The following is a 55,499-nucleotide window of genomic DNA, read 5'->3' on the forward strand; positions in this document are numbered from 1 at the left end:
GGGCTGGTGGACTGGGCCGGGGGCAGCAGGGCCACCGTCTCGTACGCCGGGTGGTCGCTGCCCTTGACCGGGAGCGCGGTCAGCGACGGCCGCTTGTGGCGGAAGTGGCGCGGCACCACGGCGATGCCGAGGTTCTCGTCGACCAGGTCCAGCAGGCTGTGCACGTCGTTGACCTCCAGCGCGACGGTGCGCCGCACGCCCGCCGCGGCGAAGGCGGCGTCGGTGGCGCCGCGCGGACCCCAGTCGGGGTGGAAGTCGACGAAGACCTCGCCGCCCAGGTCGTCGAGCGGGACCGCGGCACCGGACTCGGCCAGCCGGTGCGTGGGGTGGCACAGCACCGTCATCGGCTCGCCGGCCAGCGCGACCGAGCGCAGTTGCTCGGTGTCGGCCTGGGTGCGGTAGACGAAGGCGCAGTCCAGGCGCCCGGCGGCGACCTCCTCGGCGAGCGCGCCGGAGCCGGTCTGCCGCAGCCGGATCTCGACGTCCGGATGGCGCCGCCGGAAGGCGGCGAGCAGCCCGGCCACGTTCACCCCGGCGATGCACTGCTCGGTGCCCAGCGACAGGGTGCCGCGCAGCACGCCCTGCACCGCGGCGACCGCCTCGTGCGCGGCCCGCACCCCGGCGAGGATCCGCTCCGCCTCCCGCAGCAGGGCCCGCCCGGCCTCGCTGAGCGTGACCCGGCGGGTGGTGCGCACGAACAGCGGAGTCTGCAACTCCCGCTCCAGCGCGCGGATCGAGGCGGACAGGCCGGACTGGGACACCATCAGCCGCTCGGCCGCCCGGGTGAAGTGCTGGTCCTCGGCGACGGCGACGAAGTGCTGGAGATGGCGCAGTTCCATGATTGTGCAGCCTAGTCGCACAATCCCATCGGATTCTCCTGTTGGACCACTGCACCCAGGTCAGGCCAGAGTGGGTACCGGTTCCACACACCGGATCATGTGCCTTACCCCTCATGGAGTCGCGTTGTACACCGCACACCCCGACCGCTACGCGGACATGCCCTACCGGCGCACCGGACGCAGCGGCCTGAAGCTGCCGGCGCTGTCGCTCGGACTGTGGCACAACTTCGGCCCCGACCGCCCCGTCGAGACCCAGCGGGCCATCCTGCGCACCGCCTTCGACCTGGGCGTCACCCACTTCGACCTGGCCAACAACTACGGCCCGCCGCCCGGCGCCGCCGAGCTGGCCCTGGGCGAGGCGCTGAAGGACGACTTCGCCGCCTACCGTGACGAGCTGGTGATCTCCACCAAGGCCGGCTATCTGATGTGGCCCGGCCCGTACGGCGAGTGGGGTTCGCGCAAGTACGTGCTGTCCTCCCTGGACCAGAGCCTGAAGCGGATGGGCCTGGAGTACGTCGACATCTTCTACTCGCACCGCCCCGACCCGGACACTCCGCTTCAGGAGACGATGGGCGCGCTGCACTCGGCGGTCCAGCAGGGCAAGGCTCTGTACGTCGGCGTCTCCAACTACTCGCCCGAGCAGACCCGGGAGGCGGCCCGCATCCTCGGTGACCTCGGCACCCCGCTGCTGATCCACCAGCCGCGCTATTCGATGCTGGACCGCCGGCCCGAGGACAGCGGTCTGCTGGACACCCTCGACGAGCTGCAGGTCGGCTCCATCGCCTACTCGCCGCTGGACCAGGGCCTGCTCACCGCCCGGTACCTGGACGGCATCCCGGAGGGCTCGCGCGCGGCGAGCGACAGCCCCTTCCTGCAGCGCGACGCGCTGACCGCCGACCTGGTCGCGACGCTGCGGGAGCTGGACGGCATCGCGAAGTCCCGCGGTCAGTCGCTGGCCCAGATGGCGCTGGCGTGGGTGCTGCGCGGCGGCCGGGTCACCTCCGCGCTCGTCGGTGCGAGCAGCCCGGAGCAGCTGCGTGACAGCGTCGCCGCCATCGGCAACCTCGGCTTCGACGCCGAGGAGCTGGCCCGCATCGACGCGGTGATCAAAGGCTGAGCCCGAGCCGCCGGCGAGAAGGCTGCGCAGGCGGCTGAGGCGACTGTTCAGCGGCCGAGCCGTTCGGTGAGCCGCACGGTCACCGCGTCGCCCTCCTCCTTGCCGATGGCCCGGCGGACGCCGGCCTTGACGGGGAGCTTGTGGGTGCCGTCCCCGAGCGCCATGAAGGAGCTCTCGAAGGGGTGGCCGTCGACGGTGCCGCGGACCTTGACCAGTCCGCGGGTGCCGAAGAAGCCGACGGATGCGGGCCAGACCACATAGGTCCAGCCGCCTTTGCCCGGGCTCTTGCGCAGCACGGCGGTGAACTCCGCGTCCACGGCGATGTGGGTCGTCATGACATCCTCCGGCGGTCGGTCGTCCTGATGGGCAGACCGCCGACCGCCGGAGAACTCATCGGCGTCCCGCTCAGGCCGGCACCCGGTCCAGGAAGCCGAGCACGGAGCGGATGCGTCCCTCGCCGTCCAGGGTCACCACGTCGGAGCCGGCCACCGGCGCCGGACCGTCCCCCTCGGCGACCAGCTCCCAGGAGAAGCGGGCGGTGTCGTGGTGTCCGTCCACCGCGCCGGTGAGCCGGAAGGCGAACCCCGGGAACTGCTCGCGGGCACCGGCGATGAGCGCGGCGATCGCGTCGTGGCCGCGGACGTCGGCCAGGGGATCGGTGTAGCTGCCGTCGGTCGTCCACGCGGCGGCGACCGCCTTGGCGCGCGCCTCGGCGTCGGGGGCGTTCCAGGCCTCGAAGTAGCGGGCGACGGCGGAGTCGTAACGGTCGGTGGGCACGGACATGGTGAATCACCCTTCACGAGGTCGTACGGCGATGTCGCCGATCCCGGACCGGGCATCGGTGCGATCCGGTGACACCACCGTGCCCGAGCCCGGCAAGGGGGTCGATTACCAGGGAGGTAAGGGGACCTCGGAGACGGAGCAGAGGGTTTCGGCCAACGGGAGCGGTGAATATGCCAGGAGAGTGGCCGGAAAGTCATGGTGACAGTGATTCAGCCGTGAACATACTCGAACACGGGCGGTAGTGCACCGCCTACGAGCCGCACCGAAAGCGAGGCCCGGCGCGCGAGCGACCGACGGGGGAGTGGGACGGTGCACGACGAATTCCTGTGCCATGTCACGGCGTACGGCGTCTGCGACGGCCGCCGCATCGGGGTACCGCTCGGCACCTACCGGGCGCCCACACTGGCGCTCGCCCTGTGGTGGCTGCGCGACCGGGCGTCCTGGATCGCCGAACGGCTGGATCCGCGTCCGGAGAGCGCCGCGTTCCCGCCGAGCGCCCTGGTGCCGGTCGCCGACACCGTGCCCGACGTCCCCGCCGTGCTGCGGGCCTGGTGCGCGGACGTGACCCGGCAGGAGCAGGTGGCCGACGCGCTGGCCGCCGGACGGCTCGTGCGCATCGCCGCCAGCGACGACACCACCGAGTACGAACTGCTCGCCGAGTCGGTCGACGCGCTGCGCATGCAGCGAGCCGCCCCGGTTCTGGTGGCCCCGGTCGCCTGACCTGCTCGCCGTCCGGGCTTCCGGGCTTCCTCACTCGAACGGCGCACAAGGGTCCTCATCGGTAGAATCTTGGGCATGGCGGAGCGCCCTGCCGTCCCGACCGCACCCGAACTCGTGCTGGAGACCGACTCGGGTACCACGGTGATGACCCCCGGCCGTGACTACCACGTCGGCCGCGACCCCCTGTGCGACATCGTCCTCGACGACGCCCGCGTCTCCTGGCACCACGCGGTGCTGCACCCCGACGCCGACCACTGGACGCTCCAGGACGACCACAGCACCAACGGCACCTGGGCCGACGGACGGCGCGTCCACCAGGGGGGTGTCGGCCCCGGCAGCGTCATCCGGTTCGGCAACCCCTCCGACGGCCCGTGCGTCGTCCTGGTCGGCCCGCCCGCGCGCACCCCCGAGCGGCCCTCCGGGGTGTCGATGCCCGCCCTGACCGGCAGCTTCCGCCGGCCCACCACCGTGCGGCCGCTGCCCACGCACACCGTGCGCATCGGCCGCGCCGCCGACAACGACCTCGTCGTCGACGACCTGGTCGTCTCCCGCCGCCACGCCGAACTGCGCCGGCTGCCGGACGGCGCGTACGAGATCGCCGACCTCGGCAGCCACAACGGCACGTTCCTCAACGGCCGCCCGATCGACGTGGCCCCGATCGGACGGGGTGACATCGTCGGCATCGGCCACTCCGCTTTCAGCCTGGTCGGCGACCAGCTGCAGGAGTACGTCGACACCGGCGAGGTCTCCCTCGACGTACAGGACCTCACGGTCGCCGTCGACCGGGGCCGCAAGACGCTGCTGGACCACGTCTCCTTCCCCGTCGGCCAGAAGTGCCTGCTCGCCGTCGTCGGCCCGAGCGGCGCCGGAAAGTCCACCCTCCTGGGCGCGCTGACCGGACAGCGCCCCGCCGACCACGGCACCGTCCTGTATGACGGACGCGATCTCTACCGGGACTACGCCGAGCTGCGCCAGCGCATCGGTCTCGTGCCGCAGGACGACATCCTGCACCCCCAGCTCACCGTCCACGCCGCCCTGTCCTACGCCGCCGAACTGCGCTTCCCGCAGGACACCGTCAAGGCCGAGCGCCGTGCGCGCGTCGAGGAGGTGATCCGCGAGCTGGGCCTCGAACAGCGCGCCGGACAGCCCGTGCACAGCCTCTCCGGCGGCCAGCGCAAACGCGTCAGCGTGGCACTGGAACTGCTGACCAAGCCGTCGCTGCTCTTCCTCGACGAGCCGACCTCCGGACTCGACCCCGGCATGGACCGCTCGGTGATGCACATGCTGCGCGGCCTCGCCGACGACGGCCGCACCGTCATCGTCGTCACCCACAGTGTGCTCAGCCTCGACGTCTGCGACCGGCTGCTGGTGCTCGCGCCCGGCGGCAAGGTCGCCTACTACGGGCCGCCCGAGGAGGCGCTGGCCTTCTTCGGTTACGAGCAGTGGCCGGAGGCGTTTGAGGCCTTCGAACGCGACCAGGACCGCGACTGGGCGGGCCAGTACCGCACCTCGCCGCAGCACCGGCGCCATGTCGCCGACGCCGGAGCGCAGCCGCGCGTGCCCCGCGAAGGCCCGGTGATCATGGAGCGGCCGTCCGCGCCGCGCAGCTGGGGCGCGCAGCTCGGCACCCTGATCCGCCGCTACACGACAGCGCTCGGCGCCGACCGCACCTTCCTCGCCATCATGGTCGCGCTGCCGTTCGTCATGGGTGCCATGGCACGCGCCCTCGCCGGCAGCCACCTCACCCGGGACACCGCGATGAACGCGCTGCTCATCCTGTGCGTCGGCGGCGTCCTGACCGGCGCGGCCAACGCCGTGCGCGAACTCGTCAAGGAGCGGGTGATCTACCAGCGGGAGAGAGCCGTCGGCCTGTCCAGATCGGCGTACCTGATGTCCAAGGTCGTGGTCCTCGGCACGGTGACGATCCTTCAGGCGATCGTGCTGACCCTGGTGGCCCTGCTCGGCGTCGACCTGAACGCGCCCGGGGGCAAGGGCGTGCTGCTGCCGCCGCTCGTGGAGATCACGGTGGCCGTCGCGCTGCTGGCGTTCACCGCGATGATGCTCGGGCTGCTGGTGTCGGCGCTGGTGCGCAAGGAAGAGGTCACCATGCCGCTGCTGGTGCTGCTGGCCATCGTCCAGGTGGTGTTCTGCGGCGCCCTGCTCAAGCTGCACGGCGTGCCCGGCCTGGAGCAGCTGGCCTGGCTGGTGCCCTCGAGGTGGGCGCTCGGCGCCATGGCCGGCACGGTCGGGCTCGCCCGGATCGTGCCCGGCGGGGTGACGTCCGACCCGCTGTTCAGGCACGCGGCGGGCGTGTGGCTGCTCGACATCGCCATGCTGCTCGTGCTGTCGGTGCTCTTCGGCTGGGCCGTGGCCCGGCTGCTGCGCCGCCACGAACCCGTCGTGATGCGGAAGTAGGCACCCGGACGTGATGCGCGCCCAGGCACCCGAACCGCCGTGCGGAAGCAGGCACCCATGACCGCGCCGGTACCCGGCTTCGCGGCCACCCACGTCGTCCCCCAGGACGGCACGCCGGCCTGGGAGGCCCCCGACCCGGGCCGCCCGACGGTCCCTCTGGACGCGCTGCTGCCCGTGCAGCTGGTGGAGCGGCGCGGTGACTGGGCCCATGTGCTGTGCTCCAACGGCTGGTCCGCCTGGGTCGACGGCCGCCTCCTCCTGGCCGTGCCCCAGGACCCGCCGCGATCCGGCGGACCCGCCGCAGCGACGGCCGACCCGCGCCCCCTGCTCGCCGGCGCCGAGGCGGCTCTCGCGCGCTACCGCGGCGCCGTCGAGGACCTTGCGGCCGGCACCCTGGACGGCGAGACCTTCCACCGGCGCACGCACGGCACGCGGATCGGAGTCGTCGTCGACGGCGAGGACGTATGGCTGTTCGACGCCGCGCACGAGCGGTGGCTGTACGCGGACGGGACCCGGCTGAGCACCTACGCCGTCGAGGGGGAACCCCGGGTGGACCGGCCCCCCGCCGACGGCGCCGACGACGGACAACGGGCCGACCGGGCGCCCACCTACGCCCCCACCCGCGTGGTGAGACCCGATGAGCCGTGACACCAGTCTGTTCTCCGGCCGCCCCGCCGACCTGATCGGCCGGCAGATCGCGGGCTACCGCATCGAGCAGGAGATCGGCCGCGGCGGCATGGCCGTCGTCTACCGCGCCCACGACCTGCGCCTGGAGCGCACCGTCGCGCTGAAGCTGCTCGCGCCGGAACTGGCCCGCAACGACACCTTCCGGGGGCGTTTCGTGCACGAGTCGCGGGTGGCCGCCGCGATCGACCACCCGCACATCGTGCCGGTCTTCGAAGCGGGCGAGACCGACGGCGTGCTGTACATCGCCATGCGTTATGTCGCCGGCAGCGACCTGCGCCACCTTCTCGACCGGCAGGGCCCGCTGCCGCTCGCGACCGCCGTCCGCATCGCCACCCAGGTGGCCTCCGCGCTCGACGCCGCGCACGAGCACGGGCTGGTCCACCGGGACGTGAAACCCGGCAACATCCTCGTCGCCCGCGGCACCGACAGCGACCACCCCGAACACGCGTACCTCACCGACTTCGGCCTGACCAAGAAGTCGCTGTCCCTGACCGGTTTCACCACCGTCGGCCAGTTCGTCGGCACCCTGGACTACGTCGCCCCGGAGCAGATCTCCGGCCGCCCGGTCGACGGCCGCTGCGACGTCTACGCCTTCGCCTGCGTCGTCCACGAGTCCCTCGCCGGCCGCCCGCCGTTCCGCCGCGACGACGACATGGCCCTGCTGTGGGCCCACCAGTACGACGACCCGCCTCCGCTCACCGAGGCCCGCCCCGATCTGCCCGCCGCCGTCGACGCGGTGTTCGCGCGGGCCCTGGCCAAGAGCCCCGACGAGCGCCACCCCACCTGCCTCGCCTTCGTCACCGACCTGCGCGCCGCGGCTGCGGGAGGCACAGCTGGCGGCCACCCGCCGACGCAGGTGGACCTCAGCGTCGTACCGCCCGGCCGGGGTGGCCCGAAGGCGCCGCCGCGCTGGGCACGGCCCGTCTTCCGAACACGGCGGGACGCCCCCTAGGGGCGGGGCCCGCGGCGGCGCACCCGGGCGGCCGAAAGGGCGCCGAGGAAGCCCGCGGCCAGGCCCCACAGCAGGGCCCAGCCCACCGCCGTCCACACCTCGGGCCGCAGGAACAGTCGGCCGGACAGACCCCCGCCGAGGTCGCCGATGCCCATCAGGGACAGGCCGTAGTGGGCGGAAATCCGGCCGACCAGGCAGATCATCAGCACCGTCAGGGCGAGCGCGATCGCCAGGTGCACCGCGTGCTGCCAGAGCCGGACCCGGGCGGGGGAGCGCACCGCCATCACGAACGCCGCACCGAGCACCAGTACGGCGGCCGCGACCAGCAGCCACCAGGCCTTGCTGTCGTGCTCGGTGAGGGTGTGCAGGTTCAGCGTGGAGACGTCCGGCGTGCGCAGCACCTCGTCCAGCAGGTGCGGCATCGGCAGCCCGAACGGCCCGTCCACCCGGCCGTGCCAGGTGGCACCCAGACCGAGGGTGAACGCCAGCCAGACCACGTTGGGCAGCCCGAGCAGGATCACGGCGAACGTCTCCGCCGCATGGCCACGAGACGCCGCGACGATCAGGGCGACGACCACACCCACCACGACGCAGGCCAGCAGCAGCACGACCATCGCGTACGCCGCCGGGCGCACCGAGTCCGCGAACCGCACGACGCGCGGCGGCAGCGGCGCCCCGCGGGCCACCAGCAGGGCCAGTGCCAGCACGCCGGCCAGCCACAGCAGACCGAACAGCACGGTCAGGGGTGCGTCCGTGGTGAAACCGATCTTGGGTTCGATGCCGAAGATCTCGCCCAGATCGCTGAGCGTGTCGTTGCCCAGTGGGATCGCGAACGTGTGCCGGGCGGCGAAGGCCAGCCCGATCACGCCGAGCAGCCACAGCAGTGCGATCCGTCCCGCCCAGCCCGCCAGCTCGGTGCCGCCCGCCACCGCGCGGTGGCGCAGCGGCCGCAAGAAACCCCCGGCGACCACCAGCGCGCCGACCAGGGTCACCGAGAGAGGCATCACCGTCACACCGGCCCCGGTGTCGGCGAGCGAGCCGGCGCTGCCGGTCACCTCCACCGAGCCGCCGACGGCCGTGACGACGGTCGCCGCCACCACCCGCCAGAACCCGCCGTCCGGCAGGTCCGCCGCGCCGGCCGCCCACAGCCCGAGCGCCGCCGTCACTCCCATGGCGACGAGACCCGACAACACCGTGGCCAGGGCCTGAATCCAGCCGTGCCGTGCGACGGCAGGGGCGGATGTGGTTCGCGGGCTCACACCGCCACGCTATGCAGGGCACGCTCCGGGCGCGCGCCGGGAGAGCCGTCCGCGCCGGCTCGCGGCCCCGCCGGAACCCGGACCAGAATAAGGACGGTGTGGACAAAAGCGGCATTCAGCAGAGGAGATGCCGCAAATGACCCACGAGGGAAGAGGAGCATGTGAGCGTCGAACCGCCCTCCTCGGGCCGCCCCACCGGACCGCCGGACTCCGCCGGCCGGCCGACCGGACCTCCCTCCGGCCCGCTCTCCGGGCCCGGGGGCCACGGCGGGCCGCCCTCCGGGCCTCCCGCGCAGCCCACCGGCGGCGCGTCCGGTGCGCCCGAACCGCGCCGCCCCTGGTGGAAGTCCGCTCCCCGCGTCGCCGTCCTCACCGCGGTGGTCGTCGCGGCGGTGGTCGTCGCCGTCGTCCTCGGCAGCTCCGGCGGCGGGTCCGGCGGCTCGGGCGGCAGCGGCGAGGTGTTCCTGCAGGCCGCCGGGAAGACCGGCCCGGACGCGTTCACGCCGTCCACCGCCACGGACAGCTCGGCGCCGCCGGTCTCCGCCGCCCCCGACACCGCGTCGGCCCCCGTGAACGCGGTCCGCGGCGTCGACGGCTCGGCACCCGGCCTGTACGGCGGCACCCGCGAGGTCTCCAGCTGCGACGTCGAACGCCAGATCCGCTATCTGACGGCGGCACCGGAGAAGAACCGGGCCTTCGCCGCCGTCGCCGGCGTCCGCGCCGACCAGGTGCCCGCCTACCTGCGCTCCCTGACGCCCGTACAGCTGCGCATGGACACCCGCGTCACCAACCACGGCTACCGCGACGGCGCCGCCACCACCTACCAGGCCGTCCTCCAGGCCGGTACCGCCGTCCTCGTCGACGGCCACGGGTCACCGAGCGTGCGCTGCGCCTGCGGCAACCCGCTCACCCCACCCGTCGCCCAGCAGGGCGCCGTCACCCGCACCGGCGACTCCTGGCCGTCGTACCGCTCCTCCGACGTGGTCGCGGTCGCCCCCAGCACCCGGGTCATCACCGTCTTCGTGCTCTACGACCCCGACCACCACACCTGGATCGCCCGGCACCGCGGCGACGACGGCGGCCACGACCGCAAGACGCACCCGCCCGCCTCACCGACCCCCTCCGCGAGCGTGTCCACCTCCGTAGGTCCCACCCACCCGGTGCCGGTCACCTCCAGCGCGCCCTCGTCCGGGACGTCGCCGGGAACGGCACCACCGACGTCCGCCGAGCCGCCCGCTTCCCCGTCGTCCGGTTCCGCGCCGCCCGGCTTCTCGCCGCCGGCCTCGCAGCCGCCCTCCTCCGAGCCGCCCGCCCCCGGATCGCTGCCCGGCGAGTCGCCCCAGTCGGGCTGAATCGCGTGTGACCGAAACCGCTCGGTGCGGCGGCCCGGGCGGGGAGTGCGCGGCGAGACTCGGGGTACGAGCACAGATGCAGCAGCATCCGGCCGTACCGGCTTCCTAGAGAGACACGCATGACCGAGCACTTGGGCGGGGAAGTGATAGCGACGGGTTTCGACGTACCCGTGGAGGCCCTGAGGCGGGCCACCCACTACACCGGCGAGCCCGGAAGCATCGCCGAGGCGCGCGGCTTCACCGCGCAGTTCGTCGAGCAGTTGCGCACCGAGTGGTGCGCGCAGATCGGCGGCCGCGCCGAGGAAGCCCTGCTGCTCGTCGTCAGCGAGCTCGTCACCAACGCCGAACGGCACAGCAACGGCCCCTACATCCTGGAGCTCGAGGGCACGGACGCCACGGTCACGGTGTCCGTCTACGACAGCAGTGCCGCTCTGCCGATGCGTTTCCCGCGCGATCCCGAGCGGGTCGGCCGGCATGGTCTGGAAATCGTTCACGCACTGTCGGCGCAGGTCGTCGCCGAACGTGTCCCCGTCGGCAAGCGGGTGAGTGCCCTGGTGCGTCTGCACCAGCAGTGAGCGGGCCGAGCACCCTCCCGGAAGGTGCCGCCGGCCCGCTCCCGGCCGCCCCGCTCAGGCGCAGCCCAGCTCACCCAGCATGCCCTCACGCAGCCGCAGGATGATCCGCTTGATCAGCCGCGAGACGTGCATCTGCGAGCAGCCGAGCCGTTCGCCGATCTCCGCCTGTGTGGCCTCCTCGACGAACCGCATGTGCAGGATCTGACGGTCGCGTTCGCCCAGTTCGGCCATCAGCGGGGCCAGCGACTGGAAGTCCTCCACGAGCCGCAGCCCGTCCTCCTCCACACCGATGAAGTCGGCGAGCACGGCCTCGCCGTGCTCCGGGCCGTCGCCGGTGAGGGCGGCGTCCAGCGAGGAGGAGTTGTAGCCGTTGGCGGCGATCTGGGCCTCCACGACCTCCTTCTCGGAGATGTTCATCAGCGTCGCCAGCTCGGCGACCGTCGGCTCCCGGTCCAGCCGGCTCGCCAGCTCGTCGCGGGCCTTGGCCAGTTCGACGCGCAGCTCCTGCAGCCGCCGCGGCACGTGCACGGCCCAGGTCGTGTCGCGGAAGAACCGCTTGATCTCACCGACGATGTACGGCAGTGCGAACGAGGTGAACTCGACCTCACGCGCCAGCTCGAACCGGTCGATCGCCTTGATCAGGCCGATCATGCCGGTCTGGACGATGTCCTCCATGTCGTCCCCGCGCCCGCGGAAGCGGCCGGCCGCGAAGCGCACGAGGGACATGTTCATCTCGATGAGGGTGTTGCGGGCGTACTGGTACTCGTGCGTGCCCTCCTCGAGTTCCGCCAGGCGTCGGAAGAACTGGCGGGACAGCTGCCGCGCGTCCCGCGGGGCGATCGTCCGCGGGTCCTCGACTCCCGGCAGCGGGCTCTCGCCCGTGCTGGTTCCGGCAGCCTTCGCGGCGACCTGTGCCTCCGACCGGATCACGGCGGTGGACATCGGCTTTCCCTCCCACGGATGTACGGTGCGACGTTTCGCGCTGCCCCTCCGCCTACCCGGACTCGCCCAGGGCATGCCTCCCGGTCTGCGAGAGCGGTCGAAAACCCTCGTCGAGCGGGGAGGGGCGGCTTCACCCAGGGCGGAACTCGGAAGCCTTCCCCTCGCCAACACGGCTTCTAGGCTGGGCAGGTGAGCACTCAGACACCGAACGAAGCCCGTGGGAACGAAGCCCGAGTCATCCCGCTGCGCCCCCCGGCCGCCCGCCCGGAGCGCCGCCCCGCCGCGAAGGAACCCCTGTGGCGGGACCTGGTCGGCGATGTGCTGCGCCGCGAACGCCAGGCCCAGGAGCGCACCCTCAAGGACGTCGCCGACAGCGCCCGGATCTCCATGCCGTATCTGTCGGAGGTGGAACGGGGCCGCAAGGAGGCCTCCTCGGAGGTCCTCGCGGCCGCCGCCCACGCCCTCGGCCTGAGCCTCGGCGACCTGCTGGCACGCGCCCAGACGGAACTCGTCCGCCTCAGCGCCCGTACGGCACAGCACGGCCGCAGGACGACCACGCACGCGGCACCGCGGGGCGGCCTGTGCCTGGCCGCCTGAGCGGGGGCCGGCTGCTCACCGTCCGGCGCGGCGCTTGCTGAGCACCTGGTCCGCCAGCCCGTAGGCGACCGCTTCGGGCGCGGTGAACACCTTGTCCCGGTCCATGTCCGCGCGCAGCGTGGCGATGTCGTGGTGCGTGTGCCGGGCCAGCACCTCCTCCACCTGGGAGCGGATGCGCACCATCTCCTGGGCCTGCAGGGCCAGATCGGACACCGTGCCCTGCCGGCCCCCGGAGGCGGGCTGGCCGAGCAGCACGCGCGCGTGCTCCAGCACGAACCTCCGCCCCGGGTCCCCGCCCGCCAGCAGCACGGCCGCCGTGGAGGCCGCCTGGCCGACGCAGAACGTGGAGATCGGCGCCTGCACGAACGTCATCGTGTCGTAGATCGCCATCAGCGAAGTGAACGAACCCCCGGGGGAGTTGAGGTAGATCGCGATCTCCTGCTCGGGGGCCGCCGACTCCAGGTGGAGCAGCTGCGCGATGACGACATTGGCCACGCCGTCGTCGATCTCGGTACCGAGGAAGATGACCCGCTCGTTCAGCAGCCGGCTGAAGACGTCGAAGGACCGCTCGCCCTGCGGGGTGCGCTCGATGACGTTCGGAATCGTGTACGTGCCCATGCTCACAGCCCCATCCGTCGCCTGGAGGCGGCCGGGAGCACGTCCGCGAAGGACTCCACGACCCGGTCGACCATGCCGTACTCCCTGGCCTGCTCGGCCGTGAACCAGCGGTCCCGGTCGCGAGTCCGGCGTGCACCGAGCCGCCGGGGGAGTTGATGAACAGGCTGATGTCGGTGCGCGGGTCCTCCGCCGACAGGATCAGCAGTTGCGCGCAGACCCGGTTGGCGGAGACCTCGTCGACCTGGGTGCCCAGCAGCACGATCCGCTGTCCGAGCAGCTGGGCGGCGAGCTGGTCGTCGAAGCGGGTCGGCGGGGTGTCGCCCTCCTCGGCGCGGGGCGCGAGGGCGGTGAGTGGAGTCATGGGAGCTCCCGTCGGGTCGGGGATCGGATTCGACTCCACTGTCGGCCCGGCCGCGCGGTCCGAGGAGATTTCTCTGCCCGCGGCAGATTCGCCCCCGGCTTAAGCCCGCCGTCAGCCTTTTGCGCGCAGCTGCCGGAAGAACGCCCGCACGTCACCGACCAGCAGGTCCGGCTCCTCCATCGCCGCGAAGTGGCCGCCGCGGTCGAACGTGGTCCAGCGCACCAGGTTCTCGGTGCGCTCCGCCCGGTGCCGCAGCGGGATCTGGATCTCCTTCGGAAACAGCGCGAGCGCGGTGGGCACGGTGGACGGCTCCTGCGGGGCGGCGGCCCGGCAGGTGGTGTGGGCGCGCTCGTAGTAGATCCGCGCGGACGAGCCGGCGGTCCGCGTCAGCCAGTACAGCATCACGTTCGTCAGCAGCCGGTCCCGGTCCACGGCCTCCTCCGGCAGCTCCTCGCAGTCCGTCCACTCCCGGAACTTCTCGACGACCCAGGCGAGTTGCCCGACCGGCGAGTCCGTCAGCGCGTAGGCCAGGGTCTGCGGCTTCGTGGCCTGCACCGCCGCGTAGCCGCTGCCCTCGCGGAACCACTCCTCCCAGCTGCGCCAGGACCGCAGCGCCTCCTCCCGCTGGGCCGGACTCAGCGCCGCGAGCTCCTGCGCCGTGGGCTCGGTGAGCTGCTGCGCGCCCGGCAGCAGATTGAGATGGACGCCGACGACCCGGCCGGGGTGGGCGCGGCCCAGCTCCCGGGAGACCGCCGCCCCCCAGTCACCGCCCTGCACGCCGAACCGCTCGTAGCCGAGCCGGGTCATCAGCTCCGCCCACGCGTCCGCGACCCGGCCCGCCTCCCAGCCCGGTTCGGTGGTCGGCCCGGACAGCCCGAACCCCGGGATGCTCGGTACGACGACATGGAAGGCGTCGGCCGGGTCGCCGCCGTACGCGGCCGGGTCCGCCAGCGGTCCGACGACGTCCCAGAACTCCACGACGGAGCCGGGCCAGCCGTGCGTGAGGATCAGCGGGGTGGCGTCCGGCTCGGGGGAGCGGACGTGCGCGAAGTGCACGTGCTGCCCGTCGAGGGTGGTGGTGAACTGCGGCCACCGGTTCAGCCGCGCTTCCGCGGCCCGCCAGTCGTAAGTGTGCCGCCAGTAGCGGACGAGGTCGCGCAGATAGCCGACGGGCACCCCGTACGCCCAGCCGGCGCCCGGCAGCTGGTCGGGCCAGCGGGTCCGGTCGAGGCGGTCGTGGAGGTCGTCGAGGTCACTCTGCGGGATGTCGAGACGGAAGGGACGGATGCCGGTGTCAGCGGAAGGTGACGTCATGGCCGGGATGCTAGGTGACCTCGGCGAAGGGGCCGTACGGATTATCGGCAGCGCGTGGCCGATGAGTTTCGCCGCCCTGGCCGGTCGACACTGGTGACCGCGTTACGCGCCGCTTGGCGCCTTCAGGAGGTGTCGCATGACCACCGACGGATTCACCACGTGTCTCTGGTTCGACGGCCAGGCCGAGGAGGCCGCTCACTACTACGTGTCGGTCTTCAAGGACTCCAGCATCGGCCGGATCGGCCGCTACACCGAGGCCGGACCGGGCCCCGCCGGTTCGGTGATCGCCGTCGACTTCACGGCCAACGGCCAGAAGTTCGTCGCCCTCAACGGCGGTCCGCAGTTCACGTTCAGCGAGGCGATCTCCTTCCAGATCTACTGCGACAGCCAGGAGGAGGTCGACCACTACTGGACCAAGCTCACCGAGAACGGCGGCGAGCCCGGGCCCTGCGGCTGGCTGAAGGACAGGTACGGGGTGTCCTGGCAGGTCATCCCGAACGGACTGATCGACATGATCAGCGACCCGGACCAGGAGAAGGCAGCCCGCACGATGAGGGCCATGATGGCCATGGGCAAGCTCGACAAGGCCGCGCTGGAGAGGGCCTACGCCGGGCAGGAGTGAGGCGGCGGGGGCGCCGCTTCGCGGGGCCGACGCCCCCATCCCGGCTCACACCCGGTCGGCGGCGATCAGCAGGTACTGGAAGCTGCCGTTGCGGTAGGCGTCGAGGAAGGTGTCCTCGATGCCCGTCACCAGGTGCTCCGCCTGCCGGCGCAGCTCCCAGTAGGGGATCGCCGCCTGCGTCAGGTCCGCGACGTGCACCGGCACCAGCCGGCTGCGGGCCATCGCACGGAAGTACTGCGACCTCGGGTGGATGTCGCAGATGTAGTGGGCGTTGATCAGGGACACCTCGCGCGAGGCCTGCCCGTAGGTGTCGTTGTAGCAGCCGGTGATCACCACGTACCGTCCGCCGCGGCGCAGCAGCCGCGCATGCTCCGCGAACAGCAGGTCCAGTTCGACGTACATCGTGGACTCGTTGTTCCAGGAGGCCGCGTACGCCCCGGTCGGCAGGCCGGTGTCGAGCATGTTGCGGTGGTGGTAGCGCACCTTGCCGTCGATGCCCCGCTTGCGGGCCTGCGCGTTCGCGAACTCGGCCTGCTTCGCGGAGATGGTCACCCCGTCGGCGTGGCAGCCGTGGAGCAGATGCGCCACGACACTGCCGCCGCCGCGCCCGCAGCCCGCGTCGAAGACCCGGTCGGCGGGGGTGAGCGGGCCCAGGTGGGAGGCGAGAAGCTCGGCCTGGGCGTGTTCCAGGCGGTGCAGTTCGGCGGTGACCCTCTCCCGGCGGCGGACCGGGTCGGCCTCGTCGAGCACCGAGAAGTCGGCCGCGCCGACGCCGTAGTGGTGGTGGTAGAGATCGTCGATCCGTCCGAGTTCGAGGTTGACCGGATTCTGTTCGGCGTTCCAGTAGTCCGCCACGCGGTTCTGGTACGTCGACTGGGTCGGCACCGGAGCGGAAACGGTGCCGGTGTCGGGTGCAGTGGTCAACGGAATGACTCCTCGTGATGCGCCTGACCCGAGGTCGGCGGTGCGGGCGTTACCAGTAGTGGGGCAGGGAGTAGCGGTGGGTGTTGGTGGCGTGCCACTCGTGGTTGCCGGCGACCCAGTCGGCCAGGCCCTGGGCGTAGCGCTCCACGAGCGGACCGGCGGCCGACAGCAGGGCGGACTCCTCCTCGAACGCCGTCATGATCTCGTTGTGGATCTCCACGGCCTTCAGATAGGCGGCCTTCAGCCCGCACCGCTCGTTCGCGGCGATCACCTGCGGCAGGTTGAGATGGGTGGGGTCGGCGGCCAGTTCCTTGCTGAAGGAGTACAGGTCGTTGACGAGGGTGGTGGCGTTGCAGGCCAGCGCCGTGATCCGCTGGACCTCGGGGCGGGCGTGGAACTGCGCGGGCAGTTCGTAGCCGTCCACCGCGTCGACGATCGACAGACAGGGCCGGAAGTTGTTGAACTGCCGCATGACCAGGTACTCCCACACCTTCGGCCGGTGCCGGGTACCGGCCCAGGAGGCCTCGGCGAGGTAGCCCAGGTGCAGCCGGGCGATGTCGTGCACGAACCGGTCGGTCTGGCTGGGCGTGGCCAGGGCGGCGTAGTCCTTCAGCGCCGCGTGGTAGGAGCGCAGCGGCCCGTCGGCCTCCAGGCCGCGCCGCCACTGCTCCTCGGTCGCCGGGGTGCCGTGGAACGGGTCGAGGGCCGACTGGGCGAGGATCAGCCGGCCGCCGAGCCGGCTGCGGGAGGCGCCCCGGCCCTCGTCCTCCTCGCAGTAGCAGGAGTCGACCAGGTTCTCCGCCAGCAGCAGCTTCCCGGCGACCGTCAGGCGCTCCAGGTCGGCGGCGCGGGGATGCTGCAGCACCACCGCACGCCCGAACTGGAATCCGGCGAAGTCTCCTTTCCAGGCCGGCGGGAACAGTTCCAGGCGGCGCGCCCAGGCCTCCAGCCGGCGGTCCACATCCCGCACCTTCTCCGGGTCGGCGGGCGGCACGGGCCGGTGCTTCAGCCCGGGGACCGGCCCGCCGCGCCGGGTGCGCACGGACCGGGCGAGGTTCGGTGGCCCGGGCGGGACGAAAGAGGTGGCCGCGGTGTCCGGGGTTGTGCTCATCGCGTCCTCCGCGGTCAGTCGGCCGTCCGGCCGATCTGGACGTTCTCCAGGATTCCGGCCGCGTCGGGGACGAGGATGGCCATCGAGTAGTAGGCGGTCACCAGGTAGCTGACGATCGCGGCGGCGTCGATGCCCATGAACCGCACGTTCAGACCGGGCTGGTACTCCTCCGGGATGCCCGTCTGGTACAGGCCGACGACGCCCTGGTCCTTCTCGCCGGTGCGCAGCGCGATGATGCTGCTGGTGTGCTGCTCGGTGACCGGGATCTTGTTGCACGGGAAGATCGGCACCCCGCGCCAGGCGGGAATCTCGTGCCCCTCGACGTTCGCCGTGCCCGGGACCAGACCGCGCCGGTTGCACTGCCGGAAGAACGCCGCGATCGCCTTCGGATGGGCGAGGAACAGCTTCGTCCTGCGCCGCATCGACAGCAGCTCGTCCATGTCGTCCGGGGTCGGCGGACCGGTGAAGGTGCTCACCCGCTGGCTGTAGTCGGCGTTGTGCAGCAGGCCGAACTCCCGGTTGTTGACCAGCTCCCATTCCTGCCGTTCGCGGATCTCCTCGACGGTGAGCCGCAGTTGCTGCTCGGTCTGGTCCATCGGGTCGTTGTAGAGGTCGGCGACCCGGGTGTGCACCCGCAGTACGGTCTGCGTGAGCGACAACTCGTACTCGCGCGGGGCCGGTTCGTAGTCGACGAAGCCGCCCGACAGGGTGGGTTCGCCGGTGTGACCGGCCCGCACGGGGACGTCGGCCTCGCCCTTGCGGTTCATCGGCCGGTTCCGGCGCTCGGCGTAGGCCGCCAGATGAGCGGCGAGGGAGGGAGCGCGGTCCATGAAGGCGGTCAGGGTGTCCCAGGGCAGCACCAGCACGGTCCCCGCGGTCTCCGCCCGCACCGAGGTCAGCCACAGCGGGTCGGCGCGCCCGACGGCCTCGTCGCCGAGCCCGGCCCCGTCGGTGACGACCCCGACGGCCTCCTCCTCGCCGTACTTGCCGGTGACGAAGCGGGTGAAGCGGCCGTGGGCGATCAGACAGGTCTCCGTGACCGGCTGGCCGGCCTCGAACAGCACCTGGCCGGCGCGCACTTCGCGGACCTGGAAGCGGGAGGCGACCTCCTTCAGCACGTCGATGTCGGCGTAGCCGCGCAGCACCGGCAGTTCGGTGAGCGTCTCGGGGACGACCCGGATGTCGTCGGCGCCGTTCTGCTCGAACTGCACCCGGCCCCGGCCGACGCGCAACTGGAGCCGCCGGTTCACCCGGTATGCGCCGCCCTTGACGTCGACCCAGGGCAGCATCCGCAGCAGCCACCGGGAGCTGATGGCCTGCATCTGCGGTGCGGTCTTGGTGGTGGTGGTGAGCTGGCGCGCGGCCTGCGTACCGAGACTGGTGAGGTGACCGTCGGCGGCGGGGGCGGCTTCGTCGGTGGCGGAACCGGTGGTGCTTTCCGGTACGGACAACTTCCCTCCCGGGAGATGAACTGCGTGGTGCCGTGCGGTCGTGGGGGACCGGCGTTGCCTGCGCAGCTTCCAGGGAACAGGTGGGGCGCGCGCACCGGTACGGCGTGAAAGGGGCGGTTTCGCCCAGGGGAGGCGTAAACGTCACTTTGAGGCGGACGGCGCGCGATACCGGGCCGTGCGCGCCGGAGGGCGGCGCTCGGAACAGGCCGTTCACCAGTACGGCGGCACGGTCGGACCGGCCGCGCGCATCGTCGTCCCGGCGGCCCCGGTGTGCTCCCGGCCGTCGCAGGTGCTCCTGCACCGGTTCGTGCCGGAGCCGCGCGTTCGGCGCGCGTCGGGGGCGGGGGGTGGCTAGCGTGAGAAACCGTGACAAACTCCATCGAACGGGAAGAGGGCCGCGATCATGGCCGTTCCACCTGAGGGAACCCCCTGCTGGGCCGACGCGATGTTCTCCGACGTGGAGGCAGCCAAGAGCTTCTACGGCGACGTTCTCGGCTGGACCTTCGGCGAGGCGTCGTCGGAGTACGGCAACTACACCCAGGCGTACGCCGACGGCAAGGCCGTCGCCGCCGTCGTCCCGCCGATGCCGGGGCAGGAGGGCCAGTCCGCATGGTGCCTGTACCTCGCCTCGCCGGACGCCGCCGCGACCGCCGCGAAGGTCCGCGAGCACGGCGGCGAGGTGCTGCTGGAACCGATGCGGGTCGGCGACTTCGGCACGATGGTGCTCGCGCGCGAGCCCGGCGGCGCCGTGTTCGGCGTCTGGCAGGGCGGTACGCACGAGGGCTTCGAGGCGGCGCCGCAGCAGCCCGGCGCCTACTGCTGGGCGGAGGTCTTCACCCGGGACCCGGACAGGACCGACGCGTTCCTTTCGGCCGTCTTCCCCTACAAGGCCAAGCAGCTGCAGGACGACGCGGTCGACTTCCGCATGTTCGACGTCGGGGAGGACACCGTCCTCGGCCGGATGAAGATGGGCGAGGAGTTCCCGCCCGAGATCCCGTCCTACGTCAACGTCTACTTCACGGTGCCCCACTGCGACGAGGCCGTCGAGAAGGCGACCAAGCGCGGCGGAGTGCTGCGCTTCGGCCCGATGGACAGCCCCTTCGGACGCTTCGCCGCGCTGACCGACCCGCAGGGAGCCGCCTTCTCGGTGATCGACATCACCACCACGGCAGGCGAGATGCCGCAGACCGCGGACGTCTCCTAGGTCCTGCCTGATCCACACGACGGGGGTCGGCCGCGGGGAAACCGCCGGGCGGTGCATGGCATGATCGGGCGCATGCGTGAACGAGTGGTGGCGGCCTGCGACGGGGCGTCGAAGGGGAACCCCGGACCGGCGGCCTGGGCCTGGGTGGTGGCCGACGACGCGGAGGTCCCGGCCCGCTGGGAGGCGGGGCCGCTCGGGCGGGCCACCAACAACGTCGCCGAACTGACCGCGCTGGAGCGGCTGCTCGCCGCCACCGACCCGGGCGTGCCGCTGGAGGTCCGCATGGACTCCCAGTACGCCATGAAGGCCGTCACCACCTGGCTGCCCGGCTGGAAGCGCAACGGCTGGAAGACCGCGGCCGGCAAGCCCGTCGCCAACCAGGAACTGGTCGTGCGGATCGACGAGCTGCTGGCCGGCCGTGAGGTCGAGTTCCGCTACGTGCCCGCGCACCAGGTCGACGGCGACCCGCTCAATGACTTCGCCGACCGGGCGGCGAGCCAGGCCGCGACCGTGCAGGAGGCCGCGGGCAGCGCCCTCGGCTCGCCGGAGCCGCCGCCCGCGCCGGACACGCCGTCCACCGGCGGACCGCGCCGGCGCACCGGCGGAGCCAAGCCCGCCCGGGCGGGCAAGGCCTCGTCGTCGTCCCGCACGATCAAGGCCAAATTCCCCGGCCGCTGTGTCTGCGGCCGTGCCTACGCGGCCGGCGAGCAGATCGCGAAGAACGCCCAGGGCTGGGGCCACCCCGAGTGCCGCGAAGCGGCCGCGGGCTGACGGCCCACCCATCGGCCGCCGGCTCACGCGCCGGAGAGGCGAGCGGGCGTAAAACGGACCCCCTCGACTGCTACTCTGCGCTGTCGAACGACCGCGTCGGGTAACTCAAGAGGTGCGCGTGAAGGTCGCCTGCATCGGCGGCGGGCCCGCCGGGCTGTATCTGTCGATCCTGCTCAAGCGGCAGGACCCCGCCCACGACATCACCGTCCACGAGCGCAACCCGGAAGGCTCCACCTACGGCTGGGGCGTCACCTACTGGCGGGGACTGCTCGACCAGCTCCACGCGCACGACCCCGAGTCGGCGTGCGCCGTCGAGGCCGGCTCCATGCGCTGGAACGAGGGCGTCGCCCATGTGCGCGGCGACCTGACCCGCCAGCCCGGCGACGAGGGCCACGGCATCGGCCGCCACCGGCTCCTGCAGATCCTCGCCGACCGCGCCCGCGACCTCGGCGTACGGCTGGAGTTCGAATCCGAGGTCCGCGCCGACGACCTGCCCGGGGCCGACCTCGTCGTGGCGGCCGACGGTGTCCACAGCGCCCTGCGCAGCCGCCACGCCGGCCACTTCGGGGCCCAGCTCACGCCGGGCCGCAACCGCTACGTCTGGCTCGGCACGACCCGCGTCTTCGACTCCTTCACCTTCGCCTTCGTCGAGACCGCGCACGGCTGGATCTGGTGCTACGGCTACCCCTACGGCCCCGGTCACAGCACGTGCGTCATCGAGTGCGCGCCCGAGACCTTCACCGGCCTCGGTCTCGACCGGCGCGGCGAACCCGACCGGCTCGCCCTGCTGGAGAAGCTCTTCGCGCACATCCTGGACGGCCACCCCCTCGTCGGACGTCCCGCGGGCGACGGCGGCAGCCCCTGGGCGAGGTTCCGCACTCTCACCAACCGCACCTGGTACCGCGGCAACCTCGTCCTGATCGGCGACGCCGCGCACACCACCCACTACTCCATCGGCGCGGGCACCACCCTCGCCCTGGAGGACGCCATCGCCCTCGCCGGGGCCCTGCGCGAGCACGCGGCCCTGCCGCAGGCGCTCGCCGCCTACGAACGCGCGCGTACGACCGCCCTGCTGCCGGCGCAGAGCGCGGCCCGTTACAGCGCCCGGTGGTACGAGGACCTGCCCCGCTATCTTCAGCTGCCGCCGGAGCAGATGTTCGCCCTGCTCGGCCAGCGCCACTCGCCGCTGCTGCCCTACGTCCCGCCCCAGCTGTACTACCGCCTCGACAAGGCGGCCGGTCAGCTCGACGCGCTGCGCCGCCTCAAGCGCTGGCTCGGCCCGAGGCTCGCGCGGAGCGTGCACGCACGGGAGCTCGCCGCACGGCGCCCGGCGGACTGAGGGCACCTGAGCAGGCCCCCCGCGGACCGGGAAATCCCGGAGCGACGCCGCCGGCGGTCAGCGGAAAGTCTCGGGAAAGAAAGAGGGTGAATTCCCATTCACCGGCTAGGGTGAATGGGAATTCACCCTCGTGGTCCCCTGGCCCGTCCCCGGCCGCTGGAGTGCTCATGGCGTCGCCCGTACCGATATCCCGGCCGAACGGTCTGCGGGACCGGCTCACCATCCCCGTGCTCGCCTTCGGCGGCATCCTCATGGCCGTCATGCAGACCGTGGTCGTGCCGCTGCTGCCCGACCTGCCCCGGTTGACCGGCTCCTCGCCCGGCGCGGTGTCCTGGACGGTGACGGCGACCCTGCTGTCCGGCGCCGTCCTCACCCCGGTGCTCGGGCGGGCCGGCGACATGTACGGCAAGCGGCGCGTGCTGACGGCGGCCCTCGCGCTGATGACCGTCGGCTCGGTGATGTGCGCGCTGTCCTCCGACATCACCGTGCTGATCTCCGCCCGCGCCCTGCAGGGCGCCGCCGCCTCCGTCGTCCCGCTGTCCATCAGCATCCTGCGCGACGAACTGCCGCCCGAGCGCCGCGGCTCCGCGGTCGCACTGATGAGCTCCACCGTCGGCATCGGGGCCGCGCTCGGACTTCCGCTGGCCGCCCTCGTCATCCAGTACGCCGACTGGCACACCATGTTCTGGCTGACCAGCGCCCTCGGTGCGACGGGCGTCGCGGCGGTGTGGTGGGCGGTGAAGGAATCGCCGGTGCGCGAGCCGGGCCGGTTCGACGCCCTCGGCGCGCTCGGGCTGGCCGCCGGCCTGGTCTGCCTGCTGCTCGGCGTGTCCCAGGGCGGGCAGTGGGGCTGGGGCAGCCCGCGGATCACCGGGCTGTTCGCCGGGGCCCTCGTCGTCCTCGCCCTGTGGTGGTGGCACCAACTGCGCAGCCCGCGGCCGCTGGTCGACCTGCGGCTCGCCGTGCGCCCGCGGGTGGGCCTGTCCCACGTGGCCGCCCTGCTCACCGGCTTCGCCTTCTACGCCAACTCCCTGGTCACCGCCCAGCTGGTGCAGGCGCCCAAGGCCACCGGATACGGGCTGCAGCTGTCGATCGTCGCCACCGGCCTGTGCCTGCTGCCCGGCGGCGTGACCATGCTGCTGCTGTCCCCGGTCTCGGCCCGCATCTCCGCCGCGCGCGGCCCCCGCATCACGCTCGCCCTCGGCGCCGCCGTGATCGCCTGCGGCTACGCGGTGCGCATCGTCGACAGCCGGGACCTGTGGATGATCATCCTCGGGGCGACGGTCGTGGCGACGGGCACCACCCTCGCCTACTCGGCGCTGCCGACGCTGATCCTGCGTGCCGTGCCGGCCGGGCAGACCGCCTCCGCCAACGGCGTCAACGTCCTGATGCGCACGATCGGCCAGGCCGTCTCCAGCGCCGCCGTCGCCGCCGTCCTCGTCCACCACAGCAGCCCGGTCGCCGGCACGCCGGTGCCCGCCCTGCACGGCTATCTGCTCGCGTTCGCGATGGCCGGCGCCGTGGCCCTGGTGGCCTGCGCGGCTGCCCTGTCCATTCCGGGCGAGGCGGCGTCCGGTGCGACCCGCGGAGCCCGAGGCGAGAACCGGTCCGACCGGGACCAGACGCCGGCGGGAACATGAGAGAGGTGAGCACCACGTCCCGCAGGACGGCCGCGGACCCCACCGCCACCCCGTCCGCCCCGCCCCGGCCGGGGGCCGCCGCCCGTCGCGATGCCGAAGCGACCAGAGCGGCCATCCTGAAAGCCGCCCGCCACCTGCTGGCACGGCACGCGCACGCCGACATCACGCTGAAGGCCGTCGCGGAACGCGCCGGGGTGAGCGCCCCGCTGATCCTGAAGTACTTCGGGAACAAGGACGCCCTCTTCGCCCGCGTGATGTCCTTCGCCGACGACGCCGAGGCGCTGCTGGACGCACCGCTCGACGACCTCGGCCGGCACATGGTGCGGCACGTCGTCGTGAGCCAGCGCGAGCAGGGCGCCGACCCGATCCTGCGCATCGTCTTCGCCCCGCTGCACGGCGAGCACGGCGAGGTGCTGCGGGCGAACTTCCGCAGCCAGGTCACCGCGCGGCTCGCCGCCCGGCTGAGCGGCCCCGACGCGGCCCTGCGCGCCGAACTCGCCGTGGCCGGCCTGCTCGGCCTGGGCGTGATGGCCGGCATCGCCCGCGGCGAGGAGGTACGCGCGCTGCCGGTCGACGACCTCGTCGCCCGGTACGGCCCGACGATCCAGGCCCATCTCACGCCGTAGCGGAACGACGATCCTGGCGCATCTCACGCCGCAGCAGCCGGTTCCGGCGTTGTGCCTCGCCCGGTGACAGACTGAGGCCATGGAAGAGCGCGAATTCCCGAGGTCCGGTCAGCACGCGTCCGTCATCGGTCTCGGCACCTGGCAACTGGGCGCCGACTGGGGCGAGGTCGACGACAAGGAAGCCCTGACGGTGCTGGAGGCGGCCGCCGAGTCAGGCGTGACCTTCTTCGACACCGCCGACGTCTACGGCGACGGCCGCAGCGAGTCCACCATCGCCACGTTCCTCAGCAGCCGCCCCGACCTGCACGTGGAGGTGGCCACGAAGATGGGCCGCCGCGTCGAGCAGATCCCGCAGAACTACGTCCTGGACAACTTCCGCGCCTGGAACGACCGTTCCCGCCGCAACCTCGGCGTGGACCGCGTCGACCTGGTGCAGCTGCACTGCCCGCCCACCCCCGTCTACTCCTCCGACGAGGTCTTCGACGCCCTCGACACCCTGGTCGAGGAGGAGCGCGTCGCCGCTTACGGCGTCAGCGTGGAGACCTGCGCCCAGGCGCTGACGGCGATCGCCCGGCCGAACCTGGCCAGTGTGCAGATCATCCTCAACCCGTTCCGCATGAAACCCCTGCGCGAAGTGCTCCCGGCGGCCCGGGAGGCCGGCGTCGGCATCATCGCCCGGGTCCCGCTCGCCTCCGGTCTGCTGTCGGGCAAGTACACCAAGGACACCGTCTTCCCGCCCGACGACCACCGCACGTTCAACCGGCACGGCGAGTCCTTCGACCAGGGCGAGACCTTCTCCGGCGTGGACTACGCGACCGGTGTGGAGGCCGCCGCCGAGTTCGCCGCCCTCACCCCCGAGGGGTACACCCCGGCCCAGCTCGCCCTGCGCTGGATCGTCCAGCAGCCCGGCGTCACCACGGTGATCCCCGGCGCCCGATCGCCCGAGCAGGCCCGCGCCAACGCCGCGGCCGCCCGGCTGCCGGAGCTGTCCGAGGAGACCCTCACGGCGATCCGCGACCTGTACGACCGGCGCATCCGGGAGCAGGTCGAGCACCGCTGGTAGCCCCTGACCGGGCCGGACCAGGCAGGACCGCCGCTTTCCTGGGTACTCGCGAAGAGACGATGTTCGTGGTTCTCACCGGGGAGGAATGGTGGCGGTCGCCGAAGAGGGGCCGGTCCGGCGCCGGGGGCGCAACGAGACCGAGGAGGAGCGGGCCGACCGGATGTGGGTCGAGCTCATCCAGGAGGTGCGGGTCGCGCAGACCGGCGTGCAGATCCTCTTCGGTTTCCTGCTGACCGTGGTGTTCACGCCGAAGTACGCGCAGCTGGAAAGCACCGACCAGGCCATCTACATCGTGACGGTGGTCCTGGGCGCCTGCGCGACCGGCGCGCTGATAGGGCCGGTCTCCCTGCACCGCCTGGTCGCCGGCCGCCGGGTCAAACCGATGGCGGTGCGCTGGGCGTCCCGGCTGACATTCGTCGGTCTGCTCCTGCTGCTCGCCGCCATGACCTCGTCGCTGCTGCTGATCCTGCGCGTGGCGACCCACGACAGCTACGTCCCGTACCTGGTCTCGGCCGTGGTCGCCTGGTACATGCTGTGCTGGTTCGTGCTGCCCCTGTGGACCCGCCGCCGCTACACATCACGCTGAGAACCGGCCAAGGCGTGCCAAGGCGGCCGGGACGGCCCAGCGCGGCGCACGGAAGATGTCCTGCTGAGTGTCCCGGCCGCAGGGCGCAGGCGGGGCCGGGAACGCGACCGCCACGGCAGGAGCGCAGGTATCCCGGCCCGTCAGGGCCCCACGGAGAGCTGGGCCAGGAAGTCGTCGACGCGGACCTCCTCCCGGCCGGGCGGGACCAGCTGCCACGTTCTGCGAAGGAACGCCGAGACGGCCGGGGCCCAGGCGAACACGACCGCGTGGTGGCGCCCCCCGTCCGGGTGGGCGTCGCCGAGGAACTCCATGCGCAGCTCGTCGAAGAGTCCGCCGCCCGTCGGGCGCAGCCGCACGTCCCCGACACCGACGGGCCGCCGCAGCCCCTCGCCGAGCATCTCCCGGTCCAGCTGCCAGCGGGCCAGCACCCGGCCCCGGTGGCTGAACACGGCGGTGACGACGAACGGGTCGGCGGCGTCGTAGCTCAGGTGGGCGAGCACGGCGAAGCGTTCCGTGTCGCCCGCCTGCAACTCCACCACCAGCGTCGTGTGAGCAAAGGGGTTCACCTGGACAGGCCTTCCGAGAGGAACGGACGAGAGCGAACCCCTGGTACCCCCGTAACGCCAAAGATGCTCAGCTACTCGGGTGATTCCCGCGACTGGCACGCAGTGCCGCAAGGCACGAGCCGATCGCCTGCTGCAGCTCCTCGAGCCGCAGCAGCATGTCGTCCTCGTAGAAGTCCTCGGCGTCGTCGAAGGTCAGCTCCTCGAACACCCGGGTGGCCTTCGTCAGGCTGCTGTAGAACTTCTGCCGCCGTTCCGTCACCCGCAGGTCCGGGTCGGCCTCCACCGTCTCGGCGACCAGACCTTTCATCGTGTCGTACGCCTCGGACGCCCACTCGGCGCTGTCCTCGCCGTCGTCGAGTTCGTCGATCAGGGACAGGTGCCGTTCGGCCTCCCGGCGCACCTCGACGGGTGCCTCGACGGTCTGCCCGGCCGGCGTCCTGATCTGTCCGGACTCGGCGATCTGCCGTACGTAGCCGATGCGGTCGGCCGAGCGGCTCTCGGACACCACGGCCTTCTTCAGATCGTCGGTGCGCACCACGTCACGGGCCAGCGCGGCCTGCAGTTCCGGATCCTCGCGCACCCGGTCCAGCAGTGCCTGCTGCGCCGCGCGGGCGGTGGAGGGGTCGGCCAGGATCGCGGCGCGCAGCGCGGTGGGGTTCTCCGCCACCTCCAGCGCCTTCGTCGGCCGGATGCCCTCCGCCGCGGCCACCTCGGCGATGGCCGTGCCCCGTTCGGAGGCGGCGCTGCTGCGCGAGACGTAGTAGGCCGGCCACACGTCGGCGTCCGGCAGTTCCACGTCCTGCCCCGGCCGCAGCGCCTCGAAGTGCGGTACCAGACCGTCGTCGGTGGCCCGGTCCCAGGCCTTGTAGTAGCGCAGCACCCGCTCCGCCGAGCACCCCGCCAGCTCGGCGAACTCCTTGGCGCTCACCTTCGGCGTCTCGTCGGCGGCCTGCCCGCCCGGGCGGACACTGCGCGCCACCATCAGGGCGAAGGTCCACCCGCCGGTACGGGCGTACGCCCCGAACTCGCGCGCGTCACGGGTGACGAGGTCGTCCACGTCCCCCGACGCGGCGGAGGACGGTGCCTCGGGCTGGGGCGCCGACGTGGGATCGGGCGCGGACCCCGGCCTGGACTCGGGCCCGGACCTCGACGTGGACTCGGGCGCGGACGCGGGCGCCGGGACCGACGCGGACTCGGGGGCGGTGGGCGGCTCGGACGGGGCGATCGCTTGGGTCACCGGGACACTCCAGAGGGGGGCAGGGCCGACGGGTGTGCAGACCGGCAGCCTATATCCACCGATTGGCCGTGCTTGTGCGCACGTGTGCCCGATGCGATGCGATGCGATGCGATGTGACGCGGCGCCGGCTCAGGCGAAGGCGGCCCGCAGCGCGGGCAGCAGCGTCTTCTCCGACCAGTCCAGGAACGGCACCTGCGCGTCGCCGCCGATCTGCACGAGCGCGATCTCGGTGAAACCGGCCTCGGCATAGGGCCGCACGGCCTCCACGAAGGCCTCCGGATCGTCGCCGCACGGGATCGACTCGGCCACGTCGTCCGGCGTGACGAACTGCGTCGCCGCCTCGAAGGAGTCCGGGTGCGGCAGCTCGGAGTTCACCTTCCAGCCGCTGCCGAACCAGCGGAACTGCGCGTGCGCCCGCTTGATCGCGGTGTCCCGGTCGGTGTCGTAGCACACCGGCAGCTGCCCGACCCGCGGCTTGCCCTGCCCGCCGTGCCGGTCGAAGGCCTCCAGCAGGCCCGCCTTGGGTTCGGTCGCGATGACCAGGTCGCCGAGGCGGCCCGCGAGCCGGCAGGACCTCTCCCCGGACACCGCGATCCCGATCGCCGGCGGCTCCTCGGGCACGTCCCACAGCCGCGCCGACTCCACGTCGAAGTGCGTGCCGCGGTGATTGACGTGGCCGCCCTCGAACAGCGCGCGGATGATCTCCACGGCCTCCTCGAGCATCTCGTGCCGGACGTTCACGGAGGGCCAGCCGCCGCCCACGACGTGCTCGTTCAGGTTCTCGCCGGAGCCCAGCCCCAGCCGGAACCGGCCCTCGGAGAGCAGCTGAAGGGTGGCGGCCTTCTGCGCCACGACCGCCGGGTGGTAGCGGAAGGTCGGGCACGTCACGTACGTCATGAGCGGGATGCGTTCGGTCGCCTGCGCGGCGGCGCCCAGCACACTCCATGCGTACGGAGCGTGCCCCTGCGAGCGCAGCCACGGAAAGTAGTGGTCGGACGTCACGGAGAAGTCGAAGCCCGCCTCCTCGGCGCGCACCACGTGGTCGACCAGCTCACGGGGGCCGGCCTGCTCGGTCATCATCGTGTATCCGATTTGCACCATGGGTCACGAGTCCCCGTGGGGCGGAGGGTGAAAACGAGGCGCCCCTCCCGCGAAGGCCCTCTCGACCATTCGGCGTATCCCGAGGCAGGATGCCCTCATGATCGCGCGCCCGCTGCCTTCGTCCGCCCCCGCCGCCCAGGGCGTCGACGCCACCGGTGTCGAGGCCTTCCTCGACGCACTCGACGCAGCGCCCGGCATCAGGCCGCACAGCCTGCTGATCCTGCGCCACGGCCACCTCGTCGCCGCCGGGTCGTGGGCGCCGTACACCCAGGACCGCCCGCACCTGCTGTACTCGCTCAGCAAGAGCTTCACCGGTACCGCCGCCGGGCTCGCCGCCGCGGAGGGGCTGCTGCGGCTGGACGACCCGGTGCTCGCCTACTTCCCCGAGTTCGCGGACGAGGTCACCGATCCCCGGGTACGGGGCATGTTGCTCCGGCACGTGGCGTCGATGGCCAGCGGGCATGTTGCCGAGACCATGGACCGGGCGCGCGCCCTGGACCCGGACGACCTGCTGCACGGCTTCCTGCGGCTGCCGCCGGAACGCGACCCGGGCACCGTCTTCGCCTACAACCAGCCGGCCACCTACACGCTCGCCGCCGTCGTGCAGCGGGTGACGGGCCAGTCGCTCACCGACTACCTGCGCCCGCGGCTGTTCGATCCGCTCGGCATCGGGGGCGCGGTCTGGCACCGCGACCGCGGCGGTCGCGAGCTGGGCTTCAGCGGACTGCACGCCACCTGCGACGCCGTCGCCCGGCTCGGGCAGCTGTATCTGGACCGCGGCCGGTGGGAGGGCAGGCAGCTGCTGCCCGAGGAGTGGGTCGCCGAGGCCACGCGCCCGCACATCGCGACGGCCGGTGCCATGTCCGGCGGTGACTGGGACCTCGGCTACGGCCTGCAGTTCTGGATGTCCCGGCACGGTTTTCGCGGGGACGGCGCCTACGGCCAGTTCTGCCTGGTGCTGCCGGAGCAGGACGCCGTGGTCGCCCTGACGTCGGAGACCGTGGGCATGCAGACGGTTCTCGACCTGGTCTGGGCCCATCTGCTGCCCGCCTTCCACCCCGGGCCGCTGGGGGGTCGCGAGGGAGCCGACGCGGCCCTGCGCGAGCGGCTCGCGCACCTCACGCTGCCCGCGGCGGCCGGCAAACCCACACCTCCGGAGCGAGCGGACGCATGGGCGGGGGCGGTGTTCGCCCCGGAGGGCGGCGGCTGCGCGGATCAGCCGGGCCTCACCTCCGTGTCGGTGACCGCGGAGGAGGACGGCTGGACGCTCACGCTCACCGAGGACGGCCACGCACTGCCCCTGCACCTCGGCGACGGCGGGTGGGCCGTCGCCGAGGAGCCGCTGCCGACCGCCGTCAGCGGCGGCTGGACGGACGCCGGGACCCTGGCCGTGGACGTCGCCTTCCTGGAGACCCCGCACTCGCTGTGCGTGACCTGCTCCCTCCCGGGCAGGACGTTCACCGCCCGCTGGCACACGACGCCGCTGATGCCCGGCGTGCCGCTGCGCAAGCTGCGCGCGCCCGGCTCGTCATCCTGAGGCAGGCCGAAAGCTGCGCAGGACGACCTCCTGCGCCTGACGCCTGCCGGTGTCGTCCCAGTCGGCGGCGGGGGCGGTCAACCGCAACGAGAATCCCCGGCCGCCGCCCAGCAGGACACCGCGGCCGAAGGTGCGCACCCGCGTCCCGCCGGCCGCCGTCACCAGCCACTCCATGTCGGCAGCGCGGCGGCCCTGGTACGTCGTCGCCCGGATCGCCCCGATCCGCCGGTAACCGTCCGCCGCGCGCAGAGCGGGCTCCACGTCGTCCCGCCACACGGCGACCGGGTCCCCGCCGACGCGCTCGCTGTACGTCACCGCGAGCGTGCGCGGATCGTCCGTCGCGCCGAACACGACCCGGTACGCCCCGTCCCGGCCCGGCGAGGTGCGCAGCCGCCCCCAGTCGTCCGGCAGCGCCACCGAGAATCCCTCCGGTGCCCGGTACAGCCGGTAGCCGGAGGGCAGTCCCGGCGTCGGCGTGCCCGACGGCCGGGGGGCCGCCGCCGTCCCGGTGGCCGCGGGCGGCGTCCCGGTCGCCGCGGGGGAGGGCGCGGGTGCCCGCGCGGCGTCCGCGTTGCCCGGGCCCTGCCGCAGGGCGAGAGCCACGGCGGTCACGGCGACGACCGCCACCGCGGCGCCGACCGCCACGTGCCGCCGCCGCCACGCCGGGCCGGCGTGCCAGGCGGCGTAGGCGCGGCGCAGCCGGGGTGCGGGCACGGACGGCACCACTGCATCCGGGTCCTCGTTCAGTACGCGGGTGAGCGCCTCGCGGACCACCCCACGGGACAGCCGCTCGCGGGAGTTCTTGCGCAGCAGCCCCTGCACCACCCGCGTCAGCGGCCCGCAGCGCACGGGCGTACGCAGGGGCAGCCGGTCCACGGCCTTCAGCGTGGCCTCCGGCCGCTCGCGCTCCCGGAACGGCGGCCGGCCCTCGACCATCGTGTAGAGCAGCGCACCGAGCGCCCACAGATCGGCGGCCGGGGAGATCCGCTCGTCGCGTGCCTGTTCCGGCGAGGCGTACGACGGTGCCGCGACGCGCGGGGCCAGGGTCGCGCCGGCCAGGCCGAAGCCGGTGACCGCGACCGGCCGGTGGTCGCGCACGAGGACCTGCCCGGGGCTCAGCTCGCCGTGCGTGATGCCCTCCGCGTGCGCGGCCTCCAGCACGTCCAGCAGTTCCAGCGCGATGCGTGCGGCCCGCACCGGGTGCAACGGGCCCTCCTGGGCGAGGAGTTCACCGAGCGGTGTGCCCTCGGCCCACTCCGTCACCGTCCACAGATCGCCCCGCTCGTACACCGCGTCGACGACCGCCGGGACGCGGCCCGGGCACAGCCGGCTCATCGTCTCGGCCATGCGCAGGACGCGCCCGGTGGCGCGGCGCGCCTGGTCCCGCTCGTCCGCGTCCGTCCCGGTGTCCGGCAGCCCGGTCCGGGTGAGCAGCCGGGGCTGTCCGGCGGCCGTGTCCTCGCCGTACCAGCAGACGCGGTTGGTCTCCTCGTGGACGATGTCGAGGAGCCGGTACCGTCCGGCGACCCACGCCTGCGTGGAGCCGTCCGCTGTGCCCATGGTCATCCCTCGCTGCACCCTGTTTCACCCGTTTCCCTGGGGTACGGCGACCGGGACGGCGTCCGTTCAACGCGGCCCGGATTCCTGTCCTTCGTTCAAAAGACTCCGGGGCGCCGGGATGTGCGGGACGCAGAGGTCCGCCCCGGCCCAAGGGGGGAGTGGGCCGGGGCGGCGTATGGTGCTGCCCTTCAAGACGCCGGATCACGTACGGGGGTTGCTCCGCACGGTGAAGAGAACCGGCTTCCCCCTCATCGGCGGACCGCAGGCCCCGCGGCGTCCTCCGGCAACTCCGTCACCGCGCCGCTGCGTCGGCTCTTCGCCGGGGCGCCGCAGAAGGCGGACTCCAGCGTGCGCAGCATCGTGGTGTGCACGGCCGCGTTGTTGGAGGTGTCGGCCAGCGCGGCGAGGCTGCGCCGCCCGTCCGCGGAGGTGAACGCATAGCTGTAGTAGCCCTGGACGGCCCCCGTGTGCCCGTACACCGACACCCCGCACGACAGGTCGCGGCGGCGCAGCCCGAGGCCGTAGGCCTGCCCGGTGCCGGCCGGCACCCAGCGCCGCATCTGCTGCAGTTGCGCGGCGGAGGTCAGCTTGCCGCGCAGCAGCGCCGAGTAGAAGGTGTTCAGGTCCCGGGTGCTGGAGATGATCGCGCCCGCGCTCTGGGCCCACGACACGGTCTGCCGGGTGGCGTCGACCAGCGCGGCTCCCTCGGTGTCGGGGGTGAGGTAGCCGCGCGCGTACCGGCCGGGCAGCGCGGTGTCGGGGTGCACGTAGAAGGTGTCGCGCAGCCGCAGCGGCGTGATGATGCGGTCCTGGTAGGCGGTGGCCACCGGACGGCCGGTGAGCTTCTCCACGAGCATGCCGGCCACCACGAAGTTGGTGTTGGAGTAGGAGTAGGCGCCGCCGGGCTTCCCCGTCGGGGCGTGCCGCAGCGAGCGGTCCACCAGCTGGCGGTAGGTGAACACCTTGGTGCGCACGGCCTCGAAGCCGGGCACCGTCTGCGCGAACATGTCGTTGGTGTAGTCGTACAGCCCGCTGCGGTGGCTGAGGACGTGCCGGACGGTGATCCCGCGGTCGGGCAGCAGCCCCGGCAGGTAGTGGTCGACGGACGCGTCCAGGTTCAGCTTGCCCTCGTCGGCCAGTTGCAGCAGGACCACGGCCGTGAAGGTCTTGGTGATGCTGCCGACGCGGAAGCGGTCGGTGTCCGCCAGCGCCCGCTTGGTGGCCCGGTCGGCGACGCCCACGGACGCGCCGAGCACCGAGCCGCCGTCGTCGATCCGCGCCATCGCGCCCGGGGCGCCCTGCCGCTGGGCGGTGCGCAGGATCTCGCGCAGGCCGGCGAGGTCGGGCCGTGGCAGTGCGGCCGCCGGTGCGGCGGGACGTGCGGGATGTGCGGTGGCGGCGTGTGCCGGGACCGTCAGCAGGGACAGCACGACCGCCCCCAGTGCCGTACCTCTGCGCAGTGCTGCTGGGATCATCCGAGGCCTCTCGTTTCCGTCACGTCGCTGTGCTGGAGCCACATCTGACCGCCCGTCGGAAACGGTACGGCGTGGCCGCGCACAGTATCGCGGCGAAAATCAAGAAAAGCGACAATCCGGGCGCAGGCCTGACGTCGGGTCATGTCCGGGACGGCGGCGGCCGCGTCACGGCCACAGGCTCCCGCGGATCAGGAGGTGCTCGGCTCGGACGCCAGCAGCCCGTCGCGGTGGGCGATCGCCACAGCCTCCGTGCGGCTCGCCGCACCCAGCTTGGCCAGGATGTTGGAGACGTGCACGCTCGCCGTCTTGCCGGTGATGAACAGCGCCTCACCGATCTGGCGGTTGCTGCGGCCGAGCGCGAGCAGCCGCAGCACCTCCTGCTCACGCGCCGTCAGCGGCGAGGGAGCGGACGGTCCTTCGGCCCCCGGCACGCCGCCCAGCCGGCCGCGCCGGATCAGCGCCTCGACCCGCTCCAGCAGCGGCGCGGCCCCCAGCCGTACGGCCGTCCCACGCACCTCACCGGCCTGCACCGCGGCCTCGGCGCGCCGGTCCTCGGCGAGCAGGGCCTGAGCCCACCGCAGCCGGCACCGCGCCTGCTCGTACACCTCGCCGAAGCCGAACGCGGCCACCGCCTTCTCCCAGACCGCCGCGTCCGGGCCGGAGACGGCCCGGGTCCACTCGGCCTCGGCCCGGGCAAGCCACGCCTGCCCCTCCGGCCCCTGCGGCGGGCCCGCCTCGCTGTGCCCGGCCGCCCGCCGCGCCTGCTCCACCAGCTCGCCCGCCACGTCGGCCCACCGCCGCGCCCCCGCGGCGTCACCGGCCGACCGCAGCCCGGCGGCCGTGTCGGCGACGGCGGACAGCGCCAGCGCGAGCAGCCGCACCGCCGCGTCGGGCAGGGTGCCCGCGTCGTCGGTGAGCGCCGTCACCGTGGCGCGCGCCTGCTCCACCGCCGCCTCGGCATCACCCCGCCACGCGGCCGCGTCGGTCAGGACGATCCCCGCGACCAGCGTCGCCATCCAGTCGAACGGGCCCCGCAGCAGCGCCCGCGCCCGCTCGGCGGCCCCCGCGTCACCGCGCGCCAGCGCCACGTACAGCGCCGGGCCCGCCGTGTAACCGCCGGCCGCCGGCACCGCCTTGGCCTCCGCCGCCGCCCGTAGGCACTCGTCCCACCGGCCCAGCGTGTAGAGCACCAGCTGCTGCAAGTACCGCATCTCCAGCGGATACGGCGACGACAGCAACCCCGCGTCGCGAGCGCGCTCCAGCCCCTCCGCCGCCCACGGCACGCTCTCCGCGAAGGCGCCCGCCTCGAAGCAGCCGACCGCGAGATGGAACAACGCTCTCATCTCCACCGGGGCGTTGCCCGCGCGCCGGGCCAGCTCCCGCGCCCGCACCAGCCGCTCGCGCCCCTCGGCCGTGCGCCGCGCGCCTCCCTCGAGACCCACCAGCGAGATCAGCAGGTCGGCCTGCGCGTCCGCCACCCCCAGCTGCTCCGCCGCGGACAGCGCCCGCCGCGCCACGTGCAACGCGGCCCGGGACGCCCCGACCTCACGGGCCGCCATCACATGGGTGGCCGCCGCCCACACCCAGGTACGCGTCGGCGGCTCCTCCGGGATCAGCGCGAGCGCCTCGCTGCTGTAGGCGAAGGCGGCGGTGAGATTGTCGGCGGTCAGCAGGTTCCCGGCGAGGGTGTAGCGCACCCGGGCGGCCAGCTCGGAATCCGCGTCCTGCCCGATGCCGGCGAGCGCCGCCCGGGTCAGCGCGACCGCGCGGTGCACCTCGCCCGCGTGCACGGCAGCCGCCGAAGCGCGCAGCGTCAGCGTGATCCGGTCGCCGCCCTCACCGGCCGGGCGGGCCGCCGGATCGACCGCGGACCACAGATCGAGCGCCGCTTCCAGATGCCGTAGCTCCTCCGCCGGCGCGCCCACCCGCCGGGCGTGGTCGGCGGCCTGAAGCGAGGCGGCGAGCGCCTCGGGCAGATGATGGCTCTCGCGCCAGTGGTGGGCGCGCTCCGCCGCGCTCTCGCCCGTGCTGCCGCGTCCGGCGAGCAGCCGCGCGAACGTGCCGTGCAGCCGCGCCCGCTCACCGGGCAGCAGGTCGGCGTAGACGGCTTCACGGGTCAGCGCGTGCCGGAAGGCGTAGGTCTCCCCGTCGTCGGGCACCAGGAGCTGGCGGCCGACGGCCTCGCGCAGGGCCGCCTCCAGCGCGTCCTCGGACAGCCCGACCGCCTCGCGCAGCAGATCGTGCTCCACCCGGCGCCCCGCGACGGCGGCGGTGCGCAGCACCTGCTGCGCGGTCTCCGGCAGCTGCTCCACCCGGATCAGCAGCACGTCCGCGAGGGCGCTCGGCACGCCCTGCGCCTGTGTGCCGGTGGCGGCGAGCAGCTCCTGCGCATAGAAGGCGTTGCCCTCGGCCCGCTCCACGATCGTGCGCACCGTGCCGTCCGGCAGCGGCTCGCCGCGCAGTGCCCGCAGCAGCCGGGTCATCTCGGCGTCCGGCATGGGCCGCAGCTCCAGCCGCTCCACCGCCGGCAGCCGCACCAGCTCGGCCAGCAGGGGACGCAGCGGATGGCGCCGGTGCAGGTCGTCGGAGCGGTAGGAGGCGAGCACCGCCAGCCGGGGCCCGGGCGCTCCCAGCGCGCCGCGGGTCAGCAGGAACCGCAGCAGGTCCCGGGAGGACTGGTCGGCCCAGTGCAGATCCTCCAGCACGAGCAGCAGCGGGGTGTCCTCGGCGAGCCGGGCGAGCAGGGCCGCCATGCCCTCGAAGAGCCGCAGCCGGGCGTCAGCGTCCCGCGCCGGGTCGCCGCCGCGCACCTCGCCACCGCCGCGCAGCCGCTCCACCGCGGCATGCGTGGCCAGATGCGGGGCCAGCCGCTCGTCCTCGGCGATCCGGCCGAGGATCTCCGTGAACGGCAGATACGGCAGGCCGACGTCACCGAGGTCCACGCAGTGCCCGGTGAGCACCCGCATGCCCTGCCCGGCGGCATGCCCGGCGACCTCGTCCAGCAGCCGGGTCTTGCCCACCCCGGCGTCCCCGGCCACCACCACCGCCCGCGCCTCACCGGCGCGGGCGCGCTCCAAGGCGCCGAGGAGCCGGGTCAGTTCCCGGTCCCGGCCGACGAGCGGGGAGGTGAAATCGTTCTGCGGCACGGATCAATCCTGGCACGCACCACTGACACCGCGGGGGGCACCGGACAGGACCGGCGCTCGGCGCGGTGTCCGCGCCCCACCGAAACGGCGTTCGGCGCGGTGTCCGCGCCCCACCGGACCGGCCCTCAGCGCAGCGTCCGCGCCCAGTCCGCCGGCACCCGGCCCGCCGGCCCAGGAGCGGGCTGGTCCTCGGGGTGGCTGTGCGGGGGCGCGAGGGCGGGGCCGCTGTCGTACAGCTCGTCGGTGGCGTAGTTCCAGAACCACGCCTCGCCCGGCTCGTAGCTCTGCACCACCGGATGCCCCGTCGCGCGGAAGTGCGCGGTGGCGTGCTGGGCGGGGGAGGAGTCGCAGCAGCCGATGTGCCCGCACTGCGCGCACCGGCGCAGATGGAACCACCAGCCGCCGGCCGCCTCGCACTCCACGCAGCCGGTGCCGCTCGGCACCGCGCTCTGGTCGATGCCGTCGCCCTGGGTCATGCCGTCTCCTCGGATGGGGTGTCGGGTTCCGCCGCGGTGAGCGGCAGCAGCACCCGGAACCGGGTGTCGCCGGGCTCGGAGTCGACCTCGATGCCGCCGTGGTGCTTGTTGACCACGATCCGCCAGGAGATGTCGAGGCCGAGCCCTGTGCCCTCGCCGACCGGCTTGGTGGTGAAGAAGGGATCGAAGATGCGGTCCCGGATCTCGGGCGGCACGCCCGGACCGGTGTCGCGGAACTCCACCAGCAGCCGGTCGTTCTCCCTCGCCGTCCGCACGGTCAGCGTGCCCTCGGCGCCGGTGTCGTGGATCGCGGCGACGGCGTTGTCGATCAGGTTCGTCCACACCTGATTCAGCTCCGCCGGATAGGCGGGGATCCTCGGCAGCGTGCGGTCGTAGTCCTTGACGACCTTGATCCCGTCGCCGATCTTGCCGGACAGCATCAGCAGCGTGCTGTCCAGCAGTTCGTGCACGTCGGCGACCTGGTAGGGCGCGCGGTCGAGCTGGGAGTACTGCTTGGCCGCGTCGACCAGGTGCGAGATACGGGTGGTCGAGTCCTCGATCTCGTCCATCAGCAGCTCGGTCTCGACCGTGTAGTTCAGCCAGCCGATCGCGCCGGGCAGGACGTCGGGCTCGACGGCCGCCGCGACCTGCTCCAGCCAGTCCACGTCGAGCCCGGCCTGCACGAACGTGGGCGCGATGCGCCAGCCGTCCGGGATGTCGTGGTCGTCGAGCCAGTCGCTGAGCGCGTCCTCCCGGTCGGCGGCCTCCAGCGGGCTGAGCGCGGGCGCCTTGCCGACGCGTTCGGCGGTGCGCTCCTGGAACTCGATCAGGCCCGCCAGGACCTCCCGCGGATAGGGCCCCGACGAGATCACGGCGAGCTTGTGCCGCATCTTCGCCACCCGCTCGCGCAGCGTCGCCGTGGCTCGCACGGCCGCGGCGGCCGGGTTGTTCAGCTCATGGGTGAGCCCCGCGGACAGCGAGCCCAGCGCCAGCAGCCGCTCGCGCTGCCCGATGGTCCGCTGGGTGGCCTTCGACCCGAAGAACAGGCCCTCCAGGAGGTGGACCGCCATCGGGAACCACTCCTGCATGACGCTCGCGAACGTGTCCGCCGGCAGCACGAAGAACCGCGTCGGCTCGGTCACGCGCAGGGAGTTGTTGTAGACCTGCCGCACCCGGTCCCCGAGGTAGGCCTGCATGGCGCCCGCGTACACCCCGGGCTGCGAGGTCCGCGTCACCTCCACGTCCTCGGCGCCGACCCGCCGCGAGAGCACCACCGTGCCCTCGACCATCACGAAGAAACAGGTGGCGGGGTCACCCTCGGCGTACACCGGGCCGGGGTCGAACAGCTCCACCCGGCCCTCGCTGCACAGCCGCCCGAGCTGCTCGTCGGAGAGCTTCTCGAACAGGAACAGCGAGCCGATCTCCGCCGGGCTGCACGGCACCGGCCGCCCGCTCACGACTGCTCCAGGTAGCGGTGGACGAGCATCACGGCCATGGCTCCCTCTCCGACGGCGGACGCGACCCGCTTCGCGGACTCCGCGCGCGCGTCGCCCGCGACGAACACGCCCGGCACATTGGTCTCCAGGTGGTACGGCGGCCGGTCCAGCTCCCAGCCCGCCGGCGGCCGCCCGTCGGGGGTGAGGTCGGGTCCGGCCAGGATGAACCCGCGCTCGTCGCGCAGCACCGTCCCGTCCAGCCAGTCGGTCAGCGGGGCGGCCCCGATGAACACGAACAGCCAGCCCGCGTCGACCTCTTCCCGCTCGCCGGTGTCGACGTCCCGCAGGGTGAGCCGCTCCAGGCTGCCGTTTCCGTGCGCGGACTCGACGACGGTACGGGGGCGCACCGAGATGTTGGGCGCCTCCTCGATCTGCTGGATCAGATAGTGCGACATCGACGCCGACAGCGACGGACCGCGCACCAGCAGCGTCACCGACTTCGCGCCCCGCGCCAGGTACATCGCGGCCTGGCCCGCGGAGTTGGCGCCGCCGACGATGTACACGTCGTGGCCGTGGCAGGAGGACGCCTCGGTGAGCGCCGAGCCGTAGAACACGCCGCAGCCGGTCAGGTCGTCGGCGCCGGGCGCCGGCAGCTGCCGGTACTGCACGCCGGTCGCGAGGATCACGCTGTGCGCGGCGACCGCCGAGCCGTCCGCGAACCGCACGATCCGCGCGGCGCCGCTCACCTCAAGGCCGGTGACCTCCCGCGCGGTGAGGATCTCCGCGCCGAACTTGGCCGCCTGCCGCCGGGCCCGGTCGGTGAGCTGGGCGCCGGAGACGCCGTCCGGGAAGCCGAGGTAGTTCTCGATCCGGGAGCTCTGCCCGGCCTGGCCCCCGGTCGCCGACCGCTCCACGAGGACCGTGCGCAGCCCCTCCGACGCCCCGTACACGGCCGCGCCGAGCCCGGCCGGGCCGCCGCCGATCACGACGAGGTCGTAGAAGTCGGCCGTGGGCGTCGTGGCGAGGCCCACGCGTGCGGCCAGCTCGGGCGGGTCCGGCTCGATGAGCGGCTCTCCGTCCGGTGTGACCACCAGCGGCAGCCGCCGCCCGTCCGCGCCGGCCGCCGCGAGCAGCCGTTGCCCCTCCGGCTCGTCGGAGGAGTACCAGCGGTAGGGCACCTGGTTGCGGGCCAGGAACTCGCGCACCTCCGAGGAGCGCGCCGAGAAGCGGTGCCCGACCACCTTGGTGCTGGGCACCGGCTTGAAGTCGCTGGACTTCCACGCCTGGAGCAGGTCGTCAAGGACCGGGTAGAGCTTCTCCTCCGGCGGGTCCCACGGCTTCAGCAGGTAGTGGTCGAGATCGACGACGTTGATCGCGTCGATCGCCGCGCTGGTGTCCGCGTACGCGGTCAGCAGCACCCGCCGGGCGCCCGGGTAGACGTCCATGGCGTGTTCGAGGAACTCGATGCCGTTCATCTGCGGCATGCGGAAGTCGGCCAGGATCACGGCCACCAGGTCGCCGCGCAGCTTCAGCTCGCGCAGCGCGTCCAGCGCGGACTCGCCGGACTCCGCCCGCACGATCCGGTACGCCTCGCCGTAGCGCCGCCGCAGGTCGCGGGCGACGGCGCGGGAGACCCCCGGGTCGTCGTCCACGGTCAGGATGACGGTCCGCGCTGTGTCGGCGGCCTGTGCCATACGACTCCCACCCCGAGGTCGGTCACGGGCCCGGCCCGCCCTCGTGACGCGCCGGTCCGTGGCCATCGTATGTTCGATCCGCCCGGCCCGCTCGGGTATGCGCTGCGGGCTCAGGCGCGGCGCTCACCGAGCACGCAGAACTCGTTGCCCTCCGGATCGACGAGGACCACCCACGGCTGCTCGCCCTGCCCGATGTCGGCGTGGCGCGCGCCCAGCGCGAGCAGGCGCTCCACCTCCGCCCGCTGGTCGTCGGGGCGGAAGTCGAGGTGGAGACGGTTCTTGACGCTCTTGGCCTCCGGTACGGGCACGAAGAGCAGCCCCGGCATGCGGTCCGGCGCCGGACGGATCTCGAACTCGTCGGGATCGTCGTTGACGACGGTCCAGCCGAGGGCCTCGGCCCACCAGCGGCCCAGGGCCGCGGCATCGGCCGCGTCCACGATCACCTGCTCCCACTCCAAGGTCATGTCGGCAGGGTATGGGTGAAGACTGTGGGTGGCACAAGCGACATACGACATGAGGAGGCGGCCGGATGACGGGCGCGATCACGGCAGGGGTCGACGGGACGGACGAGAGCCGTGCCGCGCTGGACTGGGCGGCACGGGAGGCCGTACGCCGCTCGCTGCCGCTGCGCGTGGTGCACGCCTGGGAGTTCCAGCCGGCCGTGCCGTCCGAGGTGGCGGGCTTCGAGGCGCAGCAGGGCTGGGCGGTGAAGGCGCTCGAGGGCGCGGTCCGCGCGGTCACCGAGCGGCACCCGGAGCTCGCGGTGACCAGCGACGTGCTGGAGGGCCCGGCGGTGCGGACGCTGCTGGAGGCGGCCGCCGGGTCCGAGCTGCTGGTGCTGGGCTCGCGGGGGCACGGCCGGCTGGTGGGCTTCCTGGTCGGTTCGGTGGGCCAGCAGGTCATCGTCGAAGCGACGCGGCCCGTGGTGCTGGTGCGCGCCGGCGACGAGGCGAGCGCCGAGGCGGCGGGCCGGGACATCGTCGTCGGCCAGCACGGGGAGCCGGAGGACAGCGCCGAGGTGCTGCGGTTCGCCTTCGAGACGGCCGCCGCCCGCGGCGCCACCGTGCGCGCGGTACGGGCGTGGACGCTGCCGCCGGTGTTCGCCTACAGCCCCGGCTCGCTGAAGCTGCTGGACGGCGCCGGCGGTCTGGAGCCGTTCGAGCGCCAGGCTCTTACGGACGCCCTCGAGCCGTGGCGCGAGCGCTTCCCGCACGTGCCGGTGGTCGAGCACGTGGAGATCGGCAGCGCGGGGCAGGTGCTGCTGTCGGTGGCGGCCGACCACGCGCAGCTGCTGGTGGTCGGGCGGCGCGCCCACCGCACGGCGGTCGGCGCCCGCATCGGCTCCGTCGCCCACGGGGTGCTGCACCACGCCGGCTGCCCGGTGGCCGTGGTTCCGCACACCTGAGGCGTCACCGGGGGACCGTCGGCTCCAGCGTCTCGCGCGCCTTGGGCAGGATGTTGTCGATGTAGTCCTTGACGGCGGTGTCCAGACCGATGTCGTGCTGGGCCCGCTCGGACAGGTACCAGCGGTGTTCCAGCAGCTCGTGGTAGATCTCCGCCGGGTCCATCGTGCCGCGCAGTTCCAGCGGTACGGCCCGCACGGTGGGCCGGAAGACGTCCCGCACCCAGCGGTGCGCCAGGACCTCGGGGCGGGCGGCGAGGGGGTCGCCCGGGGCGTAGTCGTCCTGGGTGGCCATCCAGCTCTCCAGGTCGTTCAGCAGCCGCCGCGCCTGGTTCTCCTCGGCGTCCAGGCCGGTGAGGCGCAGCAACTGCCTCTGATGGTGGCCCGCGTCGACGACCTTCGGCACGAACGTGACCGAGTCGCCGTGGGAGTTGTGCTCGATCTGCATCTCGGCGACGTCGAAACCGAGGTCGTTGAGCCGCCGGATCCGGCGCTCTATGTAGTGGTACTTGCCCGCCGGGTAGACCGAGGTGCGGGTCAGTTCCTGCCACAGCCCCCGGTAGCGGGCGCAGATCTCGGTGCCGAACTCGACCGGGTCCACGGACGGGTGCAGCGCCCCGGACGCCTCCAGGTCCAGCAGCTCGCCGCTGATGTTGACCCGGGCCAGGTCGAGGTCGTAGTCGCGCTGGCCGGGGCTCAGCCGCTGGTGCAGCTCGCCGGTCTCGGCGTCCACCAGATAGGCGGCGTAGGCGCCCGCGTCCCGCCGGAACAGCGTGTTGGACAGCGAGCAGTCGCCCCACGCGAACCCGGCCAGGTGCAGCCGCACCAGCAGTACCGCGAGCGCGTCCATCAGCCGGTGCATGGTCGCCGGCCGCATCGTCGTCTCGAACATCGACCGGTACGGCAGCGAGCCCCGCAGATGGCGCGTGATCAGCACCGGCTCCAGCGGTGCGCCGGAGGCGTCGGTGCGCCCGGTGACCACGCCGAGCGCGTCCACGGCGGGGATGGCGAGCCGGTCCAGATCACGCAGCAGCTCGTACTCGCGCAGCGCGGGCCGCTCGGCCAGCTCCTTGACGGCGATGACCTCGTCACCGGCGCGGGCGTAACGGACGACGTGCCGGGAGATGCCGCGGGGGAGCGGCACGAGATATTCCTCGGGCCACTCCTCCAGCGGCAGCTGCCACGGCAGTTCGAGCAGGAGCGCGGGGTGCTCGGGGTTGGTGGCGCTGATCTGCAAAGCCATGGGCAGAGCCTAAGCGGATGTGCGCGCCGTGGGGAAAGGCCTAGGCAGCCCGCTCCCACGCCTGCTGGGCGGCCGCGGTCGTCGCGCCCCGGTGCACCGGCCCGTGGCCCGGCAGCAGGACGTCCGCTTCCAGGCCCCTGATGATCTCCAGGGAGGCCACCGCGCGCGCCCGCTCGTGGTGGAACATGTCCGGCAGCAGCTGCGGTCCCCTCGCCCGTGACGTGGGATGGCCGCTGACCAGCGCGTCCCCGGAGATGAGGACACCGGCCTCGGGCAGGTGGAAGACACAGTGCCCGTCCGTGTGGCCCGGCGTGTGCACGGGCACGGGACGGCCGGGCAGGTCGAGCGGTCCGGTGCCGGGGAAGGCCGTGGGAGCGGTGACCGGGTGCTGCTCGGTGCCGCCGGAGCGCAGCGCGTGCACCATCCACGGCAGCACACCGGGCCGCCAGGCGTTGCGCAGCACCTCGCCGACGGTGACCTGCTGGAGGAATTCCCGGCGGGCGTGGGGAACTTCGGCCTCGTGCAGATGGACCGGCGTGCCGTGGGCGGCCCGCAGGTACTCGGCCGAGCCCAGGTGGTCGTTGTGCGCGTGGGTGATCAGCACGGCCGCCACCGCCTCCGGTGAACTGCCCACCTGGGCCAGTGAGTCCAGCACCAGCTGCCGGTCCCCCGGGTATCCCGTGTCGATCAGGGTCACGGCGTCCCCGTCGGTGAGGATCACCCAGTTGGTGTTGGAGCCGTGCACCAGGTAGGTGCCGTCGGCGACTTGGTGTACGTCCGCTCGCATGTGCCGTCCCCCGTGGTGAGATCGCCGGCCGTCGGCAGAAGCAAAGCAGATCATGGGGACGGTGGGGAGAGCGGCCCGCCTCAGCGCACGCCGTGCGGCCGGAACTGGATGCTGATGCGCGGTCCCGTGGCCCGGGTGGACTTGGGGACGCAGTGCTCCCAGGTCCGCTGGCAGGAGCCGCCCATCACGATCAGGTCGCCGTGGCCCAGTGGCCGGCGGACCGCGGGGCCGCCGCCGTGCACCGGGCGCAGCAGCAGGTCGCGGGGGGCGCCCACGGAGAGGATGGCGACCATGGTGTCCTCCCGTGAGCCCCGGCCGATCCGGTCCCCGTGCCAGGCGACGCTGTCGCGGCCGTCGCGGTAGAAGCACAGCCCGGCGGTGGTGAACGGCTCGCCCAGCTCGTCTGCGTAGTGGGCGGACAGCAGGTCGCGGGCCTCGGCGAGCACCGGGTGGGGCAGCGGGTCGTCCGCGCCGTAGAACGAGAGCAGCCGGGGGACGTCGACGACCTGGTCGTACATCGTGCGGCGCTCCGCGCGCCAGGGCACCTCGGCCGCGAGCTGTTCGAACAGTGCGTCCGCCCCGGTCAGCCAGCCCGGCAGCACGTCGATCCACGCGCCGGCACTCAGCTCCGTCCGGCGGATCCCGTCGAGGGAGCCGAGGCGCAGCTCGTCGGTCTGGTCGAACAGGGAGCCCTGGAGGTGCGTGGCCATGGCTTCAGCGTAAACCCTGAATCGAAAATATGTTCCATGCGACTGGCGTCGACCCACCGCGCTCTTTTGATACATCGATGTATCCGATACATTCGCGTATCGAATGGAGGTGGCCATGGCGACGGACGGCACGGCCCCACGGGTCACCCGGCGGCGGGTGCGCACGCGAGCCAACCTGCTGGATGCCGCGTTCGCCGTGTTCGCCGCCAAGGGGTTCGGCCGCGTCTCGATCGAGGAGGTCTGCGAGGCCGCCGGCTACAGCCGCGGCGCCTTCTACTCCAACTTCTCCAGCCTCGACGAGCTGTTCTTCGCGCTGTACGAGCAGCGCGCCGACCTGATCGCCGAGCAGGTCGCCGCCGCCCTCGCTCAGGACGGCCCCGACCTCGACGTCGCCGCCTCGGTCGACCGGGTGACCGAGGTGCTGCTGCTCGACGTGGACTGGCTGCTGGTCAAGACCGACTTCCTGGTGCACGCCGCCCGCGATCCGCAGGTCGCCCGTACCCTGCTCGAGCACCGCGCGCGGCTGCGGCGGGCCATCGCCGACCGGCTGGCCCGCGCCACCGCTCACAGCCCCCTGCCCGCCCTCCTCGGCGACGCCGACGGCGCCGCCCACGCCGTGGTCGCCGCCTACGACGGCGTCACCACCCAAGTGCTGCTGGACAAGGACGTCGAGCACGCCCGCGCCTGGCTCAAGCAACTCCTCACCGCGCTGCTCACCAACGGCAGCGCGACCCCCCGACAGTGAAGGGAACGCGCGCATGGACGCGGACGTCATCGTCGTCGGAGCCGGACTCGCCGGCCTGGTCGCGGCGCACGAACTGACCAGCAGGGGCAGGCGCGTCGCCCTGGTCGACCAGGAGAACGCCGCGAACCTCGGCGGACAGGCGTTCTGGTCCTTCGGCGGGCTGTTCCTCGTCGACACCCCGGAGCAGCGGCGCCTGGGCATCAAGGACTCCTTCGACCTCGCCTGGAGCGACTGGCAGGGCAGCGCGGCATTCGACCGGCTCGCCGACGAGGACTCCTGGGCCGTGCGCTGGGCACGCGCCTACGTCGAGTGGGCGGCGGGGGAGAAGCGGTCCTGGCTCACCGGGCACGGCATCGATCTGCTGCCCACCGTCGGCTGGGCCGAGCGCGGCGATCTGCGCGCCGACGGCCACGGCAACTCGGTACCCCGCTTCCACATCGCCTGGGGCACCGGTACCGGCGTCGTCGAGCCGTTCGCCGACCACGCCAGGCAGGCCGCGCGCGACGGGCTGCTCACCTTCCACCACCGCCACCGCGTCGACGAACTCGTCATCGAAGCCGGCGCCGCCCGCGGTGTGCGCGGCAAGCTGCTCGCCGACGACGACGCACCCCGCGGCGTCGCCTCCAACCGCGACGAGACGGGCGACTTCGAACTCACCGCCCAGGCCGTGATCGTCACCACCGGCGGCATCGGCGCCAACCACGACATCGTCCGCCGCTACTGGCCCGAACGGCTCGGCACCCCGCCCGCCGAGATGGTCACCGGCGTGCCCGCCTACGTCGACGGCCGCATGCTCGACATCAGCGCCGAGGCCGGCGTCCGCCTGGTCAACCGCGACCGCATGTGGCACTACACCGAGGGCCTGCAGAACTGGAGCCCGATCTGGCCCGGCCACGGCATCCGCATCCTGCCCGGCCCGTCCTCCCTGTGGTTCGACGCCCTCGGCCGCCGCCTGCCCGACCCCTGCCTGCCCGGCTACGACACCCTCAGCACCCTGAAGCACCTGCGCACCACCGAGGACATCGCCGGGTACGACCACTCCTGGTTCATCCTCACCCGGAAGATCGTCGAGAAGGAGTTCGCGCTGTCGGGCTCCGAGCAGAACCCCGACATCACCGCCAAGGACAAGGGCGCCGTGCTGCGCGACCGCCTGCTCGGCAAGGGCGCGCCCGGCCCGGTCGCCGACTTCCTGCGGCACGGCGCGGACTTCGTCGTCGCCGGCACCCTGGAGGGGCTGGTGGAGAAGATGAACGCCCTCACCGACAAGCCGCTCCTCGACGCCGACGGCATCCGCCGCCAGATCGAGGCCCGCGACCTGCAGATCGCCAACCCCTACAGCAAGGACGCCCAGGTGCAGGGCATCCGCAACGCCCGCCGCTACATCGGCGACCGCCTCGGCCGGGTCGCCGGCCCGCACCGCGTCCTCGACCCGGCGGCCGGTCCTCTCATCGGCGTCAAGCTGCACATCCTGACCCGCAAGACCCTCGGCGGCATCCAGACCGACCTGGACTCGCGCGCCCTGGGCCTGGACGGCACGCCGATCGACGGGCTGTACGCGGCCGGTGAGGTCGCCGGCTTCGGCGGCGGGGGCGTGCACGGCTACAACGCCCTGGAGGGCACGTTCCTCGGCGGCTGCCTGTTCTCGGGGCGCGCGGCGGGACGGGCGGCGGCGGCGCAGACCGCGTGACGGCAGGCGGCCGGATCGGGTGAGGACAGGCGGCCGGAACGTGTGAGGTACGGCCGGGCGGGCGGCGGCCACAGGCCGGGCCGCCCGAGCCCTGCGCCGCGATTCCCTACCGCTTTCCCTTCAGCAGGCCGAGCAGCACCGCCGCGTGGGACTCGCCGGGGGCCTTGGAGGCGGTCAGCAGCGTGATCCGCCCGCGGTGGGCCAACGTCCGCAGGTGGCCGAGGAGTTCGGCCGCCTCCGGCTCCGCGAGCTCCGCCTCGTAACGCTGCCGGAACTCGTCGTAGGAGCCCTCGCCCGCGTGGTACCAGCGCCGCAGCTCCGTCGACGGGGTCAGCCCCTTGGGCCACTCGTCGACGTGCGCGGCGTCCTTGGCCAGGCCGCGTGGCCAGAGCCGGTCGACCAGGACACGGACGCCGTCGTCCGGCTCCGGGGGGTCGTACACGCGACGCACGCGGACGCTCATCGTCGGGCCTTTCTGCGGGGGCGGTCGCTGCGAGCGTAGTGCGGGCCGCCCGGGGGACGCGGTACGACGTGGCCTGAACGAGCGGCGACCGGGCGCCGCGCGGCTCCTACGCTGAGGGCCGGTTGATCACCCGGCACCCCACAAGGAGCGCATGTGAGCCGATCCCGGCAGCCCGCCAGACGTACCGCCTCCCCGAGCCGATCCCCGCAGCCCGCCGGACGCCCTCCGCCCCGGGCCGCATCGGCGTCCTCGCCACCGTCCCCGTCGCGCTCGCCGCCCTGCTGGCCACCGCCACGCCCGCGGCGGCCGGCACGACGGGAGCCGCAGGGGTGGGCGACCCGTACTTCCCGCTCGCCGGCAACGGCGGCTACCACGTGAGCCACTACGATCTGACGCTGCGTTACGACACCCGCAGCCGCCATCTCGACGGCCGTGCGGTCCTCACCGCCCGCGCCAGCCAGCCGCTCACCCGCTTCGACCTCGACCTGAGCGGCCTGAAGGTCACCGGCGTCACCGTCGACCACACCCGGGCCGCCTACCGGCGCGACGGCCAGGAACTCGTCATCACGCCGCGCCACGCCCTGCGCGCCGGGCAGCGGTTCCGGGTCACCGTCACCTACGACGGCACGCCGAAGCCGGTCACCGACCCCGACGGCTCACCCGACGGCTGGATCGCCACGGACGACGGGGCGTTCGTCGCGGGGGAACCGCAGGGCGCCATGACGTGGTTCCCGGCCGACAACCACCCCTTGGACAAGGCGTCGTACGACTTCACCCTCACCGTGCCCGAGGGGCGCACCGCCGTCGCCAACGGTGTCCTGCTCGGCACGCGCACGGCCCGCGGCACCACCACCTTCCGCTGGCACCAGGCCGAGCCCATGGCCGCCTATCTGGCCACCGCGACCATCGGCGCCTTCAAGGTGCGGCAGTACACCACCCGCGACGGCATCCGCGTCTACGACGCCGTCGACCCGCGGGAGGCCGGCGCCGCCGAGCCCGTGCTCAGGCAGCTGCCGGCGGTGCTCGCCTGGGAGAGCGGCATCTTCGGGCCGTACCCCTTCCGGGCCGCGGGCTCCATCGTCGACCGCGCGCCGGACGTCGGCTACGCGCTGGAGACACAGACCCGACCCGTGTACGACTCCGCGCCCGACCTGGACACCCTGGTGCACGAGACGGCCCACCAGTGGTTCGGCGACTCCGTCTCGCTCACCACCTGGAAGGACATCTGGCTCAACGAGGGCTTCGCCACCTACGCCTCCTGGCTGTACGGCGAACAGCACGGCGGCCCGAGCGCCCAGCAGACGTTCGACAAGCTCTACGCCCGCCCGGCGGGCGACGAGCTGTGGGCGTATCCGCCGGCCGACCCCGGCAGCGGCGCCCGCATCTTCGGCACCCCCGTCTACGCCCGCGGCGCCATGGCCCTGCACGCACTGCGCCGGGCCGTCGGCGACCGCGCCTTCCCGCACCTGCTGCGCGCCTGGGCGGCCGAGCACCGCTCCGGCCACGGCACGACCGCGGACTTCATCGCCCTCTGCGAGCGCCTGACCGGCAAGAACCTGTCCGGCCTGCTCCGCACCTGGCTCTACGCCCCCGGAAAACCGGCCCGCCCCGGCGGCGCGGGAACTCCCTGATTTCCCGCGTGCCCCACGGGTACTCCGTCGGCCTGAACGGCTCACAGGGAGGTCCTGCCATGCGTGAAGGGGACGACCTGCCGGTCGTGCGCTCGCTCGCCGAACTCACCGACCTGGTGGACGGCAACCGGCGGCTGTACGTCCGCTGGTCCAGGGGGCCGGAGACCGACCTCGGCAAGGTCTCCAGCACCGACGACCTCACGGGCGTCCCCATGCCGGGCCTGTCCGCCAACCCGCTCGACGTCGAGCGGTGGTGGGAGGGCCGCCCGCTCAGGCTCTGGGTGGCGCGTCGGCTCTACGACTACGCCCATCTGCCCCATGAGAAGGGGCCCGGCATCCGGCCCTGGGTGCTGCAGGGGCACGAGACGGGACGGGGTCCGGACAACGAGCCCCTGGTCGCCGAGGTCCACCCGATGTGCTGGATCGACCCCGCCGTGATCGACGAGGCCCGCGCCGAGGTGGACAAGCAGCACAACGACTGGGGGCCGCTGGACCGCACCGGTCGCAGCCGGCCTTCCTGACCGCAGCCGGGGTGGTCGTGGCCGGGGTGTGTGCGGCGCCGGTCCGGTGCTGACGACGCCGCCGCTGATCGGAGCCGGGCGCCCCCGGCCGGGGGGACCGATCGCAGTCGGGCGGCCGCCCGCCGGGGTTGCCGGCCGGCAAGCCGGGGCGGCCGCCCACTTCGGCCGCCTAGCCGGACTTGCGGCTGCCCGCCCGGCGCCGCAGCCTGCGGCGCTCGGTCTCGCTGGTGCCGCCCCACACGCCTATCGTCTGGTCGGCGTCCAGTGCGAATCGCAGGCACGGCTCCTGGACCGGGCAGCCCCGGCACACCGCCTTCGCCTGCTCGGTCTGGACCAGCGACGGCCCGGTGGTGCCGATCGGGAAGAAGAGGTCGGGGTCCTCGTGGCGGCACGCGGCGTGCTCTCGCCAGTTGTCCATCAAAGTCACCTTCGATTGCGTCGACTGGTTGCGTGGGCATGCGGATGATTCACTCGCGTTCGGGTCACCTGTCGATGCTCGGGTGAAACCCCCCATTCTTCCTTGCCTGTTGGGACGGCTACCCCGCCGGGGTACCGCCGGTCAGTCGCGCAGCGCCTCCGCGGCCGTCTCCGCCACCGTGTCGGCGACCGTGGCCAGCGCCGGGGAGTCCAGCCGCCACTGCTGCCAGTACAGCGGGACGTCCACCGCCCGCTCGGGCGCCAGCTCGACCAGACGGCCCGCGCGCAGCAGCGGTTCCGCCTGCGCTTCGGGCACCATGCCCCAGCCGAGCCCGGCGGCGACGGACTCGGCGAACCCCTCCGACGTGGGCACGTGGTGCCGCAGCGCGCTCGCACCGCCACGCCCGCCGCGCAGCTGCCGTACGAATCCGTCCTGGAAGTCGTCGCGCCGGTCGAAGACGATCACCGGCGCCTCGGTGAGGACGTCGTGCAGCGGACCGCGCGTCAGATGCCGTGCGGCGAACTCGGGCGCCGCCACCGGCAGATAGCGCATCCGGCCCAGGTACCGCACCGAGCATCCGGGCACGGCGTCGGAGGAGGACGTCACCGCCGCCATCACCAGGCCCTCGCGCAGCAGGGCCGCCGTGTGGTCCTCGTCTTCGCGGCGCAGCTCGAAGCAGAGCCGCAGTTCCTCGGGCACCCGGGTGAGCACCCCCAGGAACCAGGTGGCCAGCGAGTCCGCGTTCACCGCCACGGGCACCCGCACCGGCTCCCCGGCCCCGCTGAGCCCCAGCTCCGCGTGGGCGTCCCGCTCCAGCCGGGCCACCTGCCGGGCGAGCCGCACGAGCACCGCGCCCGACTCGGTGGGCCGTACCGGTTTGGTGCGCAGCAGCAGGACGCGCCCGGTGCGCTGTTCGAGGGCCTTGACCCGCTGGCTGACCGCGGACGGCGTCACATGCAGGGCGGCCGCGGCCGCCTCGAACGTGCCCTCGTCGACCACCGCGAGCAGTGTGCGCACCTGGTCGAGGGGAAGCTCCGCCGTCATCGCGTCATCACGTGCGCTAATGATACATAAGAATCTTTAGCTGTACCCGGAGTGATCGCTTCCGTAGCGTCGGGGGCATGTCCAGCTCTCTCACCGCCGCCACCGCGGGTTTCGGCACCGGCCTGTCGCTCATCGTCGCCATCGGCGCCCAGAACGCCTTCGTCCTGCGCCAGGGGATCCGCCGGGACGCGGTCCTCGCCGTCGTCGGCATCTGCGCCCTGTCGGACGCCCTCCTCATCGCCCTCGGCGTGGGCGGGGTGGGCGCCGTGGTGGTGGCGTGGCCGGGCGCACTGGCGGCGGTCGGCTGGATCGGCGGCGCGTTCCTGCTGTGCTACGGCGTCCTCGCCGCCCGGCGGGTGCTGAAGCCGGGGGCGCTCCGGGCGGAGGGGGAGGCGGCGGGCTCACGCCGCCGCGCGGTGCTCACCTGCCTGGCGATGACCTGGCTCAACCCGCACGTCTACCTCGACACCGTCTTCCTGCTCGGTTCGATCGCCGCCGACCGCGGCCCGCTGCGCTGGACCTTCGGCCTCGGAGCCGCGCTCGCCAGCCTGTGTTGGTTCACCGCCCTCGGCTTCGGCGCCCGCCTCCTCAGCCGCCACCTCGCCCGCCCGGCGGCCTGGCGCGTCCTGGACGCCCTCGTCGCCGTCACGATGCTCACGCTCGGGGTGTCCCTGATCGTCGGCAGCTGAACACCTCGCCCGGCCGGGCGCACAGCTGGTGCTGCGACAGTGAACCCCGGCAACAAAAGATGTAGCGACCATCCAAGGAACCCGTGGACACCAGCGACAGCACCACCGAAGACAAGGAAGAGCCGCGCCCGGCGGCCCCGGCGCCCGGGATGCGCACGCGCTGGCGCCGATGGGCGATGGACACCCGTCCTCTGCGCCGCCCCGCCTACCGGCGGTTGTGGTCCTCGACCATCGTCACGGCCGTCGGCAGCCAGCTCACCGCCGTCGCCGTGCCCAAGCAGATCTACGACATCACCGGCTCCTCGGCATGGGTCGGCTACGCGAGCCTCGCCGGTCTGGTGCCGATGGTGGTGTTCGCGCTGTGGGGCGGCGCGGTCGCCGACACCGTGGACCGGCGCCGGCTGCTGCTGATCACCAACACCGGCATCGCCGTCACCTCGGTGCTGTTCTGGGTCCAGGCCGCCGTCGGCCTCAAATCCGTGGGCGTACTGATGCTGCTGCTCGCGGCCCAGCAGGCGTTCTTCGGCCTCAACTCGCCCGCCCGCAACGCCTCCATCGCGCGTCTCGTCCCCGCCGAGGAACTACCCGCCGCCAACGCGCTCGGCTCCACAGTCATGCAGACCGGCCTGATCGCCGGGCCGCTGCTCGCGGGCGCGCTGATCCCCGTCATCGGCCTGCCCGAGCTGTACCTCGTCGACGCCCTCGCGCTGTGCGTCACGCTGTGGGCGGTGTTCCGGCTGCCGGCGCTGCCGCCGCTCGGACAGGCCGCGGCCCGGCGTGCGGGCGTGCGGCAGATAGCGGAGGGCTTCCGCTACATCTCCGGCCACAAGGTACTGCTGCTGTCCTTCCTCGCCGACATCGTCGCGATGGTCCTCGGCATGCCCCGCGCCCTGTTCCCGCAGCTCGCGGCTCAGACCTACGCCTCCTACGGCGAGGGGCTCGCCCTCGGCCTGCTGTTCGCCGCGATCCCGGTGGGCGCCGTGCTCGGCGGGCTGTTCTCCGGCACCTTCTCCCGTGCGCGCCGGCACGGCTGGATGGTGATCGGCGCGGTCGTCGCCTGGGGTGCGGCGATCACCGGCTTCGGACTGAGCGGCAACCTGTGGCTCGCCGGGCTGTTCCTGGCGGTGGCGGGGCTCGCCGACATGATCTCGATGGTCTTCCGCGGGGCGATCCTGCTCTCCGCCGCCACCGACGAGATGCGCGGCCGGATGCAGGGCGTGTTCACGGTCGTCGTCGCGGGCGGTCCGCGCCTGGCCGACGTGTTGCACGGCACGGCGGGTGCGGCCTTCGGCCCCCGCACGGCGGTGGCGGGCGGCGGCCTGCTGGTCGTCACGGTCATGCTCCTGCTGGCCACGGCGATGCCGGCGCTGCGCCGGTACCGGATCTGACACCGGGGCCGCGGTTCTGACACCGGGGACCGCGGACCTGATACCGGGGGCCGCGCCGACGGACACCGGCCCGACCGGCGCGGGACGGCAGGCAGAGTCCGGCGCGGGACGGCAGGGCAGAGTCCGGGGCGGGACGGCAGGGCAGAGTCCGGGGCGGCACCGGCACGCACGGTCCGGGGCCCGGAGCCGGCCGCCGCCGGCCACCCGGGCGGTCCGGGCCCGCGCGCGCAAGGATGCGCGCAAGACCCGGCCGTCAGACCGGTCGTACCCGTCTACCGCGTGCGCCGCATCGCGTACTGCTCCATGAGTTTGTTGCGGGTCGTCTCCAGCCGGTGGGCCAGGATCTCGGCCACGATGCGCATGAGCGACAGACCGAGGGCCGGTTCCTCCTCGCACAGCCGCAGCACCGGCTGCGCGTGGAACTCGTAGGCCCGTACCGGGCTGAAGGCCTCCGCGCCGAAGTCCCACTGGTACGGCGGGAACAGCCAGGACCAGCCGAGCAGGTCGCCCGCCCCCAGCGAGGCGACCGTGACCCGCTGGATCGACGTCACCTGCTGGGTCAGGGAGACCGAGCCGGAGCGGATGACCCAGAAGCGGTCGGCCCGCCCGCCCGCCTCGAAGACGTGCATGTCCTCCGGGAAGGACACCTCGTGGGCGAGTTCCATGAGGTGCCGACGCTGGGGCGGGGGCAGAGCAGTCAGCAGTTTCGTCGCTTTGGTCATGAGGCGGAGCTCCTCGCCGGCGATGGTTCCGGTGCTTTCCCTACGCCCATTTCAGCCGCTGCCGGGCCGGCAGGCACCTCGGCGGACGGCGTGAATCCACGGGACGACCGGTGGACGCACGATGCGAGGGCGGGAAAAAGCCGGCATGAAGAAGCCCTGGCTGGACGGGGGAAACCAGCCAGGGCCGTAAAGGGTGGAGTACGGGGGACTACGAACGTCGACCCCGTCACCACGTATGGATGAACCGTAAACCATCTCGGCCGTAGATGCCCAGCCGGAACCCGGTCACGTGACCCGTTTCACTTCACCACCCGGACGCTCTCCAGCTCCGGGTCACCCGGGTCGGGCAGGTACATCCCCGCTCCGAGCCCCGTGCGCAGATAGCGCAGCACCGGCTCGGTCAGCCGCTCACCGGGCAGCACCGCCGGGATGCCCGGCGGATACGGCGTGATCATCTCGGCCGCGATCCGCCCCGCCGCCTCGGCCACCGGCACGTCCTCCGCGGACCCGAAGAACGCGTCGCGCGGCAGCGCCACCTGCTCCAGCCGCAGCTCCGCGGGCGACGGCACGTCCACCTCGGGCGCGTCCCGCAGATCCGGCGCGATCCGTGCCAGTTCCTTGAGCGCGGCCAGCAGCTCCCCAGTCGTCTCCCGATCGTCCCCATGGGTGATCTGCGCGCCGATCCGCCGGTGGTCGACCAGATGCATCTCCACCTCACGGTGCTCGCGCAGCCAGTCCGCCGCCCGGTAGCCGGTGACGCCGATGCCGCTGATGTCGATGATCGTCGGCAGCGGGTCGAAGTCGTCGGCCAGACCGGCGCCGCAGAAGTCGTCCCGGTCGTTGACATGCAGCCCGTCGATCTCCTCGATGGCACCGCGCACCTCGGCGGCCAGCTCCAGCGCACCGCCCATGAGCTCCCGGCCGCGCAGCGCCATCTGCCGCCGCCAGCCGTCCAGGCCCGCGTAGATCAGCACCGACGGACTGGTGGTGCCCAGCAGGTCCGAGCGGTTCTTCAGCAGCTGCGGCGGCACGAGATCGCCCTGCACATGGAAGACCGAGCCCTGCTCCAGACCGCTGCCCATCTTGTGGATGCTCGTCACGCAGATGTCGGCGCCCGCGTCCATCGCCCAGGACGGCAGATCCGGGTGGAAGGGGAGATGGGCGCCCCACGCCTCGTCGACGATCAGCGGCAGGCGCCGGCCGTGACACACCTGTGCGATCCCGCGCAGATCGGCGCAGGCGCCGTACGGAGTCGGCGAGGTCACCAGCGCGCCCTTGGCGTCCGGATGGGCCGCGAAGGCCCGGGCGAAGTCCTCGGGCGCCGGCGGGTGCGCCAGGTGCCGTTCGGCGTCCCAGCGGGGTTCCACCCACACGGGCTCGATCCCGGCCAGGACCAGCCCCGACACCACCGACTTGTGCGCGTCCCGTCCGACGAGGAGCTTCTCGTGGGGCCCCGCCACCGACAGCATGGCCGCCTTCACGGACAGGGAACTGCCGCAGGTGGTGAAGAACGTGTGCTCGGCGTGCACCGCGTCGGCCATCAGCTTCTCGGCCCGCTCAAGCACCTGCCCACGGGTCAGCCGGTCGTCCAGGCCGCCGGCCGCCAGGACGTCACCGAGGAACACCGCGTCCCCCAGCACCTCCCGTACGGCCGGGTCGGCGCCGCGCGCCTGCTTGTGGCCGGGGGGCGTGAACGAAAGGCGGCCCCGGCGACGGTAGTCGACCAGGGCCTCCAGGACCGGTGCTCGGGTGTGATCAACTGACATGGGTGCCGGGTTCCCCGCACCGGTCGCGGGCAACCCGGTCCATGCGGGTGATCAGCCCGGTTTCGCGTGCGCGCCCGGCCTGAGGATCTCGTCCAGCACCCGCAGCACCACCTCGTACGCGACGGCCCGCACCGCGGCCTCCGCGGGCCCGCTCTCCGTGTTCGCCTGCCCTTCCGCCTCTTCGCTG

General features: G+C 73.0%; 53 protein-coding genes and 1 pseudogene (2 of these 54 only partly in view). 24 read left to right on the top strand and 30 right to left on the bottom strand.

The window, feature by feature from the left end:
- A protein-coding gene (locus AB0J12_RS25435; RefSeq protein ID WP_363266691.1) for a LysR substrate-binding domain-containing protein crosses the window boundary here: on the bottom strand, window positions 1-839 show its 5' portion. Its footprint begins 52 nt before the window's first position; the window shows 839 of its 891 coding nt (coding positions 1-839); its start codon is at window positions 837-839; its stop codon lies beyond the left edge, outside the window.
- A gap of 124 nt (window positions 840-963) precedes the next feature.
- Here AB0J12_RS25435 and mgrA point away from each other — a divergent pair, with 124 nt between their 5' ends.
- Complete coding sequence (gene mgrA, locus AB0J12_RS25440) at window positions 964-1,956, top strand: L-glyceraldehyde 3-phosphate reductase (RefSeq protein WP_363266692.1); 993 nt, start codon at window positions 964-966, stop codon at window positions 1,954-1,956.
- A 47-nt stretch (window positions 1,957-2,003) separates the two neighbouring features.
- On the opposite strand, the gene AB0J12_RS25445 is transcribed toward mgrA, so the two are convergent.
- Window positions 2,004-2,291 carry a DUF1905 domain-containing protein gene (locus AB0J12_RS25445; protein ID WP_363266693.1) on the bottom strand — a complete coding sequence of 96 codons (288 nt, stop codon included), beginning with the start codon at window positions 2,289-2,291 and terminating at the stop codon, window positions 2,004-2,006.
- Between the two features lie 70 nt (window positions 2,292-2,361).
- Window positions 2,362-2,739: a nuclear transport factor 2 family protein gene (locus AB0J12_RS25450; protein ID WP_363266694.1), complete on the bottom strand. Its 378-nt coding sequence runs from the start codon at window positions 2,737-2,739 to the stop codon at window positions 2,362-2,364.
- 309 nt (window positions 2,740-3,048) lie between these two features.
- On the opposite strand from AB0J12_RS25450, the gene AB0J12_RS25455 reads away from it, so the two are divergent.
- The 4 genes from AB0J12_RS25455 to AB0J12_RS25470 all read left to right on the top strand — a co-directional run bounded on the left by AB0J12_RS25455 (window position 3,049) and on the right by AB0J12_RS25470 (window position 7,513).
- Complete coding sequence (locus tag AB0J12_RS25455; protein WP_363266695.1) at window positions 3,049-3,459, top strand: hypothetical protein; 411 nt, start codon at window positions 3,049-3,051, stop codon at window positions 3,457-3,459.
- Between the two features lie 75 nt (window positions 3,460-3,534).
- A complete protein-coding gene (locus AB0J12_RS25460; protein WP_363266696.1) occupies window positions 3,535-5,874 on the top strand; it encodes an FHA domain-containing protein in 2,340 nt (779 codons plus the stop codon).
- 57 nt (window positions 5,875-5,931) lie between these two features.
- Window positions 5,932-6,522 (top strand): hypothetical protein, encoded by a 591-nt coding sequence (locus tag AB0J12_RS25465; protein WP_363266697.1) that lies wholly within the window; start codon window positions 5,932-5,934, stop codon window positions 6,520-6,522.
- The gene (locus tag AB0J12_RS25470; protein ID WP_363266698.1) at window positions 6,512-7,513 is read left to right on the top strand and encodes a serine/threonine-protein kinase; all 1,002 of its coding nucleotides are present in this window, start codon (window positions 6,512-6,514) and stop codon (window positions 7,511-7,513) included. The genes AB0J12_RS25465 and AB0J12_RS25470 overlap by 11 nt, the downstream gene beginning before the upstream one ends.
- On the opposite strand, the gene AB0J12_RS25475 is transcribed toward AB0J12_RS25470, so the two are convergent.
- Window positions 7,510-8,772: a streptophobe family protein gene (locus AB0J12_RS25475; protein ID WP_363266699.1), complete on the bottom strand. Its 1,263-nt coding sequence runs from the start codon at window positions 8,770-8,772 to the stop codon at window positions 7,510-7,512. The two genes, AB0J12_RS25470 and AB0J12_RS25475, sit on opposite strands and share 4 nt — an antisense overlap.
- Before the next feature lie 161 nt (window positions 8,773-8,933).
- On the opposite strand from AB0J12_RS25475, the gene AB0J12_RS25480 reads away from it, so the two are divergent.
- Window positions 8,934-10,124, top strand: a complete 1,191-nt coding sequence (locus AB0J12_RS25480; RefSeq protein WP_363266700.1) for a DUF6777 domain-containing protein — start codon at window positions 8,934-8,936, stop codon at window positions 10,122-10,124.
- A gap of 119 nt (window positions 10,125-10,243) precedes the next feature.
- Window positions 10,244-10,699, top strand: a complete 456-nt coding sequence (locus AB0J12_RS25485) for an ATP-binding protein (protein WP_363266701.1) — start codon at window positions 10,244-10,246, stop codon at window positions 10,697-10,699.
- A gap of 54 nt (window positions 10,700-10,753) precedes the next feature.
- On the opposite strand, the gene AB0J12_RS25490 is transcribed toward AB0J12_RS25485, so the two are convergent.
- Window positions 10,754-11,641 (bottom strand): RNA polymerase sigma factor SigF, encoded by an 888-nt coding sequence (locus AB0J12_RS25490; RefSeq protein WP_363266702.1) that lies wholly within the window; start codon window positions 11,639-11,641, stop codon window positions 10,754-10,756.
- 189 nt (window positions 11,642-11,830) lie between these two features.
- Here AB0J12_RS25490 and AB0J12_RS25495 point away from each other — a divergent pair, with 189 nt between their 5' ends.
- Window positions 11,831-12,238 carry a helix-turn-helix transcriptional regulator gene (locus AB0J12_RS25495; RefSeq protein WP_363266703.1) on the top strand — a complete coding sequence of 136 codons (408 nt, stop codon included), beginning with the start codon at window positions 11,831-11,833 and terminating at the stop codon, window positions 12,236-12,238.
- A 15-nt stretch (window positions 12,239-12,253) separates the two neighbouring features.
- Here AB0J12_RS25495 and AB0J12_RS25500 read toward each other — a convergent pair whose 3' ends face one another.
- The 3 genes and pseudogenes from AB0J12_RS25500 to AB0J12_RS25510 form a co-directional block, all read right to left on the bottom strand.
- Window positions 12,254-12,856 (bottom strand): ATP-dependent Clp protease proteolytic subunit, encoded by a 603-nt coding sequence (locus AB0J12_RS25500; RefSeq protein WP_363266799.1) that lies wholly within the window; start codon window positions 12,854-12,856, stop codon window positions 12,254-12,256.
- Between the two features lie 2 nt (window positions 12,857-12,858).
- Window positions 12,859-13,217 (bottom strand): annotated as a pseudogene (locus AB0J12_RS25505) (ATP-dependent Clp protease proteolytic subunit).
- Window positions 13,218-13,328: 111 nt separating this feature from the next.
- On the bottom strand, window positions 13,329-14,531 hold the full coding sequence (locus tag AB0J12_RS25510; protein WP_363266704.1) for an epoxide hydrolase family protein: 1,203 nt from the start codon (window positions 14,529-14,531) through the stop codon (window positions 13,329-13,331).
- 136 nt (window positions 14,532-14,667) lie between these two features.
- Between AB0J12_RS25510 and AB0J12_RS25515 the strand changes: the two genes are divergently transcribed.
- The gene (locus AB0J12_RS25515; protein ID WP_363266705.1) at window positions 14,668-15,153 is read left to right on the top strand and encodes a VOC family protein; all 486 of its coding nucleotides are present in this window, start codon (window positions 14,668-14,670) and stop codon (window positions 15,151-15,153) included.
- Between the two features lie 45 nt (window positions 15,154-15,198).
- On the opposite strand, the gene AB0J12_RS25520 is transcribed toward AB0J12_RS25515, so the two are convergent.
- Genes AB0J12_RS25520 through AB0J12_RS25530 form a run of 3 tightly spaced genes read right to left on the bottom strand, consistent with a single transcriptional unit; the run spans window position 15,199 to window position 18,639 of the window.
- Entirely contained in the window at window positions 15,199-16,077 is an 879-nt protein-coding gene (locus tag AB0J12_RS25520; protein ID WP_363266706.1) for a geranyl diphosphate 2-C-methyltransferase, read from the bottom strand.
- A gap of 49 nt (window positions 16,078-16,126) precedes the next feature.
- The gene (locus AB0J12_RS25525) at window positions 16,127-17,188 is read right to left on the bottom strand and encodes a family 2 encapsulin nanocompartment cargo protein terpene cyclase (protein WP_363266707.1); all 1,062 of its coding nucleotides are present in this window, start codon (window positions 17,186-17,188) and stop codon (window positions 16,127-16,129) included.
- 14 nt (window positions 17,189-17,202) lie between these two features.
- Entirely contained in the window at window positions 17,203-18,639 is a 1,437-nt protein-coding gene (locus tag AB0J12_RS25530; protein ID WP_363266708.1) for a family 2B encapsulin nanocompartment shell protein, read from the bottom strand.
- Between the two features lie 403 nt (window positions 18,640-19,042).
- On the opposite strand from AB0J12_RS25530, the gene AB0J12_RS25535 reads away from it, so the two are divergent.
- The 7 genes from AB0J12_RS25535 to AB0J12_RS25565 all read left to right on the top strand — a co-directional run bounded on the left by AB0J12_RS25535 (window position 19,043) and on the right by AB0J12_RS25565 (window position 25,868).
- On the top strand, window positions 19,043-19,843 hold the full coding sequence (locus AB0J12_RS25535) for a VOC family protein (protein WP_363266710.1): 801 nt from the start codon (window positions 19,043-19,045) through the stop codon (window positions 19,841-19,843).
- A 60-nt stretch (window positions 19,844-19,903) separates the two neighbouring features.
- Window positions 19,904-20,614, top strand: a complete 711-nt coding sequence (locus AB0J12_RS25540) for a ribonuclease H (RefSeq protein WP_363266712.1) — start codon at window positions 19,904-19,906, stop codon at window positions 20,612-20,614.
- A gap of 118 nt (window positions 20,615-20,732) precedes the next feature.
- A complete protein-coding gene (locus AB0J12_RS25545; RefSeq protein ID WP_363266713.1) occupies window positions 20,733-21,953 on the top strand; it encodes an FAD-dependent monooxygenase in 1,221 nt (406 codons plus the stop codon).
- A gap of 167 nt (window positions 21,954-22,120) precedes the next feature.
- Complete coding sequence (locus AB0J12_RS25550; RefSeq protein ID WP_363266714.1) at window positions 22,121-23,593, top strand: MFS transporter; 1,473 nt, start codon at window positions 22,121-22,123, stop codon at window positions 23,591-23,593.
- Window positions 23,594-23,598: 5 nt separating this feature from the next.
- Window positions 23,599-24,219 (top strand): TetR family transcriptional regulator, encoded by a 621-nt coding sequence (locus AB0J12_RS25555; RefSeq protein ID WP_363266715.1) that lies wholly within the window; start codon window positions 23,599-23,601, stop codon window positions 24,217-24,219.
- A gap of 79 nt (window positions 24,220-24,298) precedes the next feature.
- Window positions 24,299-25,282, top strand: coding sequence for an aldo/keto reductase (locus tag AB0J12_RS25560; protein ID WP_363266716.1), 984 nt, complete (start codon window positions 24,299-24,301; stop codon window positions 25,280-25,282).
- Between the two features lie 85 nt (window positions 25,283-25,367).
- The gene (locus AB0J12_RS25565) at window positions 25,368-25,868 is read left to right on the top strand and encodes a DUF6328 family protein (protein ID WP_363266717.1); all 501 of its coding nucleotides are present in this window, start codon (window positions 25,368-25,370) and stop codon (window positions 25,866-25,868) included.
- A 140-nt stretch (window positions 25,869-26,008) separates the two neighbouring features.
- Here AB0J12_RS25565 and AB0J12_RS25570 read toward each other — a convergent pair whose 3' ends face one another.
- The 3 genes from AB0J12_RS25570 to AB0J12_RS25580 form a co-directional block, all read right to left on the bottom strand.
- Window positions 26,009-26,434, bottom strand: coding sequence for an SsgA family sporulation/cell division regulator (locus tag AB0J12_RS25570; RefSeq protein ID WP_363266718.1), 426 nt, complete (start codon window positions 26,432-26,434; stop codon window positions 26,009-26,011).
- Between the two features lie 67 nt (window positions 26,435-26,501).
- The gene (locus AB0J12_RS25575; protein WP_363266801.1) at window positions 26,502-27,491 is read right to left on the bottom strand and encodes a hypothetical protein; all 990 of its coding nucleotides are present in this window, start codon (window positions 27,489-27,491) and stop codon (window positions 26,502-26,504) included.
- Window positions 27,492-27,800: 309 nt separating this feature from the next.
- Window positions 27,801-28,772 (bottom strand): LLM class F420-dependent oxidoreductase, encoded by a 972-nt coding sequence (locus tag AB0J12_RS25580; RefSeq protein WP_363266719.1) that lies wholly within the window; start codon window positions 28,770-28,772, stop codon window positions 27,801-27,803.
- 97 nt (window positions 28,773-28,869) lie between these two features.
- On the opposite strand from AB0J12_RS25580, the gene AB0J12_RS25585 reads away from it, so the two are divergent.
- Window positions 28,870-30,309 (top strand): serine hydrolase, encoded by a 1,440-nt coding sequence (locus tag AB0J12_RS25585; protein ID WP_363266720.1) that lies wholly within the window; start codon window positions 28,870-28,872, stop codon window positions 30,307-30,309.
- Here the strand turns inward: AB0J12_RS25585 and AB0J12_RS25590 are convergent.
- The 7 genes from AB0J12_RS25590 to AB0J12_RS25620 all read right to left on the bottom strand — a co-directional run bounded on the left by AB0J12_RS25590 (window position 30,301) and on the right by AB0J12_RS25620 (window position 40,560).
- The gene (locus AB0J12_RS25590) at window positions 30,301-31,875 is read right to left on the bottom strand and encodes a serine/threonine-protein kinase (RefSeq protein WP_363266721.1); all 1,575 of its coding nucleotides are present in this window, start codon (window positions 31,873-31,875) and stop codon (window positions 30,301-30,303) included. The two genes, AB0J12_RS25585 and AB0J12_RS25590, sit on opposite strands and share 9 nt — an antisense overlap.
- Before the next feature lie 242 nt (window positions 31,876-32,117).
- Window positions 32,118-33,344: a serine hydrolase domain-containing protein gene (locus tag AB0J12_RS25595; RefSeq protein ID WP_363266722.1), complete on the bottom strand. Its 1,227-nt coding sequence runs from the start codon at window positions 33,342-33,344 to the stop codon at window positions 32,118-32,120.
- Window positions 33,345-33,532: 188 nt separating this feature from the next.
- Window positions 33,533-36,490 carry an AAA family ATPase gene (locus tag AB0J12_RS25600; protein ID WP_363266723.1) on the bottom strand — a complete coding sequence of 986 codons (2,958 nt, stop codon included), beginning with the start codon at window positions 36,488-36,490 and terminating at the stop codon, window positions 33,533-33,535.
- Window positions 36,491-36,615: 125 nt separating this feature from the next.
- Entirely contained in the window at window positions 36,616-36,966 is a 351-nt protein-coding gene (locus AB0J12_RS25605; protein WP_363266724.1) for a UBP-type zinc finger domain-containing protein, read from the bottom strand.
- Complete coding sequence (locus tag AB0J12_RS25610; RefSeq protein WP_363266725.1) at window positions 36,963-38,423, bottom strand: ATP-binding protein; 1,461 nt, start codon at window positions 38,421-38,423, stop codon at window positions 36,963-36,965. Before AB0J12_RS25610 ends, AB0J12_RS25605 begins: the two co-directional genes overlap by 4 nt.
- The gene (locus AB0J12_RS25615; protein ID WP_363266726.1) at window positions 38,420-40,096 is read right to left on the bottom strand and encodes an FAD-dependent oxidoreductase; all 1,677 of its coding nucleotides are present in this window, start codon (window positions 40,094-40,096) and stop codon (window positions 38,420-38,422) included. Before AB0J12_RS25615 ends, AB0J12_RS25610 begins: the two co-directional genes overlap by 4 nt.
- A gap of 110 nt (window positions 40,097-40,206) precedes the next feature.
- A complete protein-coding gene (locus tag AB0J12_RS25620) occupies window positions 40,207-40,560 on the bottom strand; it encodes a VOC family protein (RefSeq protein ID WP_363266727.1) in 354 nt (117 codons plus the stop codon).
- A 65-nt stretch (window positions 40,561-40,625) separates the two neighbouring features.
- Here AB0J12_RS25620 and AB0J12_RS25625 point away from each other — a divergent pair, with 65 nt between their 5' ends.
- Entirely contained in the window at window positions 40,626-41,501 is an 876-nt protein-coding gene (locus AB0J12_RS25625; RefSeq protein WP_363266728.1) for a universal stress protein, read from the top strand.
- 4 nt (window positions 41,502-41,505) lie between these two features.
- Here AB0J12_RS25625 and AB0J12_RS25630 read toward each other — a convergent pair whose 3' ends face one another.
- The 3 genes from AB0J12_RS25630 to AB0J12_RS25640 form a co-directional block, all read right to left on the bottom strand.
- Complete coding sequence (locus AB0J12_RS25630) at window positions 41,506-42,741, bottom strand: DUF4032 domain-containing protein (RefSeq protein ID WP_363266729.1); 1,236 nt, start codon at window positions 42,739-42,741, stop codon at window positions 41,506-41,508.
- Between the two features lie 40 nt (window positions 42,742-42,781).
- Window positions 42,782-43,528, bottom strand: coding sequence for an MBL fold metallo-hydrolase (locus AB0J12_RS25635; RefSeq protein ID WP_363266730.1), 747 nt, complete (start codon window positions 43,526-43,528; stop codon window positions 42,782-42,784).
- An 80-nt stretch (window positions 43,529-43,608) separates the two neighbouring features.
- Window positions 43,609-44,238 carry an alpha-ketoglutarate-dependent dioxygenase AlkB gene (locus AB0J12_RS25640; protein WP_363266731.1) on the bottom strand — a complete coding sequence of 210 codons (630 nt, stop codon included), beginning with the start codon at window positions 44,236-44,238 and terminating at the stop codon, window positions 43,609-43,611.
- A 115-nt stretch (window positions 44,239-44,353) separates the two neighbouring features.
- Between AB0J12_RS25640 and AB0J12_RS25645 the strand changes: the two genes are divergently transcribed.
- Both AB0J12_RS25645 and AB0J12_RS25650 read left to right on the top strand, forming a co-directional pair.
- Entirely contained in the window at window positions 44,354-44,983 is a 630-nt protein-coding gene (locus tag AB0J12_RS25645; protein WP_363266732.1) for a TetR/AcrR family transcriptional regulator, read from the top strand.
- 13 nt (window positions 44,984-44,996) lie between these two features.
- The gene (locus AB0J12_RS25650; protein WP_363266733.1) at window positions 44,997-46,670 is read left to right on the top strand and encodes an FAD-binding dehydrogenase; all 1,674 of its coding nucleotides are present in this window, start codon (window positions 44,997-44,999) and stop codon (window positions 46,668-46,670) included.
- 106 nt (window positions 46,671-46,776) lie between these two features.
- Here the strand turns inward: AB0J12_RS25650 and AB0J12_RS25655 are convergent, their stop codons facing one another.
- Window positions 46,777-47,133 (bottom strand): DUF488 family protein, encoded by a 357-nt coding sequence (locus tag AB0J12_RS25655; RefSeq protein ID WP_363266734.1) that lies wholly within the window; start codon window positions 47,131-47,133, stop codon window positions 46,777-46,779.
- Between the two features lie 200 nt (window positions 47,134-47,333).
- Here AB0J12_RS25655 and AB0J12_RS25660 point away from each other — a divergent pair, with 200 nt between their 5' ends.
- Together AB0J12_RS25660 and AB0J12_RS25665 are read left to right on the top strand one after the other, a co-directional pair.
- Window positions 47,334-48,764, top strand: coding sequence for a M1 family metallopeptidase (locus AB0J12_RS25660; RefSeq protein WP_363266802.1), 1,431 nt, complete (start codon window positions 47,334-47,336; stop codon window positions 48,762-48,764).
- A gap of 59 nt (window positions 48,765-48,823) precedes the next feature.
- A complete protein-coding gene (locus AB0J12_RS25665) occupies window positions 48,824-49,285 on the top strand; it encodes a DUF6098 family protein (protein ID WP_363266735.1) in 462 nt (153 codons plus the stop codon).
- Window positions 49,286-49,454: 169 nt separating this feature from the next.
- Here AB0J12_RS25665 and AB0J12_RS25670 read toward each other — a convergent pair whose 3' ends face one another.
- Window positions 49,455-49,703 carry a WhiB family transcriptional regulator gene (locus tag AB0J12_RS25670; protein WP_363266736.1) on the bottom strand — a complete coding sequence of 83 codons (249 nt, stop codon included), beginning with the start codon at window positions 49,701-49,703 and terminating at the stop codon, window positions 49,455-49,457.
- A 141-nt stretch (window positions 49,704-49,844) separates the two neighbouring features.
- Window positions 49,845-50,747: a LysR family transcriptional regulator ArgP gene (locus AB0J12_RS25675; protein WP_363266737.1), complete on the bottom strand. Its 903-nt coding sequence runs from the start codon at window positions 50,745-50,747 to the stop codon at window positions 49,845-49,847.
- Between the two features lie 77 nt (window positions 50,748-50,824).
- On the opposite strand from AB0J12_RS25675, the gene AB0J12_RS25680 reads away from it, so the two are divergent.
- Window positions 50,825-51,436 (top strand): LysE/ArgO family amino acid transporter, encoded by a 612-nt coding sequence (locus AB0J12_RS25680; protein WP_363266738.1) that lies wholly within the window; start codon window positions 50,825-50,827, stop codon window positions 51,434-51,436.
- Window positions 51,437-51,519: 83 nt separating this feature from the next.
- Window positions 51,520-52,824, top strand: coding sequence for an MFS transporter (locus tag AB0J12_RS25685; RefSeq protein WP_363266739.1), 1,305 nt, complete (start codon window positions 51,520-51,522; stop codon window positions 52,822-52,824).
- Window positions 52,825-53,096: 272 nt separating this feature from the next.
- On the opposite strand, the gene AB0J12_RS25690 is transcribed toward AB0J12_RS25685, so the two are convergent.
- From AB0J12_RS25690 to AB0J12_RS25700, 3 genes are all read right to left on the bottom strand, one after another.
- A complete protein-coding gene (locus AB0J12_RS25690) occupies window positions 53,097-53,546 on the bottom strand; it encodes a cyclic nucleotide-binding domain-containing protein (RefSeq protein ID WP_363266740.1) in 450 nt (149 codons plus the stop codon).
- Window positions 53,547-53,845: 299 nt separating this feature from the next.
- Window positions 53,846-55,312: an ornithine decarboxylase gene (locus tag AB0J12_RS25695; RefSeq protein WP_363266741.1), complete on the bottom strand. Its 1,467-nt coding sequence runs from the start codon at window positions 55,310-55,312 to the stop codon at window positions 53,846-53,848.
- Window positions 55,313-55,363: 51 nt separating this feature from the next.
- Window positions 55,364-55,499: the 3' portion of a hypothetical protein gene (locus tag AB0J12_RS25700; RefSeq protein WP_363266742.1), read on the bottom strand. It continues 92 nt past the right edge of the window; the window shows 136 of its 228 coding nt (coding positions 93-228); its start codon lies off the right edge, out of view; the stop codon is at window positions 55,364-55,366.

The organism is Streptomyces sp. NPDC049915 (assembly GCF_040656475.1).
GTDB lineage: Bacteria > Actinomycetota > Actinomycetes > Streptomycetales > Streptomycetaceae > Streptomyces.

Excerpts from the sequence above, each read along its gene's own strand:
- AB0J12_RS25485 (WP_363266701.1), top strand. The coding sequence starts at position 10,244 with ATGACCGAGCACTTGGGCGGGGAAGTGATAGCGACGGGTTTCGACGTA.
- AB0J12_RS25625 (WP_363266728.1), top strand. The coding sequence starts at position 40,626 with ATGACGGGCGCGATCACGGCAGGGGTCGACGGGACGGACGAGAGCCGT.
- AB0J12_RS25460 (WP_363266696.1), top strand. The coding sequence starts at position 3,535 with ATGGCGGAGCGCCCTGCCGTCCCGACCGCACCCGAACTCGTGCTGGAG.
- AB0J12_RS25565 (WP_363266717.1), top strand. The coding sequence starts at position 25,368 with ATGGTGGCGGTCGCCGAAGAGGGGCCGGTCCGGCGCCGGGGGCGCAAC.
- AB0J12_RS25535 (WP_363266710.1), top strand. The coding sequence starts at position 19,043 with ATGGCCGTTCCACCTGAGGGAACCCCCTGCTGGGCCGACGCGATGTTC.
- AB0J12_RS25465 (WP_363266697.1), top strand. The coding sequence starts at position 5,932 with ATGACCGCGCCGGTACCCGGCTTCGCGGCCACCCACGTCGTCCCCCAG.
- AB0J12_RS25650 (WP_363266733.1), top strand. The coding sequence starts at position 44,997 with ATGGACGCGGACGTCATCGTCGTCGGAGCCGGACTCGCCGGCCTGGTC.
- AB0J12_RS25665 (WP_363266735.1), top strand. The coding sequence starts at position 48,824 with ATGCGTGAAGGGGACGACCTGCCGGTCGTGCGCTCGCTCGCCGAACTC.
- AB0J12_RS25670 (WP_363266736.1), bottom strand. The coding sequence starts at position 49,703 with ATGGACAACTGGCGAGAGCACGCCGCGTGCCGCCACGAGGACCCCGAC.
- AB0J12_RS25550 (WP_363266714.1), top strand. The coding sequence starts at position 22,121 with ATGGCGTCGCCCGTACCGATATCCCGGCCGAACGGTCTGCGGGACCGG.
- AB0J12_RS25540 (WP_363266712.1), top strand. The coding sequence starts at position 19,904 with ATGATCGGGCGCATGCGTGAACGAGTGGTGGCGGCCTGCGACGGGGCG.
- AB0J12_RS25615 (WP_363266726.1), bottom strand. The coding sequence starts at position 40,096 with ATGGCACAGGCCGCCGACACAGCGCGGACCGTCATCCTGACCGTGGAC.
- AB0J12_RS25695 (WP_363266741.1), bottom strand. The coding sequence starts at position 55,312 with ATGTCAGTTGATCACACCCGAGCACCGGTCCTGGAGGCCCTGGTCGAC.
- AB0J12_RS25640 (WP_363266731.1), bottom strand. The coding sequence starts at position 44,238 with ATGGCCACGCACCTCCAGGGCTCCCTGTTCGACCAGACCGACGAGCTG.
- AB0J12_RS25620 (WP_363266727.1), bottom strand. The coding sequence starts at position 40,560 with ATGACCTTGGAGTGGGAGCAGGTGATCGTGGACGCGGCCGATGCCGCG.
- AB0J12_RS25510 (WP_363266704.1), bottom strand. The coding sequence starts at position 14,531 with ATGACGTCACCTTCCGCTGACACCGGCATCCGTCCCTTCCGTCTCGAC.
- AB0J12_RS25515 (WP_363266705.1), top strand. The coding sequence starts at position 14,668 with ATGACCACCGACGGATTCACCACGTGTCTCTGGTTCGACGGCCAGGCC.
- AB0J12_RS25645 (WP_363266732.1), top strand. The coding sequence starts at position 44,354 with ATGGCGACGGACGGCACGGCCCCACGGGTCACCCGGCGGCGGGTGCGC.
- AB0J12_RS25560 (WP_363266716.1), top strand. The coding sequence starts at position 24,299 with ATGGAAGAGCGCGAATTCCCGAGGTCCGGTCAGCACGCGTCCGTCATC.
- AB0J12_RS25690 (WP_363266740.1), bottom strand. The coding sequence starts at position 53,546 with ATGACCAAAGCGACGAAACTGCTGACTGCTCTGCCCCCGCCCCAGCGT.
- AB0J12_RS25630 (WP_363266729.1), bottom strand. The coding sequence starts at position 42,741 with ATGGCTTTGCAGATCAGCGCCACCAACCCCGAGCACCCCGCGCTCCTG.
- AB0J12_RS25605 (WP_363266724.1), bottom strand. The coding sequence starts at position 36,966 with ATGACCCAGGGCGACGGCATCGACCAGAGCGCGGTGCCGAGCGGCACC.
- AB0J12_RS25590 (WP_363266721.1), bottom strand. The coding sequence starts at position 31,875 with ATGACCATGGGCACAGCGGACGGCTCCACGCAGGCGTGGGTCGCCGGA.
- AB0J12_RS25580 (WP_363266719.1), bottom strand. The coding sequence starts at position 28,772 with ATGGTGCAAATCGGATACACGATGATGACCGAGCAGGCCGGCCCCCGT.
- AB0J12_RS25595 (WP_363266722.1), bottom strand. The coding sequence starts at position 33,344 with ATGATCCCAGCAGCACTGCGCAGAGGTACGGCACTGGGGGCGGTCGTG.
- AB0J12_RS25655 (WP_363266734.1), bottom strand. The coding sequence starts at position 47,133 with ATGAGCGTCCGCGTGCGTCGCGTGTACGACCCCCCGGAGCCGGACGAC.
- AB0J12_RS25450 (WP_363266694.1), bottom strand. The coding sequence starts at position 2,739 with ATGTCCGTGCCCACCGACCGTTACGACTCCGCCGTCGCCCGCTACTTC.
- AB0J12_RS25445 (WP_363266693.1), bottom strand. The coding sequence starts at position 2,291 with ATGACGACCCACATCGCCGTGGACGCGGAGTTCACCGCCGTGCTGCGC.
- AB0J12_RS25490 (WP_363266702.1), bottom strand. The coding sequence starts at position 11,641 with ATGTCCACCGCCGTGATCCGGTCGGAGGCACAGGTCGCCGCGAAGGCT.
- AB0J12_RS25470 (WP_363266698.1), top strand. The coding sequence starts at position 6,512 with ATGAGCCGTGACACCAGTCTGTTCTCCGGCCGCCCCGCCGACCTGATC.
- AB0J12_RS25680 (WP_363266738.1), top strand. The coding sequence starts at position 50,825 with ATGTCCAGCTCTCTCACCGCCGCCACCGCGGGTTTCGGCACCGGCCTG.
- AB0J12_RS25675 (WP_363266737.1), bottom strand. The coding sequence starts at position 50,747 with ATGACGGCGGAGCTTCCCCTCGACCAGGTGCGCACACTGCTCGCGGTG.
- AB0J12_RS25635 (WP_363266730.1), bottom strand. The coding sequence starts at position 43,528 with ATGCGAGCGGACGTACACCAAGTCGCCGACGGCACCTACCTGGTGCAC.
- AB0J12_RS25525 (WP_363266707.1), bottom strand. The coding sequence starts at position 17,188 with ATGAGCACAACCCCGGACACCGCGGCCACCTCTTTCGTCCCGCCCGGG.
- AB0J12_RS25500 (WP_363266799.1), bottom strand. The coding sequence starts at position 12,856 with ATGGGCACGTACACGATTCCGAACGTCATCGAGCGCACCCCGCAGGGC.
- AB0J12_RS25585 (WP_363266720.1), top strand. The coding sequence starts at position 28,870 with ATGATCGCGCGCCCGCTGCCTTCGTCCGCCCCCGCCGCCCAGGGCGTC.